The organism is Pseudomonas sp. GD03875 (assembly GCF_029840585.1).
GTDB classification, from domain to species: Bacteria; Pseudomonadota; Gammaproteobacteria; order Pseudomonadales; family Pseudomonadaceae; genus Aquipseudomonas; species Aquipseudomonas paralcaligenes.
Genome location: NZ_JAOCCV010000011.1, coordinates 1 through 55,159 on the forward strand (window position 1 = coordinate 1; position 55,159 = coordinate 55,159).

A 55,159-nucleotide genomic window follows, 5' to 3' on the forward strand; every position below is an offset into this window, starting at 1 on the left:
TGACCCTGCCGGCCTCCGCCCGAGAGGCGCTGGACGCCTTCGCCGCCTGCCCCGGCTGGGAACAGCGCGCGCGCTTGCTGATGCAGTGGGGCGAGCGCCTGGCGCCGCTGAGCGAGGACGAGCGCAACGAAGAAAACCGGGTCAGCGGCTGCGAGAGCCAGGTCTGGCTGGTGGGCGAGCGCGACGGCGCCACCTGGCACTTCCGCGCCGCCAGCGACGCCCGCCTGATCCGCGGCCTGCTGGCCGTGCTGTTGGCGCGGGTCGAAGGCCTGGACGATGCCGAGCTGCAGCGCCTCGACCTGGCCGACTGGTTCGCCCAACTTGGCCTCTCTCGCCAACTGTCGCCCTCGCGCAGCAACGGCCTGAACGCCGTGCTCCTGCGCATGCGCGAGCTGGCCGCGAACTAGCGACGCATCGCCTCGAACAAAGCGAACTCCCAGCGCCGCATCGCCAGCACCAGGGTGTAGCCCTCGCGCTCGTGCTCGGCCAGCTTCTGGTCGGCCAGGTGCTGCTGGGCGAACTCCTGCGCCACCCGCTGCAGGCGCTCCACGAAGGACGGCGCCAGCGCCCGGCTGATCCGCCCGTGCACCAGCAGCAGGCCCTCGTCGTCGCCGGCGAAGTGGCCAGCGTAGTAGTCCTGCAGCGCCTGCCTGCGGAAGTAGCGCATCACCGGGCCATCCGGCTGCCAGCGGAAGGTCTTGGCCAGCTTCAGCCGGTAACGGTTCAGCGGCTTGAGTTCGATCACCCCGAGCCGGTCCAGGCGGATCAGCGCGCGCACCGCCTCGGCGTCGCTCAGGCGGTAGGTGGAGACGATCTGTTCGAAGGTCCACTGGCTGAGCACGCAGATCGCCACCAGCAACAGCTGCTCATCCGCCACCACGGCCTGCTCCTGCTCCAGGCTCAGCCGGCCCAGCAGCGGCTGTGCTTCCACCACCTGGCGGGCCAGGTCGGCGAAGTCCAGCTGCAGCACGCGGCAAATGGCATCCACCCGCGACAGCGGCATGTCCGCCCTGGCGAGCATGCGCTTGACGTTGGATTCGGACATGCCCAGCTCCCGCGCCAGGTCCGCGTAGGTGAGCTGACGAGCCTTCAGCTCGCGCTTGATGATGTCTACCAGATCGGTGGTCGCGCCCATGGGTATCGCCTGAATGAACCAGGCAGACACTTATACGCCACCCAGCACACTGCAGAGAGACTTTTCTTCACCCCAGCAACAGACTGCGCCATCACAACCGACCTGATGGAGCAGACCGATGATCACCACCCCGCCACGCCCCGTGCCTCTCCCGCTCGCCCTGTTCGGACTCGGCCTGGCGCTCATCGCCCTCTTCGGCCCCGCCGTGCAGCAGCCGGAGCACTACCACGCCTTCGCCGACCAGCGCGCCCTGCTCGGCATCCCCTGCGCCATGGATGTGCTCAGCAACCTGCCCTTCCTGTTGCTCGGCCTGCTCGGTCTGGCCCGCCTGCGGCACATCGCCAACGCGCGCTGGCGCGGCCTGGGCCTACTGCTGAGCCTGGGGCTGCTGACCACCTTCCTCGGCTCCGCCGCCTATCACCTGACGCCCACCGACGGCGGGCTGCTCTACGATCGCCTCGGCATGCTGGTGCTGTTCGCCGGCGTGCTCGGCCTAGCGACCGCGGACCGCATGGGCCTGGCCGCCGGCGGCATGACTTCGTTCGGCGTGCTGGCGGGCGGCGCGGCCGGCCTATGGGTGTGGTGGAGCCAGGGCGACCTGCTGCCCTGGGTCGTGCTGCAGGGCGGCGGCATGCTGCTCCTGGCGCTGCTCGCCGTCGCCCGCCCGGTGCGTGGCGGCCATGGCTTCAGGCTGGGGCTGTGCGTCGCCTGGTATGGCCTGGCCAAGCTGCTCGAGCTGGGCGACAGCTACCTGTTCCAGCTCAGCGGCGAACTACTCTCGGGCCACAGCGTCAAGCACCTGCTGGCCGGGCTCGCCGTGCTGCCGGTGCTGTTACCGCTGATCGGCTGCCAGCCGGCCCGCAAGGCCGGCCGGCTGCCCAGACTTCTGGTCAGGCGCTAGGCCGGCGCTCCGAGGGTCGGCGAGCGCCGGCCGCCAGCTTGTCGACGAGGCGCGCGGCGGCGGCCATGCCGAAGCTGGCGGTGACCATCATCACCGCGCCGAAGCCGCCGGCGCAGTCCAGCTTGACACCCTCGCCGACGAAGCCCTTGGCCTGGCACACGGTGCCGTCCGGCTTCGGGTAGCGCAGCTGCTCGGTGGAGAACACGCAGGGCACGCTGTAGCTGCGCCCCGGCGTGCGGGAGAAGTTGTAGTCGCGGCGCAGGGTGGAACGCACCTTGGCCGCCAGCGGGTCGTTGAAGGTCTTGTTGAGGTCGGCGACCTGGATCTGGGTGGGGTCGACCTGCCCGCCGGCGCCGCCGGTGGTGACGATCTGGATCTTGCGCCGCTTGCACCAGGCGATCAGCGCGGCCTTGGCCGCCACGCTGTCGATGCAGTCGATCACCCCGTCGAGCTGCTCGGTGATGTACTCGGCCATGGTCTCGCGGGTGACGAAGTCGGCCACCGCGTGCACCACGCACGCAGGATTGATCGCGCGGATGCGCGCCGCCATCTCGTCGACCTTGGCCTTGCCCACGGCGCCTTCGATGGCGTGGACCTGGCGGTTGGTGTTGGTGATGCACACGTCGTCCAGGTCGAACAGCGAGATTTCGCCCACCCCGGTGCGGGCCAGCGCCTCCGCCGCCCAGGAGCCGACGCCGCCGATGCCGACCACCGCCACGTGCGCCGCCGCCAGGCGCTCCAGCCCCTCGCGCCCATACAGCCGGGCTATGCCGCCGAAGCGCTGTTCATCCGCCATCTCGCATCCCCTGGAAATCCGGCTGGCATTATAAGCCGCGCGCGGCGCATCCGGGCGGAACCCATCGGGCCATCGGCGGCCCAATGAGCGACCATCGGCTGCGCTATACAGTCCGGATGGCGCGGAGTAGCATGCGCGCCATCCGGCGTTCGCCGGTCTTCTCCAGTTCCTTTTCGCGGAACCCCCAAACAGCCATGCCAACGCGCAAACTCGGAATCAACCTGGTGGTCATCGTGGCGATCGCCGCCCTGTTCACCGGCCTCTGGGCACTCTACAACCGCCCGGTCAGCGCCCCGGAATGGCCGGAGCAGATCTCCGGCTTCTCCTACTCGCCCTTCCGCGCCGGGCAGAACCCGCAGCAGAACATCTACCCCGACGACGCCCAGATGCGCGCCGACCTGGAGCTGCTGAGCCAGCACACCGACAGCATCCGCACCTACTCGGTGGACGGCACGCTGGAGCACATCCCGCTCCTCGCCGAGGAGTTCGGCCTGCGGGTGACGCTGGGCATCTGGATCGGCACCGACCTGGAGCGCAACGAGCGCGAGATCGCCAAGGCCATCGAGATCGCCAACAACTCGCGCAGCGTGGTGCGGGTCGCTGTCGGCAACGAGGCGCTGTTCCGCAGCGAGATCAAGGTCAAGGACCTGATCGCCTACATCGACCGGGTGCGCGCGGCGGTCAAGGTGCCCGTCACCACCTCCGAGCAGTGGCACATCTGGCAGGAATACCCCGAGTTGGCCGACCACGTCGACCTGATCGCCGCCCACGTCCTGCCCTACTGGGAGTTCGTGCCGATGGAGGACTCCACCGACTTCGTCCTCGAACGCGCCAAGGACATGCGCCGGCTGTTCCCGAAGAAGCCGCTGCTGCTCTCCGAGGTGGGCTGGCCGAGCAACGGCCGCACCCGCGGCGGCGCCGAGGCCGACCAGGCGGACCAAGCCATCTACCTGCGCACCCTGGTCAACGCGCTGAATGCCAAGGGCTACAACTATTTCGTCATCGAGGCCTTCGACCAGCCGTGGAAGGCCAGCGACGAGGGCTCGGTGGGCGCCTACTGGGGCGTCTACAACCTGGACCGGCAGCCCAAGTTCGCCTTCGAGGGCCCGGTGATCGCCATTCCCCAGTGGCGCCTGCTGGCCGTGGCCTCGGTGGTGATGGGCCTGCTGGCCCTGGCGCTGATGCTGATCGACGGCAGTTCGCTGCGCCAGCGCGGCCGCACCTTCCTCACCTTCGTCGCCTTCGTCGGCGGCTCCGCCCTGGTGTGGATCGCCTACGACTACAGCCAGCAGTACAGCACCTGGTTCAGCCTGACCGTGGGCTGCCTGCTCGGCATCGGCGCGCTGGGCGTGTTCATCGTCCTGCTCACCGAAGCCCACGAACTGGCCGAGACCGCCTGGGTGCGTAAGCGCCGCCGGCCGTTCCTGCCGGTGATCGCCGACACCGCCTACCGGCCCAAGGTGTCGATCCACGTACCTTGCTACAACGAGCCGCCGGAGATGGTGAAGCAGACCCTGGACGCCCTGGCGGCCATGGACTACCCGGACTTCGAAGTCATCATCATCGACAACAACACCAAGGACCCGAAGGTGTGGGAGCCGGTAGAAGCGTACTGCCAGCAGCTCGGCCCGCGCTTCCGCTTCTTCCACGTGGCGCCCATCGAGGGCTTCAAGGGCGGCGCGCTGAACTACATCCTGCCGCATACCGCGCCGGACGCCGAGGTGATCGCGGTGATCGACTCCGACTACTGCGTCGACCGCAACTGGCTCAAGCACATGGTGCCGCACTTCGCCGACCCGAAGATCGCCGTGGTGCAGTCGCCCCAGGACTACCGCGACGGCGACGAGAACACCTTCAAGAAGCTCTGCTACGCCGAGTACAAGGGCTTCTTCCACATCGGCATGGTCACCCGCAACGACCGCAACGCGATCATCCAGCACGGCACCATGACCATGATCCGGCGCAGCGTGATGGACGAGCTGAAATGGGCCGACTGGACCATCTGCGAAGACGCCGAGCTGGGCCTGCGCGTGTTCGAGAAGGGCTACTCGGCGGCCTACGCCCACGAGAGCTTCGGCCGCGGCCTGATGCCGGACACCTTCATCGACTACAAGAAGCAGCGCTTCCGCTGGGCCTACGGCGCCATCCAGATCATGAAGGGCCACGCCCGCAGTCTGTTCCGCGGCCAGGGCTCGGAGCTGACCCGCGGCCAGCGCTACCACTTCATCGCCGGCTGGCTGCCGTGGATCGCCGACGGCCTGAACATCTTCTTCACCGTCGGCGCGCTGCTCTGGTCGGCGGCCATGATCATCGTGCCCAACCGGGTCGACCCGCCGCTGATGATCTTCGCCATCCCACCGCTGGCGCTGTTCTTCTTCAAGTTCGGCAAGATCATGTTCCTCTACCGCAAGGCCGTCGGCGTGGATCTGGCGCGCTCGTTCCAGGCGGCCATTGCCGGCCTGGCGCTGTCGCACACCATCGCCAAGGCGGTGCTGTACGGGGCGTTCACCAAGACCATCCCGTTCTTCCGCACGCCGAAGATGGCCAGCAACCACGGCATCCTCGTGGCCCTGGCCGAGGCCCGTGAGGAAGTGTTCATCATGCTCCTGCTGTGGGGCGCGGCCATCGGCATCGCCTTCGCCCAGGACATCGGCAATGCCGACGTGAAGTTCTGGGTCGCCACCCTGCTGGTGCAGTCTCTGCCATACCTGGCGGCGCTGCTGATGGCCCTGCTCTCCTCCCTGCCCAGGCCGGCCGGGGAAGAGGCCGGGCAAACCGCATAGCCCACCTCGACGGTGGTGGGTCGATGCCAGGGTGGGAGCGGCCTTGCCCGCGATAGGTGCCGACCAACGCGTGGTCTCCCACAAGAGCTTGCTCGTCGCTCTGGCGTGCGCCCGCTCACCGAAACGGCGGCCTTGGGGCCGCCGTTTTGCTTTAAGATGGCGAGCTTTCCGATATCCGCCGCTCCGGAGCCGTAATGACCGCCCTCTCCCCCACCCTCGAACTGGCCTTCGACCTGATCCGCCGCCCCTCCGTCACCCCGGTCGACGAGGGTTGCCAGGAACTGATGATGCGGCGCCTGGCCGCGGTGGGCTTCGCGGTCGAGCCCATGCGCATCGAGGACGTGGAGAACTTCTGGGCCCGCCGCGGCGGCGAGGGCCCGGTGCTGTGCTTCGCCGGCCATACCGACGTGGTGCCGACCGGCCCGCTGGACGCCTGGCAGTACCAGCCGTTCGAGGTCTGCGTCGACCAGCAGGGCATGCTCTGCGGCCGCGGCGCAGCGGACATGAAAGGCAGCCTGGCGTCGATGATCGTCGCCGTGGAGCGCTTCGTCGCCGACCACCCGGACCACAAGGGCGCCATCGCCTTTCTCATCACCAGCGACGAGGAAGGCCCCGCCCAGTACGGCACCAAGGCGGTGGTCGAGCGCCTGCGCGAGCGCGGCGAGCGGCTGGACTGGTGCATCGTCGGCGAACCCTCCAGCACCACCCTGCTCGGCGACGTGGTGAAGAACGGCCGGCGCGGCTCCCTCGGCGGCAACCTCACCGTGTACGGCAAGCAGGGCCACGTGGCCTACCCGCACCTGGCGAAGAACCCCATCCACCTGGCCGCCGGCGCCCTGGCCGAACTGGCCGCCGAGCACTGGGACGACGGCAACGCCTACTTCCCGCCGACCAGCTTCCAGGTCTCCAACCTCAACTCCGGCACCGGCGCCACCAACGTCATTCCCGGCGAGCTGAAGGCGGTGTTCAACTTCCGCTTCTCCACCGAATCGACCGTGGAAGGCCTGCAGCAGCGGGTCACCGACATCCTCGACAAGCACGGCCTGGACTACCACATCGACTGGTCGCTGTCGGGCCTGCCCTTCCTGACCCAGCCGGGCGAACTGCTCGACGCCGTGGCCGCCAGCATCCGGGCCGTCACCGGCCGCGAGACCACACCGTCCACCTCCGGCGGCACCTCGGATGGGCGCTTCATCGCCACCCTGGGCACGCAAGTGGTCGAGCTGGGTCCGGTCAACGCCACCATCCACCAGATCAACGAGCGGGTGCTGGCCAGCGACCTGGACCTGCTCACCGAGGTCTACTACCAAACCCTGGTCAAACTCCTCGCATGAAAATCCATGAACATGCCTGCTACGCAATCCGATAGCTGCGTTGGGCGGTACTCGCTCCTCGCCTATCTATTCGATATGTCTCGTCGCTGCGTTCCGTCCGCCTTGCTCTCGGGTCGCTCGCGACGGCCTGTTCATGGATTTTTCGCATGTTGACCTGCCCGATCTGCCAGGCACCGCTGAACACGGTCGACAATGGCCTGGCCTGCCCGGCCAACCATCGCTTCGACCGCGCCCGCCAGGGCTACTACAACCTGCTGCCGGTGCAACACAAGAACAGCCGTGACCCGGGCGACAACCAGGCCATGGTCGAGGCGCGCCGGCGCTTCCTCGACGGCGGCCACTACGCGCCGCTGGCCCGGCGCCTGGCCGCACTGGCCGCCGAGCGCGGCCCGCGCAGCTGGCTGGATATCGGTTGCGGCGAGGGCTACTACACCGCGCAGCTCGCCGAGCTGCTGCCAGGCGCCGACGGCTATGCCCTGGACATCTCCCGCGAGGCGGTCAAGCGCGCCTGCAAGCGCGCGCCGCAGCTGAGCTGGCTGGTGGCGAGCATGGCCCGTGTGCCGCTGGCCGATGCCAGCTGCGACCTGCTGGCCAGCGTGTTCAGCCCGCTGGACTGGCAGGAGGCGCTGCGACTGCTCAAACCCGGCGGTGGCCTGCTGCGCATGGGCCCGACCCGCGTGCACCTGATGGAACTGCGCCAGAAGCTGTACGACGAGGTCCGCGACTACGACGACCAGAAGCACCTGGAGCTGATCCCCGAGGGCATGCGCCTGGCCCACAGCGAGACCCTCAGCTTCCAGCTGCTGCTGGCCGATGCCCAGGCCCGCGCCGACCTGCTGGCCATGACCCCGCACGGCTGGCGCGCCAGCGCCGAACGCCGCGCCGCGGTGGTCGCCGAACCCTTCGAAGTCACCGTCGCCATTCGCTACGATTGGATCGAGAGAATCTAGAGAGCCCCGCCATGCGCCAACCCGATATCGAGATCTACCTCAAGGACGCCAGCCAGGACGCCATCACCGCCTGGCTGAGCGAGGCGCTCGGCTCCTGCAGCGAGTGGCAGCAGCGCGGCCAGACCTTCCAGTGCCGGGCCGGCGAGATTCCGGTGGTGTTCCTGCCCAGGGCCGTGGGCAAGTGGCACAGCCTGATGCTGGAGAGCGACGCCACACCCTGGCAGGACGACATCGCCTGCGCCCACGCCGCCTTCGCCGCACTCGGCGTGGAGGTCCGCTGCTCCACCGGCGGCTGGAGCGAGGAACAGGGCGAAGAGGACGCGGACCGCTGGATCAAGGTCAATGCGGAAGGCGAGCAGGAATTCATCTGGCGAACCGATTGAGCAGCCAGGCAGAACTCCTCATCAGTCATTGCTCCTAATTAATAACGAAGCTCCTGAGTAGTCCAGCCGATGCAGACGCTACTTTCAGACCGTTACTATCAGCGTCATCTACGCATCATTCACGCCTGTGAGAAAGGTGCCACGGGGGTTTACTGGGGACACCGCCTGGTAGCGACGATGCTGTATAGAAGCATGCTTTCCCAACTCAACGAGATGCATCGTCATGAGGTAGAGCATTTCGAGATTTTCGGAAAGTTAATGCAGGCCAGGGGAGTGAGGACAGTGATAGCCCCAGTTTTCTGGTGTATCGGAGGCATCCTGTATGGAGTCATCACGGCGCTCGCCGGGCGTCGCGCGATCTGGAGAAGCACTGCTGTAATTGAGGCCATTGTTGAGCGAGAGCTGAATGAGGCCGCCAGCTACTTTCAGACTCGGGATCCCGAGGTATACCAAGCAATCCAGCAGATCCTGATTGATGAGCAGGAACACAAACTCGCAGGAGAGACCAATAGCCCTGGGCTCTCCCCCATGGATAAGGTCATAGATCCCGCCGCTAGGGCTGGAGCAGCCGCGTCAAAGGAGTTGGCAAAACGTCTGTGAACTCCGCCTCAGCGCCGGAAAAGCAGAAGGCCCGTCGATGACGGGCCTTCTTTTGTGTGCAGCGCGGGTCATCAGACCTTGGATACGTCTTCCGCTTGCAGGCCCTTCTGGCCCTGGATCACGGAGAACTCGACCTGCTGGCCTTCGACCAGAGAACGGTGGCCTTCGCCACGGATGGCGCGGTAGTGGACGAATACGTCCGGACCGCTTTCGCGTTGAATGAAGCCATACCCCTTGGAATCATTGAACCACTTGACGGTTCCGATCTCACGATCAGCCATTACCACTTCCCTCGATTCTCGATTTTATTGTTGCCCTTGCGGGCTCGACGGCTCGGCGCAAACGTTGTTCTTCGTCATTTCCGACCCCGATCGATACGAGCGTGGAGCGGTATTCCGAATGGCGTCCTGATGCGACCGCCTGGCGAGTATAAAACAAGCGTTCGGCTTGCCAAGGGATTTTTTCGGCCGGCTGCAAGGCCCGTGGCTCATGGGCTTCAGGGGTTTTCTGTCACTCCTTGGCCAGCAGATCGGTCAGCTTTTTGGCCAGGCTCAGATACTGGTAGGGCTCGATGCGATAGGCCCAGTCGCTGCGCCCGGGCAGCTCGGCGGCGGGCAGGTCACTGCCCTTCTCCAGCAGCAGCCAGTGCTGCTCACCCTTGGCGAACACCCGCCCTTCCAGGTGCTTGTCGTCGAAGGTGACGAGCCTGAACTGCAGCACGGGCTTGCCTTCGAAGGTCAGCTGGGCCAGCGGCGCGGCATCGGCGAAACGCAGGTCGGTGAAGAAGGTGGCCACGCCGTTGGCGGCGCCGTCGAACGCCAGCCGCTTGCCCTTGGGCAGCTCGAGCACGCGCAGGTTGGCGTCCTCGGCCTTGTCGCGGAACAGGGTCAGGCGCTCGCCGCCGGCATGACGCAGCTCCAGCTCGCGCACGGCGGTGAAGGACACAGCGGCAACGCGCCGGTCCAGCCACTCCAGCTCGGTGGCCGGCAGTTCGATGCGCTGGCTGACCAGCCAGCTCTGGGCCTCGCCGGCACCGCGCACCAAGGTACCGTCGCCCTGGCCGGCCTTGCCGATCAGCAGCGCGCGAGGCGGCTGGTCGCCCTGCTCCAGCTTGAGACGCACGGCCTGCTGCTGCGCGTCGCCGTCCTCGGCCAGGCCGAGACGGCCGTAGAGTTCGGGGTTGGCGGTGCGCGGCTCGACCTTGCGCGACTCGGCCAGGGCCTTGAGCAGTGTGCTCACCACCGCCTGGTCGGCCGGGTAATCGGCCTTGGCCGGCAGTACCCAGTCCTGTTCGCGCCGCTCGACCCGCACCAGAGGCTGGTCGGCGCGCTGGATTTCGATGGCGGACACCTGCTGCGGCTGCAGGCCCGGCAGCCAGGCCTCGGCCTGGACCGGCACCGGCGGCCTGCTCACCTGACGGGTGAAGTACCAGCCGGCCACCAAGGCCAGCACCAGCACAGTCAGGATGGACAGGGTTCTGCGATTCATGGCGTTGCTCTCCTCGCTCTAGGGATGGGAGTTGAATGGAGCGAGCGGCGAGAGGCTGGAGGAACAAGGGCGTCGGCCATGCCGGCGTGACGCCCTCGCTTCACCGGGAGAGGTTCACTCGCGCAGAAGCCTGATGACCTCGGCGCGGCTCTCGTCCGGCTGCGCACTCTGCAACCGCTCCGCTACTTGCAATGGCGTCTGCCCCTCGCTGTCCGGCTTGGCCTTGTCGGCGCCGTGCTGGAGAAGAAACGCGACATTGTCCGGCTGATTCAGGATGACCGCACTGTGCAGGGCCGACTGGGTTCGATCCCCGGGCCCCGGACGGACATCGGCATTCACGTCCAGGCCCTTGTCGATGAACCGCTCGGCCAGTTCGAACTTGCCGGGGGCGCCGGACTCCAGCACGAACGCCAGGCCACCACCGGCCTGCAGGTCATCGATGTCGTCCTGGTTCATACGGAAGTGCAGCAGGTACTGGCGGCACAGGGGCGCCGGAATGGCGAAGCCCGTACCCGGCTCGCTGCACAGCACGAGCTGCTCGATACGGAAGTTGCTCATCGCGTAGAACGCCATGCCCGCGCCGATCGCGAGCAACAGGACGAGTGCACCGAATATCCGCTTCATCATGCCACCCCGCCCTGGCCGGCAGGCCGCCAGGCAACGGCGAGCTGGTTGCGATAACGCGCCGCGCTCGCCTGCGCGGTGTGCAGGTAGGTGCGGAATCGCCGGCTCATCTCCACGCGCACCGACTCGTATATCTTCGCGTCCATCAGGTCGCTGGCCCTGGCGTGCTTGAACCAGTGCTTGGCCGCCTTCTTGCCGAAGCCCTTGATCAGCTTGCCCGCGTTCGCGCCCGAACGACCCAGGCTGGAAAAGAGCGCTTCGACGTAGCCCATCGCGTAGGTGGCGTCGATGCCCGCCACCAGCAGTGCCTGGGCGAAGGAGCGGAGCTGATCGTTGACGGCCATGGCGTCGATATGCGCGCCATCGTGGGGAAAGAAGAACTTCAACGCGATCCGGGTTTCGTTCTCGTCGAGGACGAGTTCATTGCCGCTGAACGAGCGCAGATAGATATCGGCTGCCATGGAAACCTTCCTTGGGTAGGGGCTGGGATAGGAGCGGCCGAGCATAGTCGAGCGGAAAATATCAGGCGTGGGAGCGGATCACATCTCTGCCCGCCGCAATCCCGGGGAAAGGGCAAAACGCCCCTTCCCCCGGTAAAGCTCACGCGACCTTGCGCCGGCGCCACAGCCACAGGGCCAGCACGCCGAGGGTCAGCAGCAGCGGCACGGCGAGGATGTTGAGCAGCTTGAGGGTGCGGCCCAGTTCCTCGATCTGGGCGTTGAGCTGGAAGCGCACCTCGCGCAGTTCCTTGCGGATGCGCAGCTTCTCGGCGATGAACTGCTGCACCGCGGCCTGCTGTTCGGGGGTCAGCTCCAGCGCCTTTTCCGGGTCCTGCTGCTGCAGCGAGGCGAGCTTCTGGTCGGTTTCGGCCAAGCGCTTCTGCAGGTCCTCTTCCTTGACCCGGAACTGTGCCTCGGCGTCGCGCTGCAACGCCTCGACCACCTCGAACGGACGGCTGAAGCGGCCACGGGAACGCACGCTGATCAGCGCGTCGCTGCCGGACAGGTTGTCCAGGGCATTGATCGCGAAGCCGGCGTTGTCGGCGAACGGCTGCGGCACGCGCTGGCCGAAGAAGTCCTGCACCTGCACCCACATGCGGTCGGTGAGCAGGTCGGTGTCGGCCACGGCGATCACGTTGATGTTCTCCGCGAACTTCAGGCCGTCCTTCTGCCCCTCGATGCCGTTCGGGTAGGCGGACTCGGCCGGGCCGCTGATGCGGGCGGCGATAGCGTAGCGCTCGCCGGTCGGCTCCAGGTCGCGCATCAGCTCCTCGGGGTTGGCCAGCATGGCGAAGCGATCCACCTCCAGCGGCATGGCGTACTCGGAGCTCTGCAGCAGCGGCACGAAGCGGGTCCTGGCACCCTCGACCGGCTCAAGGATGCCGGCGGTGGCGATGTTGATGCTCTCCAGGCCGGCGGTGGCCACGTCATCCTGGCTCATGGCCCGCTGCGGCAGCGCCAGCCAGGCCGCATGACGCGCCGGGCGCTGGCCCTGCCCCATGCTCACCGAGATCGCATAGGAGCCGTCGCCCAGCACCTTGCCCGGCACCATGCGCAGGCCCCAGGCCTTGAACAGCGGCTCCAGGTCGGACGCCTTGTCCTGCTCGTCGCCCGGCATCATCGGTTGGGCGTTGTCCGCCTCGGCGAGCGGGTCGACGAACACCAGCAGCTTGCCGCCGCGCAGCACGAACTGGTCGATGGCGTACAGGGTCGGCTCCGGCAGGTGCTTCGGATGCACCAGCAGCAGCACCGAGACCTCGTCCGGGATCTTGTCGATGCCGGCCTTGAGGCTGTCGATCCGGAACAGCTGGCGAACCTCCTCCATCACCATCCAGGGCGGCGTCGGCTGGCGCGCCGCCATGTCGAAGCCGCCGTTGAGCTGCAGCCCGGAGAGCAGGCCGACCACCGGCCGCTCCGGCTTGGCCAGGCCCTGCACCAGCTGGCTCAGCTGGTATTCGAGGAACTCCTCCTGGTCCAGCGGGAAGAACGGGATGACCTGCTTGTCGTCCACCGCGTTGGTGCCGGCCAGGCCGAAGTAGATCTGCTCGCCGCTCTGGTTGGCCGGCACGGCCTGCAGGCCGAAGCCGGCGGCCTTGTCCTCGTCCTCGGAGAACGGCTCGGGGTCGACGATGTGCAGCTTGATCTTGCCGTTCGCCTCGCGCTCGTAGGCCTTGAGCATTTCCTCCACGCGCATGGCGTAGTTGCGCAGCACCGGCAGGTCGCGGGCGGCCTTGTCGGAATAGAAGAAGTACAGGTTGATGGGCTCGTCCAGCTCGCCGAGGATGCGCTCGGTGCCCCCGGAGATGGTGTAGAGCTTCTGCTCGGTCAGGTCCAGGCGGATGTTGCCCAGGCCCAGGGCCGAGAGCATGTTGAAGGCCAGGAAGGCCACGGCGATCAGCAGCAGGCCGGCGCCGGAATACATCAGTTTCTTCATGGTCAGTCAGCCTTCTTCAGATCGACCACGATGGCGGTGGCGGCGAGCCAGGCGGCCATCAGGGATATGAAATAGAGCAGGTCGCGCAGGTCGATCACGCCCTTGCTGATCGCGTCGAAGCGGGTCAGGAAGGACAACGAGGCGACCGCGTCGAGCAGCCACTGCGGGGCCCAGGACAGCGCGTCGAGCACCATCGGGAAGCCGCTGACGATGAACAGGAAGCAGGCGCTCACGGCGAGGATGAAGGCGATCACCTGGTTCTTCGCCAGGGCCGACATGCACGAGCCGATGGCCAGGTAGGAACCCGCCAGCAGCCAGCTGCCGAAGTAGCCGGTGAAGATCGCGCCGTTGTCCGGCTGGCCCAGGTAGTTGACCGTGATGATCATCGGGAAGGTCAGCAGCAGGGCGATACCGGCGAACACCCAGGCGGCAAGGAACTTGCCCAACACCGCCTCGGTGCGGGTGATCGGCAGGGTCATCAGCAGCTCGATGGAGCCGGACTTGCGCTCCTCAGCCCACAGGCGCATGGCGATGGCCGGTACCAGGAACAGGTACAGCCAGGGATGGAAGTTGAAGAACGGCGACAGATCCGCCTGGCCGCTCTCGTAGAAGCCGCCGAGGTAGAAGGTGAAGACCCCGGACAGCACCAGGAAGATAAGGATGAACACATAGGCAAGCGGCGTGGCAAAGTAGCTGGCCAGCTCGCGCTTGAAGACAACGGGCAACTGCTTCATGCCGCCTCCCCCCGGGTCAGGCTGCGGAACACCTCGTCGAGCCGTCCGCGCTCCACGTCCAGCTCCTTCACGTGCCAGCCGCGCTGGCGGATCAGTTCGTTGACCTGCGGGAAGATCACCTCGCCCGGCCATGCCAGCAGGGTCAGGCTGCCCTCGGCGTTGTCCTCCACGCCGGCCACGCCCGGCAGCGCGGCCAGGGCGGCGCGGTCCAACTCGCCCTCGGCGACCAGGGTCACCGCCTGGTGATAGCGCGAGCGGCTCTCCAGCTCCAGCGGCGTACCATCGGCCACTACCTTGCCGGCGGCGATCACCACGGCGCGGGTGCACACGGCGGAGACCTCTTCGAGGATGTGGGTGGAGATGATCACGATCTTGTCCCTGGCCAGGCTTTGGATCAGCTGGCGCACCTGGTGCTTCTGGTTGGGGTCGAGGCCGTCGGTGGGCTCGTCGAGGATCAGCACCTTGGGATCGTGAAGGATGGCCTGGGCCAGGCCGACGCGGCGCTTGAAGCCCTTGGACAGGGTTTCGATGCTCTGCTCCAGCACCTTCTGCAGCTCCACCTGCTCGACCGCGCGCTGCACCCGCTGCTTTTTCTCGGCGCCTCGGAAGCCGCGCACCTCGGCGATGAACTCGAGGAAACCGCGCACCGTCATGTCGCCATAGCAGGGCGCGCCTTCCGGCAGGTAGCCGATCTGCCGTTGGGCCTTGAGCGTGTCGATCTGGATGTCGAAGCCGAGGATGCTGGCGGTACCGGAGGTCGGCGCCAGGAACCCGGTGAGCATCTTCATGGTGGTGGATTTACCGGCCCCGTTGGGACCGAGAAAGCCCAGCACTTCCCCCTGCCGGACCTGGAAACTGAGGCCGTCGACGGCCGTGTGATGGGCAAAACGCTTGGTCAGGTTTCTTATTTCGATCATGGCCTCTCACCGTCGCGAAAGCGCCTGCACCCAGCGAAATCGCCGCAGGGGCGCAGACCGCAATACCGCCGGGCAACAGCACGTTCCCGGACGAGGGCAAGACAGTAGCACAGCGAAAAAGTTCAGTGGCCGGCTGAAATATGGAGTAAATGGAATAACACACTCAGCGGTCGAGCGGGCTCAGAACCGCCAGACCACCCCGATTAAGCACATGGGTATAGATCATGGTCGTCTTCACGTCGGAGTGCCCCAGCAACTCCTGCACGGTACGAATGTCCTGGCCCGCCTCCAACAGATGTGTCGCAAAGGAATGGCGCAACGAATGAGGCGTTGCATGCTTGATAAGACCCGCACGCCGCGCCGCCTCGCGCACAGCTCGCTGGATGGTCTTCTCGTGCAGGTGGTGGCGAAAGATCCCCTGGCCACGAGGATCACGCGAACGATTGACCGACGGGAAGACAAACTGCCATCCCCACTCCCTGGCAGCCCCCGGATACTTGCGCGCCAGCGCGAAGGGTAAATTGACCTCGCCAAAGCCCTCGGCCAAGTCCTCCCGGTGCAACCGCTGAACCTTCTCCAGATAGGCCTGCAATGGCTCGCTCACACGCTTCGGCAACATGGTCACCCGGTCCTTGCCATCGCGCACCACAATTTCACACCGGGTGAAATCCACGTCCTTGACCCGCAGCCTGAGCGCCTCCAGCAAACGCAAGCCAGAGCCATACAGCACATTGGCAACGAGCCACTGCACGCCCTGCATTTGCGCAAGCAGCACCTCCACCTCTTCACGGGTCAACACCACCGGCAAGTGCCGGGGTTTCTTGGCGCGAACGACGTCCTGCAGCCGGGGTAGCTCCAGCTTGAGTACCTCCTTATAGAGAAACAACAGAGCAGCCAAAGCCTGATTTTGCGTCGAGGCCGAAACATCGCGCATCACCGCCAGATGCGTGAGAAAAGCCTCGATCTCCACCACCCCCATCTCCGAAGGATGCCGGTAGTGGTGGAAGTGGATATAACGTTTCACCCACTCGGCATAGACAGTTTCGGTACGAATAGAATAATTTTTGACCCGAATCTGTTGGCGCAACTGATCCAGCAGCTTGGGCTTGCCCTCCTCCATGTCGCGTTTCTCCGCTGAATGCTGTCGCGTTTACCGTGACCATTCTCAAGCTAGACAAGGACTTGCAGGACGACAAGGAAGATTATGCGACAGCTGTCGTGGAGAAACGCGACAGCAATGTCGCCTAATAATAGTTAGCGCAAGGAGGCAGCATGCCGGAGATTGAAGTTGGAGATGTAGCAACATGGTTGGCAACAGCAGTTGCCATAATTTCTGCGGTTGCAGCTGCTAGATCATCAAAGGCCGCAGATCAACATCAAGAAGAGGCAGCGCAACACACAAAGAAAAGCGCTAAATTACTCGAAAAAGAACACCAACTAAAGCTTAGAGAGTGGACAGACCAATACTTCAACTCAGTCCGCGTATGGGCAGAGCACGTTTGCCATGCCATATCCGAAGCAACACATATAATTGAGCACCCCGAGCTAAATGGGGAGCACAAGCGGCCAGTCTTAGTTCGGCTAAGCTCATTAATTGACACAGGGCGCTGGTACTTCCCAAATCAATGGACAGACGATTATGGCACACATAAAGAGCCTGCTTATCGTGGCATTCGACAACCAGTTCTTGATTGCGTAGTAGAAGCCTACGACCTACTTAAAGACTCCCAGCCAGCTGAAAGTCTTAAGGCCGAACTGGTTGCAGCCCAACGCGAATTCGTTAGCTATATTCAAGAAGTACTTGACCCCCGCAAGAGGGAGCAGGAAATCAAGAAAGTACTTGATGAGTTTGAAGTCTCAGAGCGTCTACGCAATGCACCCGGCAAGCGCTAACAAGTGGTTCAAACCGTTCGCTGCGCTCACTGGGACGGGCTAAAGCCCGCCCCTTAACCAAACGTTAGGCAACTCATGCACTCGACAGGTCTGCGCGATTTTCAGCCAACTGACATTGACGCCGTCAATGCACTTGGTGTTGCCGCGTTTGAGCAGTTCGCTGGCCAATACGAAGACTGGCCAGGCTTCAGGGCAAAAATCGCATGCATGTCTTCGCTGGCGGAAACGGGCGAGATCATCGTTGCGGCATCTGGCGAAACAGTCGTGGGGGCAGTTGCGTACCTTGGTCCCCAGGCTCTAAAGAGCTCGTTTTTTCCAAGTACATGGGCTGTCATGCGAATGCTCGTTGTTTGCCCAGAATCACGCGGTAAAGGCATTGGCCGCACACTTGCCAACGCTTGCATTGCAAAGGCTCAGCGTGACGGAGCCGACGTGTTCGGCCTCCACACTAGCGCCATCATGTCTGTGGCGCTTCCGATGTACCAATCCATGGGGTTTGAGTTCGTTCGTGAAGCACCATCAATCCACGGTGTCCCATATGGCATCTACGCAAAACAACTCGCTGGGCAAGGCCGCGTCGCCTAACTGGGCGGTCAAGCGGACGCCAACACAGGCCATGCCTTCGGCATTCTCATGGCCTGTGTTGGTGCCCTACGCACCTTCGGTGCTCCGGCGCCGCTTACCTTGAGCGTTATGCACATCAATAAAATCAGTGAGCCACGCCATGACCATAGTGCGCTTTGATCTGTTGCTGTTCTCAGCCTGCTTCGCCCTACTAGCAGCAGCGCTATTTCTGATGACGCGGCATCGTTCAAAAATTGCTCTCACAGCATTTTCACTGCTTGCAGCCTGCGCAATTGCTAAATTAGTGCAATTTGTAATCCCTGCGGTCATCCCGATGCCATGCACTGAAGGTATATGCAACCCAACAGAGCCTTATCTAAGCATCGTGAGTTACGCATACCGCATCGAGCCATACATGCTGTTAGCTGCAAGCATATTGGCTTTAATCACAGCAGTAAGAAGTAATAGAAAATGCACAGTGCATGCTGCATAACAATGCGCTCAACTGTTGCTCACTTCGTTCGCTGGACGTCCAAAAGCTACGCTTTTGGCCGCCCGTTAGCTTAATCGTTATGTATCACCATCAACCAAGGAAGATGCCATGAGAAAAGCAGCATTGCCATTAATTGCACTTCTGGCATTCACAGCCTACACAGCATTTGTAATGTCACAGGCTGAACAGTCGCTCATCCAGTTCGGCATAGAACTAATGTCAAGCCTTGACACTGCTCAGGTCGTACTCGATCTCTACATCCTGGCCGCGCTTGCTAGCATCTGGATCTATCAAGACAACAAAGCACGCAACAAGCCATTTATTGCCGTGGCTCCGTACCTCGCAATTACTATCGTCTTTATATCTATCGGCCCGCTACTCTATCTTGTTATCAAAGATTTTTCAAAAGAGCGTAGTGCAGGTGAAACATAACAATTGATTCAAGACCGCTCGCTTCGCTCACTCGGGACCGGCTAAAGCCGACCCCTTAGCCAAACGTTAGGCCCCAAGGAGGGATCGTGTCAGCCTTAAATCCAATGACAGCATCATTATTTGGTGTTTTGGCAGCAGCTTACTGGGCTATTTTGTTTTTACGGAAACTTTATCGAAACAAAAACAATTTCGGGATCAGTAGAAACAAGAAAATAGCATCCGCAGCCATCGCAGCTATAATTTTTCCGCTGGCATTATTCATTGCATATTATCTAAGCTTCCCAATAGGTAGTATATTTTTACGGCCTGGCCCAGCGATTCATATCGTAATGTCTCTGAATATTGCTCTCTGTGTTTCAATAATCGGGGCTATGCTTACCATTGCTACAGGCTATGTATCGCTATACATACTCAAGAAAGAGAGCATTGGATCCTAACAATGCGCTCAACGGTCGCTCACTTCGTTCGCCGGACAGCCAAAAGCTACACTTTTGTCTGCCCGTTAGCTTAATCGTTAGGCCACATGATCAACCGTCAGAAGCAACTGGAAGATCTACACACGCATCTAGACGAGCTAATCGCGGTTCTGGCACAAGATCAGGCGTGTCAATGGCACAGCCACTTCGCGTGGTCTGAGCAGCGAGTCGTGCGGCTACTTAGCCAAGGCTTTACACAAGACGACCTCAACGAGCTTTCCAGCTCCGTTAACCATGTTTTCGGCGGCTCGGGCAGTTTCAACGACTACGCACCCGTCGTGCAGCGACTTGATGGCACATTCAGTATCATCGTCGGAATGGATAGCTTTGATGAGCTTGCCAGCAAGGTTTACGATTCCGCTCTCGCTCTTAGGGTCGCTGGCAATGTGGCCTAACAATTAATTCAAGCCGAACCGGCTTCGCCGGTCGGCTTTATGCAGTCGTTAGGCAGAAACATATGTCCCGTGCGCAACTCGTAGAAATTGACCTGCAAGCGGTCACTAGCTCGGAAGAACTCCACTCCTTGCTAATGCTCTCGTTAGGCTTTCCGGGTTGGTACGGGTGCAACTGGGATGCCTTCTGGGATGCCATAACTGGTTTGGTTGAAATGCCAAAAACAGTCAAGTTCTTGGATTGGCAAAAACTCTCCCAGCGCTTACCTCGTGATGCTGCCTTACTACAAGAGTGCCTCACTGAAATGCAGACTGAATATCCACAGCTCGCACCCGAGGTGGTTTATGCCTAACATGCGATTCAAGGTTCGTTCGCTTCGCTCACTAGGACGGGCTAAAGCCCGCCCCTTAACCAAACGTTAGGCAGCGGGAGCAACATTAGTGGTTGTCATAGATCATGAGCCTCATGCGTGGTTCCTGCTGCGAGACAGTTCTGGATACGTGCTCGATGTAAATTGCAGCCAGTCCTTTGCCAGCTTTTCTGCCGTACTCCGTCTTACACCAGACGAGATCGCCCGGATTTATGTGCAAGGACACAAGGCTACTGATGACCTGGCTCGTTCCATACAGCACAGCCCTAGCAAATATTCCACGCGTTGTGGCGATCCGCTCTTGGAGTCGGCATCATTGGCCGCAATCAAGGGGTGGCAGGCCAATCGGCCCACAGCCTAAAATTCATTCAAGCCGATGCCGCTTCGCGGCACGGCTTAACTATAGCGTTAGGCGTTAAAAGATGGATGAGCTCAGCTACAACCGAGAAGCCTTGGACAAAGAAGGTAGCAGCACAGAGGTTGTTGACCGTCTTGTGGCTAAAATAGCCTTGTCCAGCACTGTTGAAAATACTCAAGATCTGCTCGAAGAACTTGAATCAGAGGTAAATAATTTAGGCTGGCCTCTAGATCGTGATTACGTAGCTGTAGCTTTGCAGTACTCCGCAAACCAAGCGGCTCCAGAGGTTGGCAAGATAATGCTTCAATTTGCACTCGGTCGCGCAGAGTGGTGCGCATCTTGCGCCACCGCAGGCGGCGAAGGCATAGCTAGATCGCGGCACATACAAGAGCTAGAGGCGCTAATCCGTGCACGCGCCTAACAATGCGCTCAAAACGCTCACTCCATTCGCTGGGACCGGCGAAGCCGGCCCCTTAGCTTAATTCGTTAGAGGCAAAACATGAGCTACATCGACACTTGGTACGAGTGGCTTTCGTGTATTTACGCCAAAGCTCTAGTTGGATATTTCTAGCAGCCTCACTGGTGCTTATGTATAAACGCCCATCTATTTTGCACGGTGCGCTGGCAGTAGGTTTTGCGCTATACATTTACCGAGGCCATCTAGTTTTTGAGTCAAGCCAAGAGGCTTCAGAAGCCCGGCAAACGCAGGCCAGCCTTGCCCCCTCAGAGCAGACCTTCCTTATAGGAAACGCTTTGGGTAGCTTTGGAATATTTATTGCCAGCTCATGCCTGGCAACCATAATCCTGAAATCTCGGCGCCCCCTCTAACAATGCGCTAAACTGCCGCTCACTTCGTTCGCTGGACACCCAAAAGCTACGCTTTTGTCTGCCCGTTAGCTTAATCGTTAGCCCTCGCACCAGACACCATGAGCATCCGAATACGAGAAGAAGCACCATCTGATGTTGCGGCTATTGAGGCCGTGATTGTCGCGGCATTTCTAGATGCCGCTCACGCCGATTACACGGAGCAATTCGTTGTTAGTGCGTTGCGCAACTCAGGACAGCTATCTGTCTCGCTCGTCGCAGAGAACAATGGCGTAGTCATTGGGCATGTCGCCGCGTCGCCTGTAACTATTTCCAGTGGTGCGACTGGGTGGTATGGACTCGGGCCAATATCTGTTGCGCCAGAGCATCAAAGGCAGAGAGTTGGCGTTCAACTCATGGAGCAGGCACTCGCTGAGCTGCGTAAGCTTGGTGCTTCAGGGTGCGTGGTGCTCGGAGATCCAGCTTACTACTCCCGTTTTGGCTTCAAGGCAGAGCCATCACTTATCCTGCCTGATGTGCCGCCAGAGTACTTCCAAGCCATTTCATTTAGCGGCCCGCCACCCTTTGGCGCAGTCTCTTACCATGAGTCCTTCGCAGCGCAGGGCTAACAATTCATTCAAGCCGACGCCGCTTCGCGGCGCGGCTTAATTCAGGCGTTAGGCCTCAAGAGGAACATCTATGGGGTTAGATATTCAGCTTGTGGTTGAAGCATCCGAATTTGATGATTTTCACCAATCTTCCGGAATCGCCTTCGCGGAACCGCCGAGGAACACGAAGCTGTTCTTCGCCATGACTGGAATTCGCGGTGAACCATGCCGCTTTCCCGCCCGAGGGTTTCCAGACACGGCCTCGTCAATGGCGGTTTTCCACTTCGGCCGAGCGGTAGTCGATAACCTCGATGACGTTGATAGTTGGGGCACAGCCTGCATATCAAAAAAGTGGGCCCTTGCGTCTGCCAATCAGGGCGCGAGTCGCCCACTAAAGTGGGACCTAGTGTCATCACCAGAATTTTTTTCGCCCAGCTGGCTTCGTCTTTCTGAGCTTCGCGAGGTGCTGGAGATTGCATCGGTACAGCATACTGATCTCTCGCTGGAACTAGCTGTAATCATGGAGCTAATGGCTAGCATCGAAGCGCGTGGCCTTCGCTCCCGTATCGTGTTTTGATTTAGTGAGTAATGTGTTCTTCACTGGCAACGCCTAACAACTGGTTCAAGCCGCTCGCTTCGCTCACTCGGGACCGGCTAAAGCTGGCCCCTTAATCAAACGCTAGAACAAACTAGGGAGAAAGCCATGTCGACCGAGCTTGAGAGTGAACTTAGAGATCAAATTAAACACTGCAAATTTTGGAGTACATTTAACTACGTTTTTGCCCACCTAATATTTACATGAACAGTTCTATCCAGCTTCATATCCGCCATTTTGTTGGCATAGGCAATACCAATAATTTTAAGGTATCACTCGCAATAGCAACCGCCCTTCCTGCAACTCTTTTGCTAGTCAATACAACCCTTCGATTTGAAGATAGGGCTCAGTGGTTTTGGAAGAAACGACTCGGTACGCAACGGCTTCTGAGAGAGCTAAGAGATACTGAAAACCCTGATATATATTCAGTTGCAAAACGCTTTGCAGATTTTTCCGACTCCATGGAATCAGCGTGGCCGGACTTCGGCACTCCGCAACGGCAAGGCCAATCAAATATCAACAGTTCTAACTAGTGGTTCAAGCCGGCCCCTTAACCAAACGTTAGGCTTGGAGTATCACGCAATGAAAGGACAGACCATGAACACGAAACTAGCCGTTTCAGCAGCCATGCTGCTGATGGCTGTCCAGGCATCGGCGCAGGACAAGAGCTATCCCCCCGCCAAAGTCAGCTTCGGCGACTTCAAGGGCCTTGTCGCTCAGGTCGAAAACCACCGTGCGAGCCGCCTGGTCGACCTCGATACCTTCCTAGAGATGAGCGAGCGGCCGGGCGTCGTCATTCTCGATACGCGGTCGGCGTTTCGCTATGAGCGCATTCATGTCAAAGGCGCAAAACACCTGAGCTTCACCGACTTCACGCAAAGCAACCTGCAGCAGGTCATCCCTTCTTTCGATACGACCATACTGATCTACTGCAACAACAACTTCGAAGGCAACCCGATCGACTTCGCCACCAAGATAGCCTTGCCTCAACCCGGAGCCCCATTGGCGATACAGTTCGCCGCTCAAGAAAGACCGATCATGATGGCCCTGAACATTCCGACCTACATCAACCTGTACGGTTATGGATACCGCAACGTGTACGAACTGGATGAGCTGGTGAATGTAAACGACCCGAGGATCACGTTCGCAGGAACCATCGTCAAAGATGGGCCATAACCTGCCAGCAGCTGGAGCGTCCCCCGTACCCCACATAAATGCCCTCACTAGCCAGGAAGCCCTCGCCATGACGAACAGGCCCAAGCCGAGCGTCGTAATCTTCGCAAAGGACGCCATCAAATTAGCGAGCTTCTATGGAGCAGTCGCTGAAATGAGCGAGCTTCATGGCGACAAGGATCACGTCATCCTGGATGCAGAAGGTTTTCAGCTGGTCATTCATTGCATACCGAAGAAAATCGCCGCGACGATCGAAATAACGGCTCCACCACAGGTGCGAGACGGCACGCCCATCAAGGTTTGCCTGCCCGTCTCGTCTATCGCGACTTCTCGTGCCAAGGCTGCCGAGCTGGGTGGATCGGTAGGGCCGAAGAGCGAGGAGTGGGAGGCGCGCGGGTTCAGGGCATGCGATGGATACGACCCGGAGGGGAATGTCTTTCAGGTGCGAGAGAATGCGGCGTGAGCCAATCCGTATGCGCTTCCGCAGTTCGCGGAACATCCAGAGGGCTAGCAATTCATTCAACCCAACACCGCTTCACGGCACGGCTTAATCCAAGCGTTATTCGAGCAGTTGCCGCTTCCGCATCGTTCCGACGAGAGTTTTTGCCCGTCACGCGGGCTTGCGGCACACTAGCCGCCCCGAGCGACCGCTCGTTTCACAGTCGTAACCTATGACCCGCTCCCCCTTCCGCCGTCTTGCCTTCGGTGCCCTGCGTCGCCTGCTGTATCTCTGGGTACGCTCGGAAACCATCAACCAGTCGTCCTTCAATTTGCGCCTGGATCGCGGCAAGCCGGTGTTCTACGTGCTGCAGCAGCCCTCGGCGGCGGACCTGGCGGTGGTGGACAGGGAGTGCACCAAGGCCGGCCTGCCGCGCCCGGTGCTGCCGGTGGCGCTCGGCGGCCAGCTCGAGCCGGCCGGTTTCTTCTACCTGACCCGCTCGCCCAGCTGGTTTGGCGGGCACGACAAGCGCGGCGCCCCACCCACCCTGCTGCGCATCCTCGCCAGCCTCGATGGCAATGCCCTGGACGACGCCCAGATAGTCCCGGTCAGCGTGTTCTGGGGCCAGTCGCCGGACCGCGAGACCAGCCCGTGGAAGCTGCTGTTCGCCGACACCTGGGCGGTCACCGGGCGCCTGCGCAAGCTGGTCAGCATCCTCATCCTCGGGCGCAAGACCCGCGTGCAGTTCTCCGCGCCCATCCACCTGCGCGAACTGCTCGACCAGGGCAAGGGACGCGAACGTACCCTGCGCATGGTGCAGCGCATCCTGCGAGTACATTTCCGCAACCAGAAGGCTGCCGTGATCGGCCCAGACGTGTCGCACCGGCGCAACCTGGTCAAGGGGCTGATCCATGGCCCGCAGGTGCGCCAGGCCATCCGCGAGGAGATGGAGCGCGAGAAGATCAGCCAGGAAAAGGCCGAGGCGCAGGCCCTGCGCTACGGCAACGAGATCGCCTCGGACTACACCTACACCGCCATCCGCTTCCTAGAAACGGTGCTGAGCTGGTTCTGGAACAAGCTGTACGAGGGCATCCAGGTCAACCACCTGGAGGCGGTGCGCGACATCGCCCATGGCCACGAGATCATCTACGTGCCCTGCCACCGCAGCCATATCGACTACCTGCTGCTGTCCTACCTGCTGTTCCGCAACGGCCTGACCCCACCGCACATCGCCGCGGGCATCAATCTCAACATGCCGGTGGTCGGCGGCCTGCTGCGCCGCGGCGGCGCCTTCTTCATGCGCCGCACCTTCAAGGGCAACCCGCTCTATACCGCGGTGTTCAACGAATACCTGCACACCCTGTTCAGCAAGGGCTTCCCGGTCGAGTACTTCGTCGAGGGCGGCCGTTCGCGCACCGGGCGCACCCTGCAGCCGAAGACCGGCATGCTGGCCATCACCCTGCGCAGCTTCCTGCGCTCGTCGCGCCTGCCGATCGCCTTCGTGCCGGTCTACATCGGCTACGAGCGCGTGCTCGAAGGCCGTACCTACCTGGGCGAACTGCGCGGCGCGGCGAAGAAGAAGGAGTCGATCTTCGACATCTTCAAGGTCATCGGCGCCATCCGCAAACAGCGCTTCGGCAGCGTCCGGGTCAACTTCGGCGAGCCGATCAAGCTGGCCGAGTTCCTCGACGCCGAGCAGCCCGGCTGGCGCACCCAGGACTACGGCGACCAGTACCGCCCCGAGTGGCTGAACCGCACCACCAACCGCCTCGGCGCGCAGGTGGCGCAGCACCTCAACGAGGCAGCGGCGATCAACCCGGTCAACCTGGTCGGCCTGGCCCTGCTCTCCACCAGCAAGCTGGCGCTGGACGAGAAGGCCCTGGCCCGCGTGCTCGACCTGTACCTGGCACTGCTGCGCAAGGTGCCCTATTCGCCCCACGCCACCCTGCCGGACGGCGATGGCCAGGACCTGATCCGCTACGTGCAGAGCATGGACCTGCTGGCCGAGCAGAAGGACGCGCTGGGCAAGATCCTCTATCTGGACGAGCAGAACGCCGTCCTGATGACCTACTACCGCAACAACGTGCTGCACGTGTTCGCCCTGCCTGCGCTGCTGGCGAGCTTCTTCCTCAGCAGCTCGCGGATGAGCCGCGAGCAGATCCTGCGCTACTCCACCGCGCTCTACCCCTATCTGCAGTCGGAGCTGTTCATCCGCTGGTCGGTGGACGAGCTGGAAGGCGTCGTGGACCAGTGGCTGGAGGCCTTCGTCGAACAGGACCTGCTGCGCCGCGAGGACGACATGTTCGTGCGCCCGGCGCCCAGCTCGCGCCAGTTCGTCCTGCTCACCCTGCTGGCCCGCGCCATCGTGCAAACCCTGCAGCGCTTCTACATGGCCACCGCCCTGTTGATCAACGCCGGCCAGTACGCGCTGAGCGCCGAGGAGCTGGAAAACCTGTGCGTGGTGATGGCCCAGCGCCTGTCGATCCTCCACGGCCTCAACGCCCCGGAGTTCTTCGACAAGAGCCTGTTCCGCCACTTCATCCAGACCCTGCTGGACCAGGGCGTGCTGCGCCAGAACGGCGAAGGCAAGCTCAGCCATCACCCGCAACTGGCGGAGCTGGTGGAGGGTGTGGCCAAGCGCGTGCTGCCCGCGGAAATCCGCCTCTCCATCCGCCAGGTGGCGCTGGAGCGCGAAGAAGACCCGGTCGAGCCCGCCTGATAGGCGCGGCGCTCCGACCGGCGTCGCCGGTCAGAGCACGTTCGGCTCGATCTCCAGGGCCACACCGAAGCGCTGCAGGATGTCCTGCTGGATACGCCGGGCCAGCTCCAGCAGCTGGGCGCCGCTGGCCGCGCCGTAGTTGACCAGCACCAGCGCCTGCAGGCGGTGCACGCCCGCATCACCCTCGCGGAAACCCTTCCAGCCCGCGCGCTCGATCAGCCAGCCAGCGGCCAGCTTGACCCGCCCTTCCCCGGCCGGATAGCTGACCAGGTCGGCATGCAGGGCATGGATGCGCTCGGCCTGCTCGGCCGGCACCACCGGGTTCTTGAAGAAGCTGCCGGCATTGCCCAGCTCGGCGGGGTCCGGCAGCTTCTCGCGGCGGATGGCGCAGATGGCGCGACTGACGTCCATCGCCGTCGGCGCCTCGATGCCGTCCTGCTCCAGGCGCTGGCGCACCGGGCCGTAGTCCAGGCGCAGCGCAGCCTTGCGGCTCAGGGCGAAGCGCACGCGCAAGATCAGCCAGCGCCCGGGCTGCTGCTTGAACAGGCTGTCGCGGTAGGCGAAGGCGCATTCCTCCAGGCCGAACTCGCGCAGCTCACCGCTGCGGCGATCCAGCGCGGTGAGCCCGGCGAACACGTCCTTGATCTCGACCCCGTAGGCGCCGATGTTCTGCATGGGCGCGGCGCCGACCGTGCCGGGGATCAGGCTGAGGTTCTCCAGGCCGGCCAGACCCTGCTCCAGGGTCCAGAGCACGAAGGGGTGCCAGGACTCGCCGGCCTCGGCCTCCACCACCACCCGCTCGCCGTCATCCGCGACGATTCGCAGACCGCGACTGGCCATGCGCAGCACCAGGGCCTCGACGTCGCCGGTCAGCAGCAGGTTGCTGCCGCCGCCGACCACCAGCAGCGGCAGATCGCGGCGCCCGGCCTCGGCCAGCGCCTGGCGCACTTCATCATCGTCGTGCGCCTCGGCGAACAGCCGCGCCTTCACGTCGACACCGAAGGTGTTGAACGGCTTGAGGGAGACCGTTTCGCTCAGTTGCAGGCTCACAGGCGTCCCCTGATCTCGGCGAGCAGGGCGTCGCTGGCCTGCTCGATCAGGTCCAGCACCTGCTCGAAACCGTCCGCCCCGCCGTAGTAGGGATCGGGCACCTCGTCCAGGGCCAGGGCGTAGCGGCGCAGGTACAGGTCCAGCTCGGCGCCGCCGCTGGCCGGGCGCAGCGCCTGCAGGCGGGTCAGGTTGTCGTGGTCCATCGCCAGGATCAGGTCGAAGCGCTGGAAGTCGTCGCGCAGCACCTGGCGTGCGCGCAGGCTCGATAAATCGTAGCCGCGGGTCAGCGCCGCCTGGCTGGAACGGCCGTCCGGCGCCTTGCCCACGTGCCAGTCGCCGGTGCCGGCGGAGTCCACCGTCACCCGCTCGTGCAGGCCGGTCTGCAGCAGGCGGTGGCGGAACACGCCCTCGGCCGTGGGCGAGCGGCAGATGTTGCCCATGCAGACGAACAGGACGCGCATCAGGCCCCCAGCAGGCGGCGCACCCGCTCCAGGTCTTCAGCGGTGTCGACGCCGGCCGCCGGCGCCTCCAGGGCATCGGCGACGTGGATGCGCACACCGTGCCAGAGCGCGCGCAGCTGCTCCAGGCACTCGGTGTCCTCCAGCCAGCACGGGCCCCAGGCGACGAAGTCGTGGAGGAAGCCGGCGCGGTAGGCGTAGATGCCGATGTGGCGGCGATAGGGCACGCCTTCCGGCAGCACGTCACGGCGCTGGGCAAAGGCGTCGCGCGCCCAGGCCAACGGCGCACGGCTGAAGGTCAGGGCCAGGCCGGTCTTGTCCGAAACCACCTTGACCACGTTGGGATTGAACAGCGCCTGCACATCATCGATGGGCTCGGCCAGGGTGGCGATCCCCGCCTGAGGGTTGGCGGCCAGGTTGGCGGCCACCTGGTCGATGATGCTCGGCGGAATCAGCGGCTCATCGCCCTGCACGTTGACCACGATGGCGTCGTCCGCCAGGCCGAGCTGGGTGGCGACTTCGGCCAGGCGGTCGGTGCCGGAGTTGTGGTCCCCCCGGGTCAGCAGCACTTCGGCGCCGAAGCCCTGGCAGGCCTCGACGATGCGCGCGTCGTCGGTCGCCACCACCACGCGGGCGGCCCCGCTCTTCTTCGCCTGCTCCCAGACGTGTCGGACCATGGGCTTGCCGGCGATATCCTGCAGCGGCTTGCCGGGCAGTCGGCTGGAGGCGTAGCGGGCGGGGATCACAACGGTGAAGGCGGTCATCTACTTGTCCAGGCGCTCGTCGGTGGTCAGGGTACGGGCCTCGCTCTCCAGCATCACCGGGATGCCGTCGCGGATCGGGTAGGCCAGGCCGGCGCCTTTGCTGATCAGCTCGGTCTTGTCTTCGGAAAGCTGCAGCGGGCCCTTGCACACCGGGCAGGCCAGGATGTCGAGCAGTTTGGTATCCATCGGGGAATCCTCGGAGAGGTGGGAAAACGCGAAACTCAGGGCCGGGCGGCAGGCAGGCAGTCCAGGCGCTGGTCGAACCAGGCGACGAAGGCCGGCGATGGCACCGCGTCCACCGCCAAATACCACCAGTCCTCGGCGGCGAAGGCCCGGCATTTCACCGCATCCTTCTCGGTCATCAGCAGCGGCAGCGCCGGGGCGAAGCGCAGGGCCTCGGGGCTGTAGCTGGCGTGGTCGGCGAAGGGATGCGCGATCGGCCGCCAGTTTAGCGCCTCGAGGGTGGCGAAGAAACGCCAGGGGTTGCCGATGCCAGCCACCGCATGGACCTGCTGGCCGGGCGGGAAATGGTCGAGGCCGACCCGCTCGCCGCTGCGCAGGTTGACCAGGGCGGTCGGGCGCAGCTGCAGGGCGTAGCCCTCCTCGCCGTCCACGGTGGCGCCGTTGCGCAGCACCGCGTCGACCTCGGCCAGCCGCTCGGCCGGCTCGCGCAGGGGGCCGGCCGGCAGGCAGCGGCCGTTGCCGAGGCCGCGCTCGGCGTCCACCAGCACCAGTTCGATGTCGCGGGCCAGGCGGTAATGCTGCAGGCCGTCGTCGCAGAGGATCAGGTCCAGCTTCTCCTGTTCCAGCAGGGCCTGCACGGCGCGGGCGCGTTGCGGGTCGATCACCAGCGGCACGCCGCTGCGCTGGACGATCAGCAGCGGCTCGTCGCCGGCATGGCTGGCCGGGTCGTCGGCGCGCACCCGCCAGGGCAGCTGCGGCGGCGTGGCGCCATAGCCGCGGCTGACCACGCCGACGCGCAGGCCGCGTGCCCGGCAGTGCTCGATCAGCCAGAGGATCATGGGGGTCTTGCCGGTACCACCGACGGTGACGTTGCCGACCACCAGCACGGGCACCGGCGCACGATAGATGTCGCCCTCACCGGCCAGGAAGGCGCGGCGCTTGCCGAGCACCACCCGCCGGTACAACCACTCCAGCGGGCGCAGCAGGGTCAGGGCGGGATGGCCGTGGTACCAGGCGGCGACGAGCCGGTCGGCGAGGCTCAAGGCTTGGCCTCGGCCTCGACCGTGGTGATGCGCAGGTGGGAGAAGCCCAGCTTGCCGGCGGCGTCCATGGCGGTGATCACCGCCTGGTGCGGGGTCTTGCCGTCGGCGCTGATCGCCACCGGCAGGCTGTTGTCGCCGCCGGACTCCTTGCCCAGCGCAGCCATCAGGCCTTCCAGATCGCTCTTGAGCAATGGCTGGCCGTTCAGCGAATAACTGCCCTCGGCGCTGATCAGCACTTCCAGCTTCTTCAGCGTGGTTTCCTCGGGAGGCGTGCCGGTGGCGGCCTCGGGCAGGTCGACCTTGAGCTGGGTCTCGCGGGTGAAGGTGGTAGTGACCACGAAGAACAGCAGGAGGATGAACACCACGTCGATCAGCGACGCCAGGTTGATCTCGACGTTCTCCCGGGATTTACGCCGGAACTTCACGCCTTCTTGCCCTCTTTGCGGGCCTCTTTGGGTGCCGGGGCCGCACCGTTGCCGCCCAGGTCGACATCGCGGTCGCCCTGCACCACCTCCACCAGCTTGATCGCCTCCTGCTCCATGCCGACCACCAGCTCGTCGACGCGGCGCACCAGGAAGCGATGGAAGAACAGGGCCGGGATGGCGACGAACAGACCCGCCGCGGTGGTGATCAGGGCCTTGGCAATACCGCCGGCCAGAACGGCCGCGTTGGCCATGTTGGCGCCCATGAAGGCGCTGAAGATGTCGATCATGCCCAGCACGGTGCCCAGCAGGCCGAGCAGCGGCGCGATGCCGGCGATGGTGCCGAGGGTGTTGAGGTAGCGCTCCAGGTCATGGATGACGCGAGCGGCGGCCTCCTCGATGCACTCCTTCATGATCTCGCGACCATGCTTGGAGTTGGCCAGGCCGGCGGCGAGAATCTGCCCCAGCGGGGAGTTGGCCCGCAGCTCCTTGAGCTTGTCGTTGGTCAGCTTCTTTTCCTTGATCCACAGCCACACCTGGCCCAGCAGGTGGGGGGGCGTGATACGGCTGGCACGGAGGGTCCAGAGACGCTCGGCGATGATGCCGGCTGCGACGATAGAACTCAGAATGATCGGCAGCATCATCCAGCCGCCAGATTTGACCAACTCCCACACGGTTGCGCATCCCCACTTGGAAAAGTGGCGCCACTCTAGCATAGGGATGCGCAGGCACAGACCACCCGGGTTCTCATTTTTCCCGCCAGAAACGCGGCCGCTCGCGCCAGCCGGAAGCACTCTCGCCGCCGCCCAGCAGCAGGCGTACGGCGCCCTTTTCCGCGCTGTCGTGCAGCTCGATGCCACGCTGTCGGTAGCGGGCTAGGACCATCGGATGCGGATGGCCGAAGGGGTTGTGCCAGCCCCGCGACAGCAGCGCTGCCCGTGGCGCCACTGCGTCGAGGAACGCCGACGACGACGAACTCCGGCTGCCGTGGTGCGGCACCTGCAGCCACTCGGCGCGCAGGTCGATCCCCGACGCCAGCAGCACGCGCTCGGTGGCCGCATCCACGTCGCCGGTCAGCAGCAGGCGCTCGCTCGCCGTCTCCACCTTGAGCAGGCAGGAGGCCGGGTTGCCCTGCTTCGCCCCGGCCCAGCGCCAGGTGGTGAAGCGCACGCCGTCCCAGTCCCAGCTTTCGCCATCGATGCAGGGACGCGCCCGCAGCTCCACCGGCAGGGCGTCGGCCTCCCCGCTCGACACGCGGGCCACGGCCATGCCCTGCATCACGGCCAGGGCGCCGCCGGCGTGATCGCTGTCGGCGTGGCTGAGCAGCATCAGGTCGAGCCGGGACACGCCCAGCTGGCGCAGGGAGGGCAGCACCACCCGCTCGCCCAGGTCGAAGTCGCCGAAGCGCGGGCCGGCGTCGTACAGCACGGCGTGCTCGCGGGTGCGCACCAGCACGGCGAGCCCCTGGCCGACATCCAGCTGCCAGACCTCCGCCTGCCCCGTGGCGATCCGCTCCCGGGGCGGCAGGAAGAACGCCAGCAGCAGAACTACCCCCAACGCCCGCAACGGCACTCCGGCCGGTAGCAGGCAGAACAGCACGCCCAGGCTGCCCACCAGCCAGCACCAGAGCGGAAGCGACGTGGGCAGCCAGGCGGGCAAGGCGGCAGCGATCCAGGCAAGCAGTTGGAACAGCAGCTCCAGCAGGCCGCCGGCCAACCACAACAGCGCCTCGCCCAACCAGGGCACGGGCAGTAACAGGGTGCCGAGCAGCGCCAGCGGCACCACCAGCAGGCTGACCCAGGGCACCGCCACCAGGTTGGCCAGCGGTCCGCTCAGGCTCAGCGGCAAACCGAGGGCGAAGAACAGCGGCAGCAGCCCCAGCGCCAGGGTCCATTGCGCGCGCCACCAGACTCGCCACCAGGGCCAGTGGCCGAGCCGCCCGCCGAACACCCAGGCAAGCACCGCAACGGCGCCGAAGGACAGCCAGAGACCGGCCTGCAGCACCGCCAGCGGCTCGACCAGCAGCACCAGCACGAAGGCCAGCGCCAACGGCCACCACGCCCCAAGGTGACGGAAGCGCAGGCGCCAGAGCAGCACCAGAGCGACCATCACGCAGGCGCGCCGCACCGGCACCTCGAAGCCCGCCAGCAGGCCGTAGCCCAGCGCTCCGGCGAAGGCCAGTCCGCAGGCCCAGGGCAGCCAGGGCACGGCGCGTGGCCACAACCCAATGCGCGTCAGGCCAGCGACCAGTCCATAGAGGAAGACCGCCAGCAGCGCCACGTGCTGACCGGAGATCACCATCAGGTGCACGGTGCCGGTGTCCTGCAGCACCCGCCAGTCGTTGCGGCTCAGACCCGAATCGTCGCCAAGCACCAGCGCAGCCAGCCCGCCGGCGCGGCCATGGGCCTCGACCTGCAGCAGCCGGCGGCGCAACTCGTCGCGCCACGCGACGGGGCCAGCCGCCTCGCCCAGACGCTCGCCCTGCTTGACGGTGCCGGTGGCACCGATGCGCTGCGCCAGCAACCAGGCCTCGTAGTCGAAGCCCTGCGGGTTGACCAGGCCGCGCGGGCGCTTGAGCCTGACCGCCAGGCGCCAGCGCTCGCCGGCCAGCACCGGCGGCCCGTCGTACCAGGACAGGCGCAGGCGCTGCGGCAACTCGTGCTTCCTGGCGGTGGCGCCTTCGAGCTGGAAGCGCGCCACGCCTTCGGCTGTTTCCGGCAGCCCGGTCACCCGCCCCTCCAGCCACAGCGTGCGGCCGTCCAGCTCGACCGGCAGGCGATCATCCAGCGCGGACTGGGCGCTGAAGCAGGCCCAGACGAAACCGAACAGCAGGAAGGAAAGCGGGTAGCTGCGCCAGGGCAGCAGCATCAGCGCCACCGGCAGCAAAAGCAGGAGCAGCCAGAGCGGTGGAAGCTCCGGCAGGAAGCGCAGGCAGACCAAGCCCGCAGCCAGCGCCACAATCCCTGTGCGCATGAGGTGCATCCCGGCAAGGGGCCATGGGCCCCGGAGCGGGCAAGTCTAGCAAGACTTGTGGGAGCGGCCTCGGCCACGAGTTCCTGGCGCTATTCCAGATAAAAGCTCGCGGCCAAGGCCGCTCCTACGGGCGACAGGAGCCCCCGGGGCTCGCTACTCGTAGCGCAGGGCCTCGGCCGGCTGGGTACGCGACGCCCGCCAGGACGGATAGAGGGTGGCGAGGAAGCTCATCAGCAGCGCCGCGCTGCAGATCAGCAACACGTCCAGGCCACGCAGGTCGGACGGCAGGCTGCTGATGAAGTACACGTCCGAGCTGAACACGTGGGCGCCGCTGACCCGCTCCAGCCAGGCCACCCAGGTGCTGACGTTGAGCGCGACGATCACGCCCAGCACGCCGCCGATCAGGGTGCCGATGCAGCCGATCACCGTGCCCTGGACCATGAACATGGCCATGATCTGCCCGGGCGTGGCGCCCAGGGTGCGCAGGATGGCGATGTCCGCGCGCTTGTCAGCCACCACCATGATCAGCGTGGCGATGATGTTGAACGCAGCCACCGCGATGATCAGCAGCAGGAGCAGGCCGATCATGGTCTTCTCCATCTGCATGGCGCTGAACAGGCTGCCCTGGGTGCGCGTCCAGTCGACCGCCTTGTAGCCGGCGCCCAGCTCGGCGGCGATGGCGGACGATACCTGGGGCGCCTGGTACAGGTCCTTGAGGGCGATGCGCACGCTCTGCACCTGGCCTTCGGCCATGCGCTGCACGCTGGACGCATCAGCGATGTTGATCAGCGCCAGGCTGCCGTCCAGCTCCGCGCCGACCTTGAACACGCCGACCACCGACAGGCGCAGCATGCGCGGGGTGATGCCGCCGGCGGCGTTGCTCAGCTCCGGCACGATCAGGGTCAGCTTGTCGCCGACGTTGAGACGGAAGCGCCGCGCGCTGATCTCACCGATGACCACGCCGAACTCGCCCGGCTTGAGGTCTTCCAGGCGGCCCTGGACCATGTGCTTGCCGATGATCGAGACCTTCTGTTCCTCGACCGGGTCGATACCGTTGATCTGCACCGGCTGCATGGTGCCCTTGTAGGAGAACATGCCCTCCAGCTCGGCGAAAGGCGCCGCGCCGATCACCTGACGGTGCTTCATCGCGGCGGCGGCCACTGCCTGCCAGTCGTCCAGCGGCTGCGCGGCGGACAGGGTGGCATGGGGCACCATGCCGAGGATGCGCGAGCTCATTTCCTTCTGGAAGCCGTTCATCACCGACAGCACCACGATCATCGCCAGCACGCCTAGGCCCAAGCCGATCATCGAGGTCAGCGAGATGAACGAGATGTAGTGGTTGCGCCGCTTGGCCCGGGTGTAGCGGGCGCCGACGAAGATGCTCAGCGGGCGGAACATCAGGCAGCCACCAGCTTGCCGTCTTCCAGGCGCAGCACGCGGTCCATCTGGCCGGCCAGCTGCGGGTCGTGGGTCACTACCAGGAAGGCGGTGCGCGAGTCGCGGCTGAGTTCGTGCATCAGTTCCTGGATGCCCTGGGCGGTGTGCTGGTCGAGGTTGCCCGTGGGCTCGTCGAGCAGCACCAGCGCCGGGCTGTTGACCAGGGCACGGGCGATGGCCACACGCTGGCGCTCACCGCCGGACAGCTCGGACGGCTTGTGCGACAGGCGATGACCGAGGCCGACCCGCTCCAGCAGCGTGGTGGCGCGCTGGCGCGCCTCGGGGATCGGCGTCTTGCCGATCAGCAGCGGCATGCACACGTTCTCCAGCGCGGTGAACTCGGGCAGCAAGTGGTGGAACTGGTAGACGAAACCCAGCGCGCGGTTGCGCAGCAGGCCGCGGGCCTTCTCGTTCAGCGCCGAGAGTTCCTCGCCGGCCAGCCAGACGCTGCCCTTGCTGGGCGTATCCAGGCCGCCGAGCATGTTCAGCAGGGTGCTCTTGCCCGAGCCGGAGGAACCGACGATGGCCACCCGCTCGCCGGGCAGCAGCTCCAGCTCCACGCCGCTCAGGACCTCGACCGTCTGCGGGCCTTCCTCGTAGCTCTTGCCCAGGTTGCGGCAACTCAGGACCGATTTGTCACTCATAACGCAAAGCCTCCGCGGGCTGGGTGCGCGCCGCGCGCCAGGCCGGGTAAAGGGTGGCGAGGAAACTCAGGACCAGCGCCGCGCCGCAGACCAGCGCGACGTCCTGGACCTGCACCTGCGACGGCAGGTAATCGATGAAGTACACCTCGGAATTGAGGAACTGGATGCCCAGCAGGCGCTCCAGCCCCTTGATCGCGTCGCTGACGTTGAGCGCCGCGAGCACGCCGAGCACGCCGCCGGCCAGGGTGCCGACCACGCCGATCACCGAGCCCTGGACCATGAAGGTCAGCATGATCTGCCGCGGCGTGGCGCCGAGGGTCCGGAGGATGGCGATATCGGCCTTCTTGTCGGTCACCACCATCACCAGAGTGGAGATGATGTTGAAGGCGGCGACCGCGACGATCAGCAGCAGGAGCAGGCCGATCATGGTCTTCTCCATGCGGATGGCCTGGTACAGGTTGCCGTGGGTGCGGGTCCAGTCGCGGGCGTAGAAGTCCTGCTCGCGCAGCAGGCCAGCCAGTTCCCAGGCCACCTGCGGCGCCTGGAACAGGTCGTGCAGCTTGAGGCGAATGCCCTGCACCTCACCCGCCTTGAGGCGCAGCAGGCGACCGGCGTCCTCGACGTGGGTCATCACCACGTGGCCGTCGATCTCGCCAGCGCCGACATGGAAGATGCCGACCACGGTGAAGCGCTTCATGCGCGGGAACATGCCGGCCGGGGTCACCGCCACCTCGGGCGCGACGAAGGTGACCTTGTCACCGAGCTTGAGGCCGAGCTTGTTCGCCGCCAGGTCGCCGATGAGGATGCCGAAGCCGCCGGCCTCGAGCGAATCGAGCGTGCCCTGGTCCTTCACAAAGTAGTCGCCGATGATCGACACCTTGCCTTCTTCGGCCGGGTCGATGGCGTTGACCAGCACCTTCTGCACTTGGCCGTTATGGGTCAGCAGCCCCTGCATCTGGGTGAAGGGCGCGATCGCCGCCACCTGCGGATGGCGCAGCAACCCTTCGCCGATGGTGCGCCAGTCCTGGATCGGGGTGGTGCTGTCCAGGGTGGCGTGGGGCACCATGCCCAGAACGCGGTCGCGCATTTCGCGGTCGAAACCGTTCATGACCGACAGCACGACTATCATCACCAGTACGCCCAGGGCCAGACCGATGATGGAGGTAAGGGAAATGAAGGAGACGAACAGGCTGCGGCGTCGGGCCCGCGTGTAACGCAAGCCGATGAAGAACGGCAGGGGTCTGAACATGAGTGAGGGGTTCGCTGGCGGAAAGGGAGAAACGTCCTTGTGGCGGGGCCTGGCGCGCGGCTTTACACTCAGACCACCACTGCTGCCATGGGTTCGCCATGTCGAATCAAGACGCCGATGATCGCCGCGAATACTATCGTATCGAGGATACGATAGCACTGGATTTCAGCCTCCTCTCCGGCGCCGAAGCGCAGGCCAGTGAACCGCTGCACGACAACTCGCCGTTGTTCAATTTGCTCAGCGACATGCACCTGCTGGACTTCGAGTCGCAGCACCTGCTGCGCCACATCGGCGAGCGCGACCGCACCCTGGCCAACTACCTCAAGGTGATGAACAAGCGCATCGACCTGCTCGGCCAGGCCGTGGCGCAGAGCCTGCTGCGCGACATCGGCGCGCCGCGCCGGGTGTCCATGTCCGAGGGCGGCATCAGCTTCAACCACGGCCAGGCCGTGCCGCCGGGCAGCCACCTGGCGATCAAGATGGTTCTGATGCCCCAGGCCCTCGGCCTGCTGCTGCGCGCCAAGGTCGTGCACTGCCAGCCGCGCGACAACGGCCAGTTCGAGATCGGCACCGAGTTCGAGGCGCTCACCGATGCGCAGCGCCAGTTGGTAGCGCGCCACATCCTGCAGAAGCAGGCCCTGGAGCGGCGCATGGCCAAGGAGCAGCAACGATGAGAACCCTTCCCCTGCTGCTGGCTCTCTGGCTGCCGCTGCCGGCGCTGGCCGAGACCATCGAGATTCCCGTCGGCCAGCAGGGCGATGCGGTCGCCGGCCTGCCCCAGCTCGGCGAGTCCAAGCGCTCGGTGCTGGAGCGCTTCGGCCTGGCGGACGAGGAACACCCGCCGGTGGGCCAGCCGCCCATCACCCGCTGGGACTACCGCACCTTCAGCGTCTACTTCGAGTACGACCATGTGGTGAACAGCGTGCTTCACCACCAGCCCCGCCATCCCACCAAGGAACAACCGTGACCCTCATCTACGGCCACCGCGGCGCCAAGGGCGAAGCACCGGAAAACACGCTCGCCAGTTTCCAGCGCTGTCTCGAACACGGGGTGAACCGCTGCGAGCTGGACCTGCACCTGTCGCGCGACGGCGAGCTGATGGTGATCCACGACCCGACCCTCAAGCGCACCACCGGCCGCCGCGGCAAGGTGGTGGAGCACGACGCCGCGGAACTGGCGGAGCTGGACGCCCGCCTGGGCGGCCCGGGCTGGAAGACGCCCTGCCCCATTCCGAAGCTGGAAACCCTGTTCGAGCAGTGCCCGTTCGAGCACTGGCAACTGGAAGTGAAGAGCGCCTCGCGGGTGCGCGCGGCGCGTACCGTGCTGGCCATCCAGGCGCTGGCCGAGCGCTTCGGCATCACGGACAAGGTCACCGTCACCAGCAGCTCGCGCGAAGTGCTGCGCGCCCTGCGCCGGCTGACCCCGGAGCTGTCGCGCGGCCTGGTCGCCGAGTACGACTGGCTCGACCCGCTCAAGGTGGCCGCCCACCACGAGTGCTCCATGCTCGCCCTGAACTGGACCCTGTGCACCCCGGAGCGCCTGCTCAAGGCGCAGAAGGCCGGCCTGCACGTGTCGGTGTGGACGGTCAACGACCCGGCGCTGATGCGCCGCCTGGCCGACTTCGGCGTGGACAGCATCATCACCGACTTCCCGGGGCTGGCCGTCGATACGCTCAAGCGCTGACCTTGGATTCCCTCTCCCTCCGGGAGAGGGCTAGGGTGAGGGGCATGCAGGCAACTCCGAGCGACTTGGCACTCCCTCACCCCCGGCCCCTCTCCCAAATGGAGAGGGGAGAAAGCGAAAAACCGGCTCCGGGGCCGGTTTTTCGTATGTGGCGTCGCGCCTGTTCAGAAGCTCTCCCGGTTCGGCCAGCGCCACTCGCGGGAATCGCTGAGGGGATCGCCCCCGACCGGTTCAGGCCACCGGTCGGAGCCGGTCAAAAAAGCCGGTTGAGACCGTCGAACGCCGCCACCCGGTAGGCCTCGGCCATGGTCGGGTAGTTGAAGGTGGTGTTGACGAAGTACTTGATGCTGTTCGCCTCGCCCTTCTGGTTCATGATCGCCTGACCGATGTGGACGATCTCCGAGGCCTGGTAGCCGAAGCAGTGCACACCGAGGATTTCCAGGGTGTCGCGGTGGAACAGGATCTTCAGCATGCCCACCGGCTCGTGGGAAATCTGCGCCCGCGCCATGCCCTTGAAGAACGCCTTGCCGACCTCGTAGGGAATCCTGGCCTGGGTCAGTTCCTTCTCGGTCTTGCCGATGGAGCTGATCTCCGGAATGGTGTAGATGCCGGTCGGCACGTCGTCGACGAAGCGCCAGCTGTCGTTCTCCACCGCGCTGCCGGCGGCCGAGCGGCCCTGGTCGTAGGCGGCGCTGGCCAGGCTCGGCCAGCCGATCACGTCGCCGGCGGCGAAGATGTTGCTCACCGGCGTGCGGTACTCCTGGTCCACCTCGATCTGGCCGCGGCTGTTGACCTTGATGCCGATGTTCTCCAGGCCCAGCTTGTCGGTGTTGCCGGTACGGCCGTTGCACCACAGCAGGCAGTCGGCCTTGATCTTCTTGCCCGACTTGAGGTGCAGGATCACCCCGTTCTCCAGCCCCTCGATGCGCTCGTACTCTTCGTTGTGGCGGATCAGCACGTTGTTGTTGCGCAGGTGGTAGCTGAGGGCGTCAGAGATCTCGTCGTCGAGGAAGCTGAGCAGCTGGTCGCGGTTGTCGATCAGGTCCACCAGCACACCGAGGCCACTGAAGATCGAGGCGTACTCGGAGCCGATCACCCCGGCGCCGTAGATGATGATGCGGCGCGGCGTGTGGGTCAGGCTGAGGATGGTGTCGCTGTCGTAGATGCGCGAATGATTGAAGTCCACGTCCACCGGGCGATAGGGGCGCGAGCCGGTGGCGATGACGATCTGCTTGGCCACCAGCGTCTCCACCACGCCGCTGCTGCAGACCACTTCGACGGTCTGCTCGTCGGAGAAGCTGGCGGTGCCGAAGAACACGTCGATGCGGTTGCGCGCGTAGTAGCCGGTGCGCGAGGCGACCTGCTTGGCGATCACCCGCTCGGCGCTCTTCAGCACATCGGGGAAGGAGAACCAGCGCGGCTCGCCGATCTGGCGGAACAGCGGGTTGGTGTTGTACTGCATGATCTGCCGTACCGAGTGGCGCAGCGCCTTGGACGGGATGGTGCCGAGGTGGGTGCAGTTGCCGCCCACCAGCGGGCGGTTGTCGACCACCGCCACCTTGCGCCCGGCCTTGGCCGCGTTCATCGCCGCGCCCTCGCCCGCCGGGCCGGAACCCAGCACCACCACGTCGTAGTTGTAGACCGCCATGCTCACTCCTCTCAGAACGGCTCAGGGCGCCCACGGCGCCCTGCAGGTGCCTCGCGGCACATTCGTCGTCGCCCAGCTTAGCCCGGCGAATTCGCGCAGCACATTAGCGCTTGGTCGCGTCGTAGGCGAGCTTTGCGTCCACTACATCGCCATTCTCGTCGCGATTGGCCTCTTCGCACTTCTGCCGGTTGCCGCCGCAGATCGAGCACTCCTTCTCGATACCCAGGGCGGCGATGCCACCGCAGGAGCCGGCGATGGGCTTGCGGCCGAAGATCACGCCCACAGCCATGCCCAGCACCACCAGCAGCATCAGGCCGAACACCAGCAACCAGGTCATGGCTTGTCTCCTTCGCCGAAGCGGCGTGTGAACTCGGGCGTGGCACGACTGGCGAAGCCCTCGTCGGTGCGGGTGACGAAGAGCGCGGGAATGCCCGCCTGCTCGGCGAAGGCGTAGCCGCGCTCCGGCCCCAGCACCATCAATAGCGTAGACAACCCGTCGGCGCGCAGGGCCTGTGGATCGAGCACGGTGACCGAGGCCAGCCGGTGGTCGATGGGCGCGCCGCTGCGCGGGTCGAGGGTGTGGGAGTAGCGCCGGCCGTCCCGCTCGAAGTAGTTGCGGTAGTCGCCCGAGGTGGAAACGCCGAGGCCGTCCAGCGTCAGTATCTTCTGCGCCACCCGCTGGTCGGCCCGGGGCGCCTCGATGGCGATGCGCCAGGGCGTGCCGTCCGGCTTGCGGCCCATGCCCTTGAGTTCTCCGGTAATGTCGAGCAGGTAGCTACCCACGCCCAGTTCGGCCAGCCGCGCGCCGACCAGGTCGACAGTATAGCCGGCGGCGATGCTGTTCAGGTCGAGCTGCACCGCGGCCACCTTGCACAGGCGTTCGCCGTCGATGCGCAGGAGCTGGTGGCCGACATTGGCCCGCGCCTCGGCGACTTCCTCGGCGGAGGGCACCCGCTCGCCGCGCGACTGCGGGCCGAAGCCCCACAGGTCGAGCAGCGGCTCCACGGTGAGGTCGAAGGCGCCGTCGCTCTGCGTCGACAGTTCCTCGCCCAGCCGCACCAGGCGCAGCACCGGTTCCGGCATGACGCGGCAGTTGCCGGCCGGCAGGCGGTTGAAGCGGGACAGCTCGGAGTCGGCGCGCCAGGTGGACATCTGCTCGTCCACCTCGGCCAGCAGGGCCTCGACCTCCGCCTTGAGCGTGGCCGGCTCCGGCGTGCTTGCGCTGGCCACGTACTTGACCGAGTAGTGGCTGCCCATGGTCGGGCCGCCGAACTCCTCCACCCTGTCGCCGCAACCGGCCAGCAGGGCGCCGGCCAGCAGCGCGGGGAGCAGCCCGGCCCGGCGGATGCCAGCCAACGGGGTGCTAGCCACCGAAGTCGTCCAGCAGGATGTTCTCGCGCTCCACGCCCAGGTCCAGCAGCATCTGGATCACCGCCGCGTTCATCATCGGCGGGCCGCACATGTAGAACTCGCAGTCCTCGGGCGCCGGATGGTCCTTGAGGTAATGCTCGTAGAGCACGTGGTGGATGAAGCCGGTGTAGCCCTGCCAGCCATCCTCGGGCTGCGGATCGGACAGCGCCAGGTGCCATTCGAAGTTGGGGTTCTCCGCGGCCAGGCGGTCGAACTCCTCCACGTAGAAGGCCTCGCGCAGGGAGCGTGCACCGTACCAGAAGCTGATCTTGCGCTGGCTCTTGAGGCGCTTGAGCTGGTCGAAGATGTGCGAGCGCATCGGCGCCATGCCGGCGCCGCCGCCGATGAAGACCATCTCGGCGTCGGTGTCGCGGGCGAAGAACTCGCCGAACGGCCCGTACACCGTGACCTTGTCGCCCGGCTTGAGGCCGAACACCCAGGACGACATCTTGCCCGGCGGGATGTGTTCCCTGCCCGGCGGCGGCGAGGCGATGCGGATGTTGAACTTGACGATGCCCTTCTCGTCCGGGTAGTTGGCCATCGAGTAGGCGCGGATCACCGTTTCATCGACCTTGGACACGTACTGCCACTGGTTGAAGCGGTCCCAGTCGCCACGGTACTCGGGCTGGATGTCGAAGTCCTTGTAGTGCACCACGTGGGGCGGGCACTCCAGCTGCACGTAGCCGCCGGCGCGGAAATCCACGTGCTCGCCCTCCGGCAGGCGCAGGGTCAGCTCCTTGATGAAGGTGGCGACGTTGGGGTTGGACTCCACCGTGCATTCCCATTTCTTCACGCCGAACACTTCGGCCGGCACCTCGATGCACATGTCCTGCTTGACCGGCGTCTGGCAGGACAGGCGCCAGCCGGCCCGGGCCTCGCGCCGGGTGAAGTGGGACTCCTCGGTGGGCAGCATCTCGCCGCCGCCGCTCTCGACGATGCACTTGCACTGGGCGCAGGTGCCGCCGCCGCCGCAGGCCGAGGACAGGAACAGGTCGTTGGCCGCCAGGGTCTGCAGCAGCTTGCCGCCGGCCGGCACGGTGAGCGTGCGCTCGCCGTTGATCAGGATGTTGACGTCGCCGCCGGACACCAGCCGCGCCCGCGCCACGAGGATGATCGCCACCAGCGCCAGGACGATGCCGGCGAACATGCCGATCGCCAGGAGAATCTCGAAAGCCATCAGTTGCTCCTCACAGCTGGATGCCGCCGAACGACATGAAGCCGAGCGACATCAGACCGATGGTGATGAAGGTGATCCCGAGGCCCTGCAGCCCTTCCGGCACATCGCTGTACTTGAGCTTCTCGCGGATCGCCGCCAGCAGCACGATGGCCAGCGCCCAGGACGACCCGGAACCCAGGCCGTAGACCACGCTCTCGGTGAAGTCGTACTCGCGCTCGACCATGAACAGGGTGCCGCCGAAGATGGCGCAGTGCACGGTGATCAACGGCAGGAAGATGCCCAGGGCGTGGTGCAGCTTGGGCAGGTACTTGTCCAGCACCATCTCCATGATCTGCACCACCGCCGCGATCAGGCCGATGTAGCAGATCAGGCCCAGGTAGCTCAGGTCCACCTCCGGCAGGCCGGCCCAGGCCAGGGCGCCGTCCTTCAGCAGGTAGGTGTACATCAGGTTGTTCAGCGGCACGGTGATGACCTGCACCACCACCACGGTGATGCCGAGCATCAGCGCGGTCTCCACCTTCTTCGAGATGGCGATGAAGGTGCACATGCCGAGGAAGAAGGCCAGTGCCATGTTCTCGACGAACATGGCCTTCACGAACAGGCCCAGATAGTGCTCCATCAGCAGGCCTCCTTATCGGAGACCTGCGGCGCCAGGCGGTAGGACGGCGCCTCCTTCTGCTCCGGCTTGTAGCTGCGCAGCGCCCAGATGATCAGGCCGATCAGGAAGAACGCCGAGGGCGGCAGCAGCAGCAGCCCGTTGGGCTGGTACCAGCCGCCGTCGCTGACGAGCGGGAGGATCTGGTAGCCCAGCAGCGAGCCGGAGCCGAACAGCTCGCGGATCACGCCCAGGGCCACCAGCATGGCGCTGTAGCCCAGGCCGTTGCCGATGCCGTCGAAGAACGACAGCACCGGCGGGTGGGACATGGCGAAGGCCTCGGCGCGGCCCATCACGATGCAGTTGGTGATGATCAGGCCGACGAACACCGACAGCTGCTTGGCCAGACTGAAGGCGAAGGCCTTGAGCACCTGGTCCACCACGATCACCAGCGAGGCGATGATCACCACCTGCACGATCATCCGGATGGAGGTGGGAATCTGGCGGCGGATCATCGAGATGAACAGGTTGGAGAAGCCGGTCACCAGGGTCAGGGCGATCGACATCACCAGCGCGGTCTTGAGGGTGGAGGTCACCGCCAGGGCCGAGCAGATGCCGAGGATCTGCAGGCCGATGGGGTTGTTGTGCAGGATGGGATCGAGCAGCACGCTCTTGATGCTGGGTTGAGACATGTCAGGCCTCCCCTTTCTTCAGGTTGGCCAGGAAGGGGCCGAAGCCGCTCTCGCCGAGCCAGAAATGCAGCAGATTGTTCACGCCCTTGCTGGTCAGGGTGGCGCCGGCCAGGCCGTCGACCTGGTGCGCCGCGCGGGCCGACTGCGGGTCGACGACGCCCTTGATGACTTCCACCGCCAGTTGGCCGTCGTCGTCGAACAGGGTCTTGCCCGACCACAGCCCGGTCCACTTCGGGTTGTCCACTTCGCCGCCCAGGCCGGGCGTCTCGCCGTGCTGGTAGAAGCCGAAGCCGACCACGGTATTCAGGTCGCTCTTCACCGCGATGAAGCCGTAGAGGGTCGACCACAGGCCGTAGCCACGCACCGGCAGGATCAGGGTGTCGAGGCTACCGTCGTGTTCGACCAGATAGACGGTGGACAGGTGCTCGCGGCGGCCGATCGCGGCGATGTCGCGCTCCGCCGGCAGCGCGTCGGACTGCGCCGGGTCGCGGGCGGCGGCCAGGTGATCGAAGCCCACCGCCTCGCCATCCGCGCTGAAGCGGCCGGTGCGCAGGTCCACCAGGCGCACGTGGATGCTGCGGGCATAGAGCTCCTGCACCTCGTCCGCGCTCATGTCGGCATGCCCCAGGCCGGCGATGGCGAGGATGCTGCGCTGCTCGTCCAGCTCGCGGTTCTTGTCCTGCAGCGGCTTGAGCGTGACCGCGGCGCCGGCGACGAACACCGAGCAAACCAGGCACACCAGCAGGGCGACGATCAGGGTACGCAGGGTCGATTCATGCTTGACCACGGGCGAGCCTCCGCTTGATGTTCGCCTGCACGACGAAGTGATCGATCAGGGGCGCGCAGAGGTTGGCGAACAGGATCGCCAGCATCATGCCCTCGGGGAACGCCGGATTGACCACCCGGATCAGCACCACCATCACGCCGATCAGCGCGCCGAACACCCACTTGCCGGTGTCGGTCATGGAGGCTGATACGGGGTCGGTGGCCATGAAGATCATGCCGAAGGCGAACCCGCCGACCACCAGGTGCCAGTGCCAGGGCATGGCGAACAGCGGGTTGCTGTCCGAGCCGATCCAGTTGAACAGGGTGCTGGTGGCGATCATGCCGAGCATCAGGCCCACCACGATGCGCCAGGAGGCGATCTTGGTGAGCAGCAGGACCGCGCCGCCGAGCAGGATCGCCAGGGTGCTGGTCTCGCCCATGGAGCCCTGCTCCAGGCCGATGAAGGCGTCCCACCAGCTCAGGCCGCTCTGGGCCAGTTGCTCGACGCCGCTGGCCGAGGCGATCGACAGCGCCGTGGCGCCGGAGAAGCCGTCCACGGCGGTCCACACCTCGTCGCCAGAAATCTGCGCCGGGTAGGCGAAGAACAGGAAGGCGCGACCGACCAGCGCCGGGTTGAGGAAGTTCTTGCCGGTGCCGCCGAACACTTCCTTGCCGATCACCACGCCGAAACTGATGCCCAGCGCCACCTGCCACAGCGGGATGCTCGGCGGCAGGATCAGGGCGAACAGGATCGAGGTGACGAAGAAGCCCTCGTTGATCTCATGGCGGCGGATGCTGGCGAACAGCACCTCCCAGAAGCCGCCGACGATGAAGCTGGTGAGGTAGACCGGCAGGAAGTAGGCCGCGCCCTGGATCAGGCAGTCCCACAGGCTGTTGGGGTCGAATCCGGCGAGCAGGCCGATCAGGCCGAAGCGCCAGCCATCCTGGGCGGCCAGCAGCTCGGGGCTCTGCGCGTACAGCAGGTTGGCCTGGTAGCCGACGTTCCACATGCCGAAGAACATGGCCGGGAAGGTGCACAGCCACACGGTGATCATCATGCGCTTGAGGTCGATGCCGTCGCGCACGTGGGCCGTGCCGCGGGTGACGCTGCCGGGGCGGTAGAAGAAGGTGTCCACCGCCTCATAGAGGGCGTACCACTTCTCGTAGCGCCCGCCGTGTTCGAAGTGGTGCTCGATCTTGTCGAGGAATCTGCGCAGAGACATGGATCAGCCCTCCTTCTCGATGCGAGCCAGGTTGTCCCGCAGGATCGGGCCGTACTCGTACTTGCCTGCGCACACGTAGGAGCACAGGGCCAGGTCTTCTTCGTCCAGTTCGAGGCAGCCGAGCTTCTGCGCCATCTCGGTGTCGCCGACGATCAGGTAGCGCAGCAGCTGGGTCGGCAGGATGTCGAGCGGCATCACCGCCTCGTAGTTGCCCACCGGGACCATCGCCCGGGGGCTGCCGTTGGTGCTGGTGTCCATCGCCAGCTTGCGACCGCCCAGCAGCCGGGAGACGAAGATGTTCAGCACCGAATGCTTGTTCACCCCGGGGCGCAGGTAGTGCAGCAGCTGCCGCTCGGTGCCTTCGTGCAGGCACGAGACCTGGACGTGGTAGCGACCGAGGAAGGCGAAGGCGCCGTGGGAGGTACGGCCGCCCAGCACCGAGCCGGAAATGATCCGGGTATGCCCGGGTCGCAGCTCGCCGGCGCACAGCTCTTCCAGGCTGACGCCCAGGCGCGTGCGCAGCAGGCGCGGCCGTGTCACCACCGGCCCGGCCAGGGCCACCACGCGCTCCGGGTTCAGGTAGCCGGTGGTGAACAGCGCGCCGATGGCCAGCACGTCCTGGTAGCCGATCTGCCACACGCTCCGGGTCGCGCCGACCGGGTCGAGGAAGTGGATGTGGGTGCCCGGCAGGCCCGCCGGATGCGGCCCGGCGAATTCGACCGGGGTGGCCTGCGCCTCGCCCGGCAGGGAAACGCCCGGCGCCTTGCACAGGAACACCCTGGCCAGGCGCGCCAGCACGGCCAGGCCGTTGGCGAAGTCGTCGGCGCGCTCGCCGATGATCACGCTGGGGTCGGCCGCCAGCGGGTGGGTATCGATGGCCGTGACGAAGATCGAGCTGGGCACGGCGTCGACCGCCGGCACCTTGCTGAACGGACGGGTGCGCAGGGCGCTCCAGAGGCCGGACTGCTGCAGGTTCTCGCGCACCAGCGCGGCGTCCAGGGAGGACAGCCGGGAAGCTTCGTAGCGGGCGAACTCGACGACCTCATCGCCTTCCAGGTCGATCACCACCGACTGCAGCATGCGTTGCTCGCCCCGGTGGATGGCGGCGACCACGCCGGCTCCCGGCGAGGTGAAGTGCACGCCCGGATTCCGCTTGTCCGAGAACAGGACCTGGCCGAGGCGGACCCGGTCGCCCACCTGCACGGCCATGGTCGGCCTCATGCCGTGATAGTCACACCCCAGCAGCGCCACGCTGCGCGCGGCCCTGGCGGGCTCCACGCGCTGCTCGGGAGCGCCGCTGATGGGCAGGTCCAGCCCACGCTTGATCTTGATCATCCGAAAAATCCAAAGCCCGCTTGTCCGGCCTTCCCATGTCGCAAAAAAACGCCAGGCGGCTGCCGGAAGCAGTCACCGAAGGGCACGACTCGGGAAAAATTCTCGGAATTATAAGGACATAAGCCAGGTGAAGCACACCGGCCAGCTCTTATTTCGACCAGTAAGTCGTAACACCAAGCAACAGGCCATGAAAAAACCGTGCCGACACTCCCCGCGACACCCTGCCGCACAGGCCCCGAAACGAATAGGCCACACCCAACCTGTGGGAGCGGCCTTGGCCGCGAAATCCGCGGATGAGCCGGATTGCCACCCGACGCGCCCGCAAGAGCACGATGGCGCCACCAACACGCCATGAGCCATAGCCACCAGCGAAAAACGGGAGCCGAAGCTCCCGTTTTGCGTGTTGCCTTGCGCTTAGCGCGGGAAGGCGGGCGGGTTGACCCCGGCCATGTCTTCCATCACGCGGACCACCTGGCAGCTGTAGCCGAACTCGTTGTCGTACCACACGTACAGCACGACGCGGTTGTCGTTGCTGATGGTGGCTTCGGCATCGACCACACCGGCGTGGCGCGAGCCGACGAAGTCGGTGGACACCACTTCCTGGGAGTTGACGAAGTCGATCTGCTTCTGCAGGTCCGAGTGCATGGCCATCTGGCGCAGGTACTCGTTGATCTCTTCGCGGGTGGTGGCCTTCTCCAGGTTCAGGTTGAGGATGGCCATGGAGACGTTCGGCGTCGGCACGCGGATGGCGTTGCCGGTCAGCTTGCCCTTCAGCACTGGCAGGGCCTTGGCGGCGGCGGTGGCGGCACCGGTCTCGGTGATCACCATGTTCAGCGCGGCGCTGCGGCCACGTCGGCTGCCCTTGTGGAAGTTGTCGATCAGGTTCTGGTCGTTGGTGTACGAGTGAACGGTCTCGACGTGGCCGTTGACGATGCCGTACTGATCATTCACGGCCTTCAGCACCGGCACGATGGCGTTGGTGGTGCAGGAAGCGGCGGAGATGATCTTGTCGTCGGCGGTGATGTCGCCATGGTTGATGCCATGCACGATGTTCTTCAGCGCGCCCTTGCCCGGCGCGGTCAGCACCACGCGATCGACACCCGGGCAGGCCAGGTGCTGACCCAGGCCCTCGGCGTCACGCCAGACGCCGGTGTTGTCGACCAGCAGGGCGTTCTTGATGCCGTACTGGGTGTAGTCGACTTCCTTCGGGTCCTTGGCATAGATCACCTGGATCAGGTTGCCGTTGGCGGTCAGGGTGTTGTTTTCTTCATCGATGGTGATGGTGCCGTTGAACGGACCATGCACGGAGTCGCGGCGCAGCAGGCTGGCACGCTTGACCAGGTCGTTGCTGGCGCCCTTGCGCACGACGATGGCGCGCAGGCGCAAGCCGTCGCCGCCACCTGTCTTCTCGATCAGGATACGGGCCAGCAGGCGGCCGATGCGACCGAAGCCGTACAGAACCACGTCGGTGCCTTCGCGGGCGGCGCCGTTCTGCTTGCCGGCCACGTCGGCCAGCTCGTCCTTGGTGAACTGCTCGATGCTGCGGCCGTTGGCCTCGGTCTTGAACTTGGCGACCATCTTGCCCAGGTCCACGGAGGCGGCACCCAGTTTCAGGTCGCTCATGGTCTTGAGGATGGGGAAGGTATCGTGCACGGAGAGCTCGCTCTCGCCGTCCAGGCGGTGGCGGGCGAAGCGGTGGGCCTTGAGGATATCGATCACCGAACGGTTGATCAGGCCACGGCCGTAGATCGAGGTCACGACATTGTTGTTGCGGTAGAGCTGGCCGATCAGCGGAATCATCGCTTCCGCGAGGGCTTCACGGTCAATCCACTCACCGAGACACTGGTCGGGCTTCTGAGTCACGAGCTATACCTTCCGCATGTAGGGGCTGAAAAAAGGGGCTACATTATGCCGACCGCCGCCAGGCGGGGCAATGTACGCCTGTCGCGACGCATGCAGCCTCCCCCACGGCTCGCGACCTCAAGTAGGCGGCAGGTTCGCCGATATGGTCAATACTCTGACGAATTCGGCACCAACCTGGAGTACCGGGGCCTTCGCTTGCGCTCTGCATGGATGTTCGCGCGATACTCCATGGGGAGATGCTTATGCTGGCTCAATTGACGGTACGTGCAAGGCTGTTGTTGCTGGCGGTGGTGCCACTGCTGGTGCTGGTGGCAGTCATCGGCATGGCGCTGGCCAATGCCAGCAAGCTCAACGACAGCTTCGACGAGCTGTTCAAGGACCGCATGCGGCCCATCAGCCAGCTCAAGGTGGTGGCCGACGCCTACGCGATCTCGATGGTCGATGCGCTGCACAAGTACCGCGGCGGCACCATCGATGAAACGGCGCTGCGCAGGATCTTCGGCGAAGCCCGCAGCGAAGGCGACAAGGCCTGGAGCGAGTACATCGCCACCCGCCTGACCACCGAGGAAAGCAGCCGGGTCGAGCGCACCAAGCCATACCTGCAGCGGGTGCAGCAACTAGCCGACCAGTACATGGGGCAGGTCGCCAATGGTCAGCTGCTGGCCACCGACGCCACCACCTTCAACCGCACGCTGTACGACACCTTCGACCCGCTGGACGGCGAGCTGAATGGCCTGATCGCCCTGCAACTGAACGAAGGCGAGCGCCTCGGCGCCGCCACCGCCGCCCAGTACCTGTCGATGCGCAACACCTTCATCGTCATCGGCGGGGTGGCACTGCTGCTGGTGCTGGGGGCGGCGCTGGCGATCAGTCTGTCGATCATCCGTCCGCTGTCCAGCCTGCGCAGCGTGATCAGCGAGGTGCAGGAGTCCTCCAACCTGACTCTGCGCGCTAATGCCGACGGCCGTGACGAAGTGTCCTACACCGCCCGCGCCTTCAATCTGCTGCTGGAGCACCAGCAGTCGCTGATTCGCCATCTGACGGATACGGCCGTACAGCTTGCCGCCGCCTCCGAAGAGATGAGCGCGATCAGCACCCAGGTCAGCCAGGCAGCCACCACGCAGGGCGACCAGACCAACATGGTCGCCACGGCGGTGCACGAGATGAGCGTGGCGGTGCAGGAAGTGGCACAGAATGCCCAGTCCACGGCGGGCAATGCCGACAAGGCGAACAAGGAGGCACGCCAGGGCAGCGAGCTGGTGCAGTCCAATCTGCGGGCGATCCAGGGCCTGTCGGAGTCGGTGGAGAAGGCCGGCGAAGTGATCGACACCCTGCACGCCCAGAGCGACGAGATCAGCAAGGTGCTCGGCGTGATTCAAAGCATCGCCGAGCAGACCAACCTGCTGGCGCTCAACGCCGCCATCGAGGCCGCACGGGCGGGCGAGGCCGGGCGCGGTTTCGCCGTGGTCGCCGACGAGGTGCGCAGCCTGGCGAGCAATACGCAGAAGGCCACCGAGTCGATTCGCGGCATGATCGACGCCCTGCAAAGCGGCGCGCGCAGCGCGGTGAGCGCCATGCAGCTGTCGCGCGAGCAGGCGCAGAACAGCGTCAGCCATGCCCGCGAGGCCGGCGAGGTGCTCAACCACATCGCCCACGCCATCGAAGGCATCGCCGACGGCAACGTGCAGATTTCCGCCGCCACCGAGGAGCAGACGGCGGTCGCCAACGAGATCAGCCAGAACATCAGCAGCCTCAACGACAGCATCGGCGAGGTGGTCAGCAGCGCCGAACAAAGCTCGCTGGCAAGCCGCGACCTGGCGCAACTGGCTAACGGCCTGCAGCAGCAGATTCAGCGCTTCCGCGCCTAAGAAGCCTGTCTCACCCCGCCAGACAACGTGGTTTTTCTCCCAGCACCTTACTCTCCCCCGTCACCCCGGCGCAGGCCGGGGTCCAGGAGACGCGCAGGCAGCGCCGTGCTGGCAACTGGATACCGGCCTGCGCCGGTATGACGGGCTTCTTGGATGATGCGCTGAAGAAAAACCGAGCTGCCGGCAAGCGCTACAAAAGCCTTGGATAGCCTTCAAGCCCCCTGCAAGCCCGGCTGACACGCTCTCGGCCTTGCTTCGCGCCAGGCCTGCAGCGCGCGGCTTGAAGCCTGCCGCGGCTTTAAGCGCTACAATCGCCCCTTTCTTTTCGCCAGGGACCGTGACACCCGTGCCCGTACTGCACTTGCCGAAACTGCCGGGAGCCGCCGGCAAACAGCACTGGGGCAACCTGCCCGGGGCCGCGCTGAGCCTGGCCGTCGCCGAAGCCGCCAGCGAGGCCCGCCGCTTCACCCTGCTGCTGACCGCCGACAGCCAGAGCGCCGAGCGCCTGCAAGAAGAGCTGGCGTTCTTCGCCCCGGACCTGCCGGTGCTGCACTTCCCGGACTGGGAAACCCTGCCCTACGACGTGTTCTCGCCGCACCAGGACATCATTTCCCAGCGTATCGCCACCCTCTACCGCCTGCCGGAGATCAAGCACGGCGTGCTGGTGGTACCGATCGCCACCGCCCTGCACCGCCTGGCGCCGACCCGCTTCCTGCTCGGCTCCGGCCTGGTGCTGGACGTCGGCCAGAAGCTCGACGTGGAAGAGATGCGCGGCCGCCTGGAAGCGGCCGGCTACCGCTGCGTGGACACCGTCTACGAACACGGCGAGTTCGCCGTGCGCGGCGCGCTGATCGACCTGTTCCCGATGGGCAGCGACACGCCCTTCCGCATCGACCTGTTCGACGACGAGATCGAGACCCTGCGCACCTTCGACCCGGAGACCCAGCGCTCTGTGGACAAGGTGGAATCCATCCGCCTGCTGCCGGCCCGCGAGTTCCCCCTGGAGAAGAAGGCCGTCACCGACTTCCGCGGGCGCTTCCGCGAGCGCTTCGATGTCGATTTCCGCCGCTGCCCAATCTATCAGGACCTGGCCTCCGGCATCACCCCGGCCGGCATCGAGTACTACCTGCCGCTGTTCTTCGAGGAAACCGGCACCCTGTTCGACTACCTGCCGGGCGATACCCAAGTGTTCTCCCTGCCCGGCATCGAACAGGCCGCCGAGCAGTTCTGGCTCGACGCGCGCAACCGCTACGAGGACCGCCGCGTCGACCCGGAGCGCCCGCTGCTGCCGCCGGCCGACATCTTCCTGCCGGTGGAAGACTGCTTCGCCCGTCTGAAACGCTGGCCGCGCGTGGTGGTCATCCAGGAAGACGTGGAGGTCGGCGTCGGCCGCGAGCGCTTCGACGCCCGCGCCCTGCCCGACCTGGCGATCCAGGCCAAGGCAACCGAGCCGCTGGCCGCCCTGCGCCGCTTCATCGAGGAATATCCGGGCCGCGTGCTGTTCAGCGCCGAGTCCGCCGGCCGCCGCGAGGTGCTGCTGGAGCTGCTGGCGCGGCTCAAGCTCAAGCCGATGGAAGTGGCCGGCTGGAAGGCCTTCGCCGAGAGCCGGGAGCGCCTGGCCATCACCATCGCCCCGCTGGACGAAGGCCTGCTGCTCGACGACCTGGCCCTGGTCGCCGAGAGCCCGCTGTTCGGCCAGCGCGTGATGCAGCGCCGCCGCCGCGAGAAATCGCGCGATGGCGGCGACAACGTGATCAAGAACCTCACCGAGCTGCGCGAAGGCGCGCCGGTGGTGCACATCGACCACGGCGTCGGCCGCTACCTGGGCCTGGTGACCATGGAGTTCGACGGCCAGGCCGCCGAATTCCTCGCCCTGATGTATGCCGAGGAAGCCAAGCTCTACGTGCCTGTGGCCAGCCTGCACCTGATCGCCCGCTACACCGGCAGCGACGACGCCCTCGCCCCGCTGCACCGCCTCGGCTCGGAGACCTGGCAGAAGGCCAAGCGCAAGGCCGCCGAGCAGGTGCGCGACGTCGCCGCCGAATTGCTTGACATCTACGCCCGCCGCGCCGCACGCGAGGGCTATGCGTTCAAGGACCCGGCCGTCGACTACGCCACCTTCAGCGCCGGCTTCCCCTTCGAGGAGACCCCGGACCAGCAGAACGCCATCGACGCGGTGCGCGAGGACATGCTGGCGGCCAAGCCGATGGACCGCCTGGTGTGCGGCGACGTCGGCTTCGGCAAGACCGAGGTGGCCATGCGCGCCGCCTTCATCGCCGTCCATAGCGGCAGGCAGGTGGCGGTGCTGGTGCCCACCACCCTGCTCGCCCAGCAGCACTACAACAGCTTCCGCGACCGCTTCGCCGACTGGCCGGTGACGGTCGAGGTGATGAGCCGCTTCAAGTCGGCCAAGGAAGTCAGCGAGGCGGTGGTCAAGCTGGCCGAGGGCAAGATCGACATCGTCATCGGCACCCACAAGCTGCTGCAGGACGATGTGCGCTTCAAGGACCTGGGCCTGTGCATCATCGACGAGGAACACCGCTTTGGCGTGCGCCAAAAGGAACAGCTCAAGGCCCTGCGCAGCGAAGTCGACATCCTCACCCTTACCGCCACGCCGATTCCGCGCACGCTGAACATGGCGGTGTCGGGCATGCGCGACCTGTCGATCATCGCCACGCCGCCGGCGCGGCGACTGTCGGTGCGCACCTTCGTCATGGAGCAGAACAACCCGACGATCAAGGAAGCGCTGCTGCGCGAACTGCTGCGCGGCGGCCAGGTGTACTACCTGCACAACGACGTGAAGACCATAGAGAAGTGCGCCGCCGACCTGGCCGCACTGGTGCCCGAGGCACGCATCGGCATCGGCCACGGGCAGATGCACGAGCGCGACCTGGAACGGGTGATGAGCGACTTCTACCACAAGCGCTTCAACGTGCTGATCGCCTCGACCATCATCGAGACCGGCATCGACGTGCCCAGCGCCAACACCATCCTCATCGAGCGTGCCGACAAGTTCGGCCTGGCCCAGCTGCACCAGCTGCGCGGCCGGGTCGGCCGCAGTCACCACCAGGCCTACGCCTACCTTCTCACTCCGCCGCGCAAGCAGATGACCGAGGACGCGCAGAAGCGCCTGGAGGCCATCGCCAACGCCCAGGACCTGGGCGCCGGCTTCGTCCTCGCCACCCACGACCTGGAGATCCGCGGCGCCGGCGAACTGCTCGGCGACGGCCAGAGCGGGCAGATCCAGGCGGTCGGCTTCACCCTCTACATGGAAATGCTCGAACGCGCGGTGAAGGCCATCCGCAAGGGCGAGCAACCGAACCTGGAGCAGCCGCTGGGCGGCGGCCCGGAGGTCAACCTGCGGGTGCCGGCGCTGATCCCCGATGACTACCTGCCGGACGTGCACAGCCGCCTGATCCTCTACAAGCGCATCGCCTCGGCCGCCGACGAGGACGGCCTGAAGGAGCTGCAGGTGGAGATGATCGACCGCTTCGGCCTGCTGCCCGAGGCGACCAAGAACCTGATGCGCCTGACCCTGCTCAAGCTGCAGGCGGAGAAGCTCGGCATCAAGAAGATCGACGCCGGTCCCCAGGGCGGGCGCATCGAGTTCGCCGGCGACACCTGTGTCGATCCACTGGTGCTGATCAAGCTGATCCAGAGCGCGCCGGCCCGCTACAAGTTCGAAGGCGCCACCCAGTTCAAGCTGCAGGTGCCGATGGAACGCCCGGAAGAACGCTTCAACACCCTGGAGGCGCTGCTGGAGCGCCTCGCCCCGCAATCCGCCTGAAAGGACTGACCCGATGCGTGCGCTCCGCCCTCTTTTCCTGCTGCTCTGCCTGATGGCCCCGACCGCCTTCGCCGACGGCCTGTACCAGATCGAGCTGATCGTCTTCCGCCAGTCGGGCGAGACACTGTCCTCCAGCCAGCCGGCGCCGGACGACTGGGCCGTGGGCGCCATGCCCATCGCCGGCAACGAGCGCGGCACCGCGCTGAACGAGGAAGCGGCGCGGCTCAGCCCGGGCAACGGCTACCAGGTGCTGCTACACAAGGCCTGGGCGCAGCACCTCGGGGCGGTGCCAGAGAAGTCCTGGATCGGCACCGGCAACGAGCAGTTCGGCCACTTCCCGGTGGAAGGCGTCGTCACCCTGAGCGAACAGCAACGCCTGGTCGACCTGGAGGCGGACTTCTGGATCAACCGCTTCGACAACGACGGCCTGCTCACCGGCAGCGAGCGCGTGCGCCAGAAGAGCCGCCTGAAGCTGGGCGAGCTGACCTACCTGGA

The 55,159-nt window shown here is 65.0% G+C and carries 58 protein-coding genes (1 of these 58 cut by a window edge); 27 read left to right on the plus strand and 31 right to left on the minus strand.

Features of this window, described 5'->3' with window-relative positions:
• Positions 1-5 precede the first annotated feature (5 nt).
• Entirely contained in the window at positions 6-407 is a 402-nt protein-coding gene (locus N5D30_RS11870) for a SufE family protein (protein WP_279909264.1), read from the plus strand.
• Here N5D30_RS11870 and N5D30_RS11875 read toward each other — a convergent pair.
• Positions 404-1,135, minus strand: coding sequence for a helix-turn-helix transcriptional regulator (locus N5D30_RS11875; protein WP_279909134.1), 732 nt, complete (start codon positions 1,133-1,135; stop codon positions 404-406). The genes N5D30_RS11870 and N5D30_RS11875 overlap by 4 nt on opposite strands.
• Before the next feature lie 118 nt (positions 1,136-1,253).
• Here N5D30_RS11875 and N5D30_RS11880 point away from each other — a divergent pair, with 118 nt between their 5' ends.
• Positions 1,254-2,036, plus strand: coding sequence for a hypothetical protein (locus tag N5D30_RS11880; protein ID WP_279909136.1), 783 nt, complete (start codon positions 1,254-1,256; stop codon positions 2,034-2,036).
• On the opposite strand, the gene tcdA is transcribed toward N5D30_RS11880, so the two are convergent.
• A complete protein-coding gene (gene tcdA / locus N5D30_RS11885; protein ID WP_279909138.1) occupies positions 2,026-2,832 on the minus strand; it encodes a tRNA cyclic N6-threonylcarbamoyladenosine(37) synthase TcdA in 807 nt (268 codons plus the stop codon). The genes N5D30_RS11880 and tcdA overlap by 11 nt on opposite strands.
• A 194-nt stretch (positions 2,833-3,026) precedes the next feature.
• Here tcdA and N5D30_RS11890 point away from each other — a divergent pair, with 194 nt between their 5' ends.
• From N5D30_RS11890 to N5D30_RS11910, 5 genes are all read left to right on the plus strand, one after another.
• Positions 3,027-5,615, plus strand: coding sequence for a glycosyltransferase (locus tag N5D30_RS11890; RefSeq protein ID WP_279909140.1), 2,589 nt, complete (start codon positions 3,027-3,029; stop codon positions 5,613-5,615).
• Between the two features lie 194 nt (positions 5,616-5,809).
• Complete coding sequence (dapE, locus tag N5D30_RS11895; RefSeq protein ID WP_279909142.1) at positions 5,810-6,949, plus strand: succinyl-diaminopimelate desuccinylase; 1,140 nt, start codon at positions 5,810-5,812, stop codon at positions 6,947-6,949.
• A 146-nt stretch (positions 6,950-7,095) separates the two neighbouring features.
• Positions 7,096-7,899, plus strand: coding sequence for a putative RNA methyltransferase (locus N5D30_RS11900; RefSeq protein WP_279909143.1), 804 nt, complete (start codon positions 7,096-7,098; stop codon positions 7,897-7,899).
• A gap of 11 nt (positions 7,900-7,910) precedes the next feature.
• Positions 7,911-8,282 (plus strand): hypothetical protein, encoded by a 372-nt coding sequence (locus tag N5D30_RS11905; protein WP_279909144.1) that lies wholly within the window; start codon positions 7,911-7,913, stop codon positions 8,280-8,282.
• 69 nt (positions 8,283-8,351) lie between these two features.
• Positions 8,352-8,882 (plus strand): demethoxyubiquinone hydroxylase family protein, encoded by a 531-nt coding sequence (locus N5D30_RS11910; protein ID WP_279909145.1) that lies wholly within the window; start codon positions 8,352-8,354, stop codon positions 8,880-8,882.
• A 71-nt stretch (positions 8,883-8,953) separates the two neighbouring features.
• Here the strand turns inward: N5D30_RS11910 and N5D30_RS11915 are convergent, their stop codons facing one another.
• The 8 genes from N5D30_RS11915 to N5D30_RS11950 form a co-directional block, all read right to left on the minus strand.
• On the minus strand, positions 8,954-9,163 hold the full coding sequence (locus N5D30_RS11915) for a cold-shock protein (RefSeq protein ID WP_220814828.1): 210 nt from the start codon (positions 9,161-9,163) through the stop codon (positions 8,954-8,956).
• Positions 9,164-9,392: 229 nt separating this feature from the next.
• The gene (locus N5D30_RS11920) at positions 9,393-10,370 is read right to left on the minus strand and encodes a DUF4340 domain-containing protein (RefSeq protein WP_279909146.1); all 978 of its coding nucleotides are present in this window, start codon (positions 10,368-10,370) and stop codon (positions 9,393-9,395) included.
• 114 nt (positions 10,371-10,484) lie between these two features.
• Entirely contained in the window at positions 10,485-10,997 is a 513-nt protein-coding gene (locus tag N5D30_RS11925; protein WP_279909148.1) for an ankyrin repeat domain-containing protein, read from the minus strand.
• Positions 10,994-11,455 carry a hypothetical protein gene (locus N5D30_RS11930; protein WP_279904342.1) on the minus strand — a complete coding sequence of 154 codons (462 nt, stop codon included), beginning with the start codon at positions 11,453-11,455 and terminating at the stop codon, positions 10,994-10,996. Before N5D30_RS11930 ends, N5D30_RS11925 begins: the two co-directional genes overlap by 4 nt.
• Positions 11,456-11,594: 139 nt before the next feature.
• Complete coding sequence (locus N5D30_RS11935) at positions 11,595-13,427, minus strand: Gldg family protein (protein ID WP_279909149.1); 1,833 nt, start codon at positions 13,425-13,427, stop codon at positions 11,595-11,597.
• Between the two features lie 2 nt (positions 13,428-13,429).
• Complete coding sequence (locus tag N5D30_RS11940) at positions 13,430-14,161, minus strand: ABC transporter permease subunit (RefSeq protein WP_279904340.1); 732 nt, start codon at positions 14,159-14,161, stop codon at positions 13,430-13,432.
• On the minus strand, positions 14,158-15,078 hold the full coding sequence (locus tag N5D30_RS11945) for an ABC transporter ATP-binding protein (protein WP_279909151.1): 921 nt from the start codon (positions 15,076-15,078) through the stop codon (positions 14,158-14,160). Before N5D30_RS11945 ends, N5D30_RS11940 begins: the two co-directional genes overlap by 4 nt.
• Before the next feature lie 163 nt (positions 15,079-15,241).
• Complete coding sequence (locus N5D30_RS11950) at positions 15,242-16,198, minus strand: integron integrase (RefSeq protein ID WP_279909153.1); 957 nt, start codon at positions 16,196-16,198, stop codon at positions 15,242-15,244.
• A gap of 152 nt (positions 16,199-16,350) precedes the next feature.
• On the opposite strand from N5D30_RS11950, the gene N5D30_RS11955 reads away from it, so the two are divergent.
• The 14 genes from N5D30_RS11955 (at position 16,351) to plsB (ending at position 26,395) form a co-directional block, all read left to right on the plus strand.
• Positions 16,351-16,971: a hypothetical protein gene (locus tag N5D30_RS11955; RefSeq protein WP_279909154.1), complete on the plus strand. Its 621-nt coding sequence runs from the start codon at positions 16,351-16,353 to the stop codon at positions 16,969-16,971.
• Between the two features lie 75 nt (positions 16,972-17,046).
• A complete protein-coding gene (locus N5D30_RS11960; RefSeq protein WP_279909156.1) occupies positions 17,047-17,556 on the plus strand; it encodes a GNAT family N-acetyltransferase in 510 nt (169 codons plus the stop codon).
• A gap of 139 nt (positions 17,557-17,695) precedes the next feature.
• Positions 17,696-18,028: a hypothetical protein gene (locus N5D30_RS11965; protein WP_279904332.1), complete on the plus strand. Its 333-nt coding sequence runs from the start codon at positions 17,696-17,698 to the stop codon at positions 18,026-18,028.
• A gap of 108 nt (positions 18,029-18,136) precedes the next feature.
• Positions 18,137-18,460 carry a DUF2834 domain-containing protein gene (locus tag N5D30_RS11970; RefSeq protein WP_279909157.1) on the plus strand — a complete coding sequence of 108 codons (324 nt, stop codon included), beginning with the start codon at positions 18,137-18,139 and terminating at the stop codon, positions 18,458-18,460.
• Between the two features lie 86 nt (positions 18,461-18,546).
• Positions 18,547-18,897 (plus strand): hypothetical protein, encoded by a 351-nt coding sequence (locus N5D30_RS11975; RefSeq protein WP_279909158.1) that lies wholly within the window; start codon positions 18,547-18,549, stop codon positions 18,895-18,897.
• Between the two features lie 86 nt (positions 18,898-18,983).
• On the plus strand, positions 18,984-19,331 hold the full coding sequence (locus N5D30_RS11980) for a hypothetical protein (protein ID WP_279909159.1): 348 nt from the start codon (positions 18,984-18,986) through the stop codon (positions 19,329-19,331).
• 62 nt (positions 19,332-19,393) lie between these two features.
• Complete coding sequence (locus N5D30_RS11985; protein ID WP_279909161.1) at positions 19,394-19,681, plus strand: barstar family protein; 288 nt, start codon at positions 19,394-19,396, stop codon at positions 19,679-19,681.
• 440 nt (positions 19,682-20,121) lie between these two features.
• Positions 20,122-20,478 carry a hypothetical protein gene (locus N5D30_RS11990; protein WP_279909163.1) on the plus strand — a complete coding sequence of 119 codons (357 nt, stop codon included), beginning with the start codon at positions 20,122-20,124 and terminating at the stop codon, positions 20,476-20,478.
• A 505-nt stretch (positions 20,479-20,983) separates the two neighbouring features.
• Positions 20,984-21,490, plus strand: a complete 507-nt coding sequence (locus N5D30_RS11995; RefSeq protein ID WP_279909164.1) for an N-acetyltransferase — start codon at positions 20,984-20,986, stop codon at positions 21,488-21,490.
• Positions 21,491-21,560: 70 nt separating this feature from the next.
• Entirely contained in the window at positions 21,561-22,046 is a 486-nt protein-coding gene (locus N5D30_RS12000) for a hypothetical protein (RefSeq protein ID WP_279909165.1), read from the plus strand.
• A 221-nt stretch (positions 22,047-22,267) separates the two neighbouring features.
• On the plus strand, positions 22,268-22,597 hold the full coding sequence (locus N5D30_RS12005) for a hypothetical protein (protein ID WP_279909166.1): 330 nt from the start codon (positions 22,268-22,270) through the stop codon (positions 22,595-22,597).
• 64 nt (positions 22,598-22,661) lie between these two features.
• Complete coding sequence (locus N5D30_RS12010) at positions 22,662-23,240, plus strand: rhodanese-like domain-containing protein (RefSeq protein WP_279909167.1); 579 nt, start codon at positions 22,662-22,664, stop codon at positions 23,238-23,240.
• Between the two features lie 67 nt (positions 23,241-23,307).
• On the plus strand, positions 23,308-23,700 hold the full coding sequence (locus tag N5D30_RS12015; protein ID WP_279909168.1) for a VOC family protein: 393 nt from the start codon (positions 23,308-23,310) through the stop codon (positions 23,698-23,700).
• Between the two features lie 208 nt (positions 23,701-23,908).
• Positions 23,909-26,395: a glycerol-3-phosphate 1-O-acyltransferase PlsB gene (gene plsB / locus N5D30_RS12020; protein WP_279909169.1), complete on the plus strand. Its 2,487-nt coding sequence runs from the start codon at positions 23,909-23,911 to the stop codon at positions 26,393-26,395.
• Between the two features lie 30 nt (positions 26,396-26,425).
• Here the strand turns inward: plsB and murB are convergent, their stop codons facing one another.
• The 11 genes from murB to N5D30_RS12075 all read right to left on the minus strand — a co-directional run bounded on the left by murB (position 26,426) and on the right by N5D30_RS12075 (position 36,618).
• Positions 26,426-27,445 (minus strand): UDP-N-acetylmuramate dehydrogenase, encoded by a 1,020-nt coding sequence (gene murB / locus N5D30_RS12025; protein WP_279909170.1) that lies wholly within the window; start codon positions 27,443-27,445, stop codon positions 26,426-26,428.
• Positions 27,442-27,906: a low molecular weight phosphotyrosine protein phosphatase gene (locus tag N5D30_RS12030; protein WP_279909171.1), complete on the minus strand. Its 465-nt coding sequence runs from the start codon at positions 27,904-27,906 to the stop codon at positions 27,442-27,444. The genes murB and N5D30_RS12030 overlap by 4 nt, the downstream gene beginning before the upstream one ends.
• Positions 27,906-28,667 carry a 3-deoxy-manno-octulosonate cytidylyltransferase gene (kdsB, locus tag N5D30_RS12035; RefSeq protein ID WP_279909172.1) on the minus strand — a complete coding sequence of 254 codons (762 nt, stop codon included), beginning with the start codon at positions 28,665-28,667 and terminating at the stop codon, positions 27,906-27,908. The genes N5D30_RS12030 and kdsB overlap by 1 nt, the downstream gene beginning before the upstream one ends.
• Positions 28,668-28,853, minus strand: coding sequence for a Trm112 family protein (locus N5D30_RS12040; protein WP_192397323.1), 186 nt, complete (start codon positions 28,851-28,853; stop codon positions 28,668-28,670). It abuts the gene before it with no gap.
• 35 nt (positions 28,854-28,888) lie between these two features.
• Positions 28,889-29,893, minus strand: a complete 1,005-nt coding sequence (lpxK, locus tag N5D30_RS12045) for a tetraacyldisaccharide 4'-kinase (protein ID WP_279909173.1) — start codon at positions 29,891-29,893, stop codon at positions 28,889-28,891.
• On the minus strand, positions 29,890-30,318 hold the full coding sequence (locus N5D30_RS12050) for a biopolymer transporter ExbD (RefSeq protein ID WP_279909174.1): 429 nt from the start codon (positions 30,316-30,318) through the stop codon (positions 29,890-29,892). The genes lpxK and N5D30_RS12050 overlap by 4 nt, the downstream gene beginning before the upstream one ends.
• Complete coding sequence (locus N5D30_RS12055) at positions 30,315-30,989, minus strand: MotA/TolQ/ExbB proton channel family protein (RefSeq protein ID WP_279909175.1); 675 nt, start codon at positions 30,987-30,989, stop codon at positions 30,315-30,317. Before N5D30_RS12055 ends, N5D30_RS12050 begins: the two co-directional genes overlap by 4 nt.
• A gap of 73 nt (positions 30,990-31,062) precedes the next feature.
• Entirely contained in the window at positions 31,063-33,288 is a 2,226-nt protein-coding gene (locus N5D30_RS12060; protein WP_279909176.1) for a DNA internalization-related competence protein ComEC/Rec2, read from the minus strand.
• A 153-nt stretch (positions 33,289-33,441) separates the two neighbouring features.
• On the minus strand, positions 33,442-34,686 hold the full coding sequence (locus N5D30_RS12065) for a lipoprotein-releasing ABC transporter permease subunit (RefSeq protein ID WP_279909177.1): 1,245 nt from the start codon (positions 34,684-34,686) through the stop codon (positions 33,442-33,444).
• Positions 34,686-35,369 carry a lipoprotein-releasing ABC transporter ATP-binding protein LolD gene (lolD, locus tag N5D30_RS12070; RefSeq protein WP_220814794.1) on the minus strand — a complete coding sequence of 228 codons (684 nt, stop codon included), beginning with the start codon at positions 35,367-35,369 and terminating at the stop codon, positions 34,686-34,688. The genes N5D30_RS12065 and lolD overlap by 1 nt, the downstream gene beginning before the upstream one ends.
• Positions 35,362-36,618 carry a lipoprotein-releasing ABC transporter permease subunit gene (locus N5D30_RS12075; RefSeq protein ID WP_279909178.1) on the minus strand — a complete coding sequence of 419 codons (1,257 nt, stop codon included), beginning with the start codon at positions 36,616-36,618 and terminating at the stop codon, positions 35,362-35,364. The genes lolD and N5D30_RS12075 overlap by 8 nt, the downstream gene beginning before the upstream one ends.
• 98 nt (positions 36,619-36,716) lie before the next feature.
• Between N5D30_RS12075 and N5D30_RS12080 the strand changes: the two genes are divergently transcribed.
• The 3 genes from N5D30_RS12080 to N5D30_RS12090 are packed head-to-tail and all read left to right on the plus strand — an operon-like array spanning position 36,717 to position 38,301.
• Complete coding sequence (locus tag N5D30_RS12080) at positions 36,717-37,292, plus strand: PilZ domain-containing protein (protein ID WP_279904317.1); 576 nt, start codon at positions 36,717-36,719, stop codon at positions 37,290-37,292.
• Positions 37,289-37,585, plus strand: a complete 297-nt coding sequence (locus N5D30_RS12085; protein WP_220814791.1) for a phosphodiesterase — start codon at positions 37,289-37,291, stop codon at positions 37,583-37,585. Before N5D30_RS12080 ends, N5D30_RS12085 begins: the two co-directional genes overlap by 4 nt.
• Complete coding sequence (locus N5D30_RS12090) at positions 37,582-38,301, plus strand: glycerophosphodiester phosphodiesterase family protein (protein WP_279909179.1); 720 nt, start codon at positions 37,582-37,584, stop codon at positions 38,299-38,301. Before N5D30_RS12085 ends, N5D30_RS12090 begins: the two co-directional genes overlap by 4 nt.
• A gap of 253 nt (positions 38,302-38,554) precedes the next feature.
• Here the strand turns inward: N5D30_RS12090 and sthA are convergent, their stop codons facing one another.
• The 10 genes from sthA to N5D30_RS12140 form a co-directional block, all read right to left on the minus strand.
• Positions 38,555-39,949: a Si-specific NAD(P)(+) transhydrogenase gene (gene sthA, locus N5D30_RS12095; protein WP_220814789.1), complete on the minus strand. Its 1,395-nt coding sequence runs from the start codon at positions 39,947-39,949 to the stop codon at positions 38,555-38,557.
• A gap of 103 nt (positions 39,950-40,052) precedes the next feature.
• Positions 40,053-40,286, minus strand: coding sequence for a (Na+)-NQR maturation NqrM (gene nqrM, locus N5D30_RS12100; RefSeq protein ID WP_220814788.1), 234 nt, complete (start codon positions 40,284-40,286; stop codon positions 40,053-40,055).
• Entirely contained in the window at positions 40,283-41,296 is a 1,014-nt protein-coding gene (locus tag N5D30_RS12105) for an FAD:protein FMN transferase (protein WP_279909265.1), read from the minus strand. Before N5D30_RS12105 ends, nqrM begins: the two co-directional genes overlap by 4 nt.
• A 16-nt stretch (positions 41,297-41,312) precedes the next feature.
• Complete coding sequence (nqrF, locus tag N5D30_RS12110; protein ID WP_279909266.1) at positions 41,313-42,539, minus strand: NADH:ubiquinone reductase (Na(+)-transporting) subunit F; 1,227 nt, start codon at positions 42,537-42,539, stop codon at positions 41,313-41,315.
• Between the two features lie 7 nt (positions 42,540-42,546).
• Positions 42,547-43,155: an NADH:ubiquinone reductase (Na(+)-transporting) subunit E gene (nqrE, locus tag N5D30_RS12115; RefSeq protein ID WP_220814787.1), complete on the minus strand. Its 609-nt coding sequence runs from the start codon at positions 43,153-43,155 to the stop codon at positions 42,547-42,549.
• Positions 43,155-43,823: an NADH:ubiquinone reductase (Na(+)-transporting) subunit D gene (locus N5D30_RS12120; protein WP_279909180.1), complete on the minus strand. Its 669-nt coding sequence runs from the start codon at positions 43,821-43,823 to the stop codon at positions 43,155-43,157. The genes nqrE and N5D30_RS12120 overlap by 1 nt, the downstream gene beginning before the upstream one ends.
• 1 nt (position 43,824) lies before the next feature.
• On the minus strand, positions 43,825-44,610 hold the full coding sequence (locus N5D30_RS12125) for a Na(+)-translocating NADH-quinone reductase subunit C (protein ID WP_220814785.1): 786 nt from the start codon (positions 44,608-44,610) through the stop codon (positions 43,825-43,827).
• Positions 44,597-45,811, minus strand: coding sequence for an NADH:ubiquinone reductase (Na(+)-transporting) subunit B (locus tag N5D30_RS12130; protein WP_279909181.1), 1,215 nt, complete (start codon positions 45,809-45,811; stop codon positions 44,597-44,599). Before N5D30_RS12130 ends, N5D30_RS12125 begins: the two co-directional genes overlap by 14 nt.
• Before the next feature lie 3 nt (positions 45,812-45,814).
• Positions 45,815-47,146, minus strand: a complete 1,332-nt coding sequence (locus N5D30_RS12135) for a Na(+)-translocating NADH-quinone reductase subunit A (RefSeq protein WP_279909182.1) — start codon at positions 47,144-47,146, stop codon at positions 45,815-45,817.
• Between the two features lie 414 nt (positions 47,147-47,560).
• A complete protein-coding gene (locus tag N5D30_RS12140) occupies positions 47,561-49,009 on the minus strand; it encodes a glyceraldehyde-3-phosphate dehydrogenase (protein ID WP_220814782.1) in 1,449 nt (482 codons plus the stop codon).
• 242 nt (positions 49,010-49,251) lie between these two features.
• Here N5D30_RS12140 and N5D30_RS12145 point away from each other — a divergent pair, with 242 nt between their 5' ends.
• The 3 genes from N5D30_RS12145 to N5D30_RS12155 all read left to right on the plus strand — a co-directional run.
• On the plus strand, positions 49,252-50,877 hold the full coding sequence (locus N5D30_RS12145) for a methyl-accepting chemotaxis protein (protein WP_279909183.1): 1,626 nt from the start codon (positions 49,252-49,254) through the stop codon (positions 50,875-50,877).
• Between the two features lie 346 nt (positions 50,878-51,223).
• Positions 51,224-54,664, plus strand: a complete 3,441-nt coding sequence (mfd, locus tag N5D30_RS12150; RefSeq protein ID WP_279909184.1) for a transcription-repair coupling factor — start codon at positions 51,224-51,226, stop codon at positions 54,662-54,664.
• 13 nt (positions 54,665-54,677) lie between these two features.
• Positions 54,678-55,159: the 5' portion of a CsiV family protein gene (locus tag N5D30_RS12155; protein WP_279909185.1), read on the plus strand. It continues 43 nt past the right edge of the window; 482 of the gene's 525 nt are visible here — the first part of the coding sequence; its start codon is at positions 54,678-54,680; the stop codon falls past the right edge of the window.

What these genes read in the sequence shown, in the direction of transcription:
- N5D30_RS11875 (WP_279909134.1), bottom strand. Translation starts at nt 1,135, where the DNA reads ATGGGCGCGACCACCGATCTGGTAGACATCATCAAGCGCGAGCTGAAG.
- N5D30_RS11880 (WP_279909136.1), top strand. Translation starts at nt 1,254, where the DNA reads ATGATCACCACCCCGCCACGCCCCGTGCCTCTCCCGCTCGCCCTGTTC.
- tcdA (WP_279909138.1), bottom strand. Translation starts at nt 2,832, where the DNA reads ATGGCGGATGAACAGCGCTTCGGCGGCATAGCCCGGCTGTATGGGCGC.
- N5D30_RS11890 (WP_279909140.1), top strand. Translation starts at nt 3,027, where the DNA reads ATGCCAACGCGCAAACTCGGAATCAACCTGGTGGTCATCGTGGCGATC.
- dapE (WP_279909142.1), top strand. Translation starts at nt 5,810, where the DNA reads ATGACCGCCCTCTCCCCCACCCTCGAACTGGCCTTCGACCTGATCCGC.
- N5D30_RS11900 (WP_279909143.1), top strand. Translation starts at nt 7,096, where the DNA reads ATGTTGACCTGCCCGATCTGCCAGGCACCGCTGAACACGGTCGACAAT.
- N5D30_RS11905 (WP_279909144.1), top strand. Translation starts at nt 7,911, where the DNA reads ATGCGCCAACCCGATATCGAGATCTACCTCAAGGACGCCAGCCAGGAC.
- N5D30_RS11910 (WP_279909145.1), top strand. Translation starts at nt 8,352, where the DNA reads ATGCAGACGCTACTTTCAGACCGTTACTATCAGCGTCATCTACGCATC.
- N5D30_RS11915 (WP_220814828.1), bottom strand. Translation starts at nt 9,163, where the DNA reads ATGGCTGATCGTGAGATCGGAACCGTCAAGTGGTTCAATGATTCCAAG.
- N5D30_RS11920 (WP_279909146.1), bottom strand. Translation starts at nt 10,370, where the DNA reads ATGAATCGCAGAACCCTGTCCATCCTGACTGTGCTGGTGCTGGCCTTG.
- N5D30_RS11925 (WP_279909148.1), bottom strand. Translation starts at nt 10,997, where the DNA reads ATGATGAAGCGGATATTCGGTGCACTCGTCCTGTTGCTCGCGATCGGC.
- N5D30_RS11930 (WP_279904342.1), bottom strand. Translation starts at nt 11,455, where the DNA reads ATGGCAGCCGATATCTATCTGCGCTCGTTCAGCGGCAATGAACTCGTC.
- N5D30_RS11935 (WP_279909149.1), bottom strand. Translation starts at nt 13,427, where the DNA reads ATGAAGAAACTGATGTATTCCGGCGCCGGCCTGCTGCTGATCGCCGTG.
- N5D30_RS11940 (WP_279904340.1), bottom strand. Translation starts at nt 14,161, where the DNA reads ATGAAGCAGTTGCCCGTTGTCTTCAAGCGCGAGCTGGCCAGCTACTTT.
- N5D30_RS11945 (WP_279909151.1), bottom strand. Translation starts at nt 15,078, where the DNA reads ATGATCGAAATAAGAAACCTGACCAAGCGTTTTGCCCATCACACGGCC.
- N5D30_RS11950 (WP_279909153.1), bottom strand. Translation starts at nt 16,198, where the DNA reads ATGGAGGAGGGCAAGCCCAAGCTGCTGGATCAGTTGCGCCAACAGATT.
- N5D30_RS11955 (WP_279909154.1), top strand. Translation starts at nt 16,351, where the DNA reads ATGCCGGAGATTGAAGTTGGAGATGTAGCAACATGGTTGGCAACAGCA.
- N5D30_RS11960 (WP_279909156.1), top strand. Translation starts at nt 17,047, where the DNA reads ATGCACTCGACAGGTCTGCGCGATTTTCAGCCAACTGACATTGACGCC.
- N5D30_RS11965 (WP_279904332.1), top strand. Translation starts at nt 17,696, where the DNA reads ATGACCATAGTGCGCTTTGATCTGTTGCTGTTCTCAGCCTGCTTCGCC.
- N5D30_RS11970 (WP_279909157.1), top strand. Translation starts at nt 18,137, where the DNA reads ATGAGAAAAGCAGCATTGCCATTAATTGCACTTCTGGCATTCACAGCC.
- N5D30_RS11980 (WP_279909159.1), top strand. Translation starts at nt 18,984, where the DNA reads ATGATCAACCGTCAGAAGCAACTGGAAGATCTACACACGCATCTAGAC.
- N5D30_RS11985 (WP_279909161.1), top strand. Translation starts at nt 19,394, where the DNA reads ATGTCCCGTGCGCAACTCGTAGAAATTGACCTGCAAGCGGTCACTAGC.
- N5D30_RS11990 (WP_279909163.1), top strand. Translation starts at nt 20,122, where the DNA reads ATGGATGAGCTCAGCTACAACCGAGAAGCCTTGGACAAAGAAGGTAGC.
- N5D30_RS11995 (WP_279909164.1), top strand. Translation starts at nt 20,984, where the DNA reads ATGAGCATCCGAATACGAGAAGAAGCACCATCTGATGTTGCGGCTATT.
- N5D30_RS12000 (WP_279909165.1), top strand. Translation starts at nt 21,561, where the DNA reads ATGGGGTTAGATATTCAGCTTGTGGTTGAAGCATCCGAATTTGATGAT.
- N5D30_RS12005 (WP_279909166.1), top strand. Translation starts at nt 22,268, where the DNA reads ATGAACAGTTCTATCCAGCTTCATATCCGCCATTTTGTTGGCATAGGC.
- N5D30_RS12010 (WP_279909167.1), top strand. Translation starts at nt 22,662, where the DNA reads ATGAACACGAAACTAGCCGTTTCAGCAGCCATGCTGCTGATGGCTGTC.
- N5D30_RS12015 (WP_279909168.1), top strand. Translation starts at nt 23,308, where the DNA reads ATGACGAACAGGCCCAAGCCGAGCGTCGTAATCTTCGCAAAGGACGCC.
- plsB (WP_279909169.1), top strand. Translation starts at nt 23,909, where the DNA reads ATGACCCGCTCCCCCTTCCGCCGTCTTGCCTTCGGTGCCCTGCGTCGC.
- N5D30_RS12030 (WP_279909171.1), bottom strand. Translation starts at nt 27,906, where the DNA reads ATGCGCGTCCTGTTCGTCTGCATGGGCAACATCTGCCGCTCGCCCACG.
- kdsB (WP_279909172.1), bottom strand. Translation starts at nt 28,667, where the DNA reads ATGACCGCCTTCACCGTTGTGATCCCCGCCCGCTACGCCTCCAGCCGA.
- N5D30_RS12040 (WP_192397323.1), bottom strand. Translation starts at nt 28,853, where the DNA reads ATGGATACCAAACTGCTCGACATCCTGGCCTGCCCGGTGTGCAAGGGC.
- N5D30_RS12060 (WP_279909176.1), bottom strand. Translation starts at nt 33,288, where the DNA reads ATGCGCACAGGGATTGTGGCGCTGGCTGCGGGCTTGGTCTGCCTGCGC.
- N5D30_RS12065 (WP_279909177.1), bottom strand. Translation starts at nt 34,686, where the DNA reads ATGTTCCGCCCGCTGAGCATCTTCGTCGGCGCCCGCTACACCCGGGCC.
- lolD (WP_220814794.1), bottom strand. Translation starts at nt 35,369, where the DNA reads ATGAGTGACAAATCGGTCCTGAGTTGCCGCAACCTGGGCAAGAGCTAC.
- N5D30_RS12075 (WP_279909178.1), bottom strand. Translation starts at nt 36,618, where the DNA reads ATGTTCAGACCCCTGCCGTTCTTCATCGGCTTGCGTTACACGCGGGCC.
- N5D30_RS12080 (WP_279904317.1), top strand. Translation starts at nt 36,717, where the DNA reads ATGTCGAATCAAGACGCCGATGATCGCCGCGAATACTATCGTATCGAG.
- N5D30_RS12085 (WP_220814791.1), top strand. Translation starts at nt 37,289, where the DNA reads ATGAGAACCCTTCCCCTGCTGCTGGCTCTCTGGCTGCCGCTGCCGGCG.
- sthA (WP_220814789.1), bottom strand. Translation starts at nt 39,949, where the DNA reads ATGGCGGTCTACAACTACGACGTGGTGGTGCTGGGTTCCGGCCCGGCG.
- nqrM (WP_220814788.1), bottom strand. Translation starts at nt 40,286, where the DNA reads ATGACCTGGTTGCTGGTGTTCGGCCTGATGCTGCTGGTGGTGCTGGGC.
- nqrE (WP_220814787.1), bottom strand. Translation starts at nt 43,155, where the DNA reads ATGGAGCACTATCTGGGCCTGTTCGTGAAGGCCATGTTCGTCGAGAAC.
- N5D30_RS12120 (WP_279909180.1), bottom strand. Translation starts at nt 43,823, where the DNA reads ATGTCTCAACCCAGCATCAAGAGCGTGCTGCTCGATCCCATCCTGCAC.
- N5D30_RS12130 (WP_279909181.1), bottom strand. Translation starts at nt 45,811, where the DNA reads ATGTCTCTGCGCAGATTCCTCGACAAGATCGAGCACCACTTCGAACAC.
- N5D30_RS12135 (WP_279909182.1), bottom strand. Translation starts at nt 47,146, where the DNA reads ATGATCAAGATCAAGCGTGGGCTGGACCTGCCCATCAGCGGCGCTCCC.
- N5D30_RS12145 (WP_279909183.1), top strand. Translation starts at nt 49,252, where the DNA reads ATGCTGGCTCAATTGACGGTACGTGCAAGGCTGTTGTTGCTGGCGGTG.